This is a genomic window from Microbacterium sp. KU4F (genome assembly GCF_056868075.1).
Genome location: NZ_CP200324.1, coordinates 1,796,667 through 1,851,559, shown reverse-complemented (window position 1 = coordinate 1,851,559; position 54,893 = coordinate 1,796,667). Strand labels below are relative to the sequence as shown.

At 69.8% G+C, this 54,893-nt stretch carries 55 protein-coding genes, 1 tRNA gene and 5 pseudogenes; 31 read left to right on the top strand and 30 right to left on the bottom strand.

Annotated elements, in window-relative coordinates:
- The first annotated feature begins 315 nt into the window (after window positions 1-315).
- A complete protein-coding gene (locus AC1VNH_RS09440) occupies window positions 316-1,266 on the top strand; it encodes an endonuclease domain-containing protein (RefSeq protein ID WP_483111066.1) in 951 nt (316 codons plus the stop codon).
- A 301-nt stretch (window positions 1,267-1,567) separates the two neighbouring features.
- On the opposite strand, the gene AC1VNH_RS09435 is transcribed toward AC1VNH_RS09440, so the two are convergent.
- Window positions 1,568-1,798: a helix-turn-helix domain-containing protein gene (locus AC1VNH_RS09435; protein WP_234074327.1), complete on the bottom strand. Its 231-nt coding sequence runs from the start codon at window positions 1,796-1,798 to the stop codon at window positions 1,568-1,570.
- Window positions 1,795-2,415, bottom strand: a complete 621-nt coding sequence (locus tag AC1VNH_RS09430) for a hypothetical protein (RefSeq protein WP_483111065.1) — start codon at window positions 2,413-2,415, stop codon at window positions 1,795-1,797. Before AC1VNH_RS09430 ends, AC1VNH_RS09435 begins: the two co-directional genes overlap by 4 nt.
- A gap of 198 nt (window positions 2,416-2,613) precedes the next feature.
- Between AC1VNH_RS09430 and AC1VNH_RS09425 the strand changes: the two genes are divergently transcribed.
- The 3 genes from AC1VNH_RS09425 to AC1VNH_RS09415 all read left to right on the top strand — a co-directional run bounded on the left by AC1VNH_RS09425 (window position 2,614) and on the right by AC1VNH_RS09415 (window position 6,457).
- Window positions 2,614-5,139: an ATP-dependent Clp protease ATP-binding subunit gene (locus AC1VNH_RS09425; protein WP_243230960.1), complete on the top strand. Its 2,526-nt coding sequence runs from the start codon at window positions 2,614-2,616 to the stop codon at window positions 5,137-5,139.
- 82 nt (window positions 5,140-5,221) lie between these two features.
- Window positions 5,222-5,725 carry an amino-acid N-acetyltransferase gene (locus AC1VNH_RS09420; RefSeq protein ID WP_243230962.1) on the top strand — a complete coding sequence of 168 codons (504 nt, stop codon included), beginning with the start codon at window positions 5,222-5,224 and terminating at the stop codon, window positions 5,723-5,725.
- Between the two features lie 57 nt (window positions 5,726-5,782).
- Window positions 5,783-6,457 (top strand): hypothetical protein, encoded by a 675-nt coding sequence (locus tag AC1VNH_RS09415; RefSeq protein ID WP_483111064.1) that lies wholly within the window; start codon window positions 5,783-5,785, stop codon window positions 6,455-6,457.
- Here the strand turns inward: AC1VNH_RS09415 and AC1VNH_RS09410 are convergent.
- On the bottom strand, window positions 6,454-7,449 hold the full coding sequence (locus AC1VNH_RS09410) for an IS481 family transposase (protein ID WP_483111062.1): 996 nt from the start codon (window positions 7,447-7,449) through the stop codon (window positions 6,454-6,456). The two genes, AC1VNH_RS09415 and AC1VNH_RS09410, sit on opposite strands and share 4 nt — an antisense overlap.
- Before the next feature lie 106 nt (window positions 7,450-7,555).
- Window positions 7,556-8,410: a CE1 family esterase gene (locus tag AC1VNH_RS09405; RefSeq protein WP_483111060.1), complete on the bottom strand. Its 855-nt coding sequence runs from the start codon at window positions 8,408-8,410 to the stop codon at window positions 7,556-7,558.
- An 85-nt stretch (window positions 8,411-8,495) separates the two neighbouring features.
- Here AC1VNH_RS09405 and AC1VNH_RS09400 point away from each other — a divergent pair, with 85 nt between their 5' ends.
- Window positions 8,496-8,843 carry a MerR family transcriptional regulator gene (locus AC1VNH_RS09400; protein ID WP_483111058.1) on the top strand — a complete coding sequence of 116 codons (348 nt, stop codon included), beginning with the start codon at window positions 8,496-8,498 and terminating at the stop codon, window positions 8,841-8,843.
- A gap of 3 nt (window positions 8,844-8,846) precedes the next feature.
- On the opposite strand, the gene AC1VNH_RS09395 is transcribed toward AC1VNH_RS09400, so the two are convergent.
- Both AC1VNH_RS09395 and AC1VNH_RS09390 read right to left on the bottom strand, forming a co-directional pair.
- Window positions 8,847-9,035, bottom strand: a complete 189-nt coding sequence (locus AC1VNH_RS09395; protein WP_483111056.1) for a hypothetical protein — start codon at window positions 9,033-9,035, stop codon at window positions 8,847-8,849.
- Between the two features lie 4 nt (window positions 9,036-9,039).
- The gene (locus AC1VNH_RS09390) at window positions 9,040-9,486 is read right to left on the bottom strand and encodes a GNAT family N-acetyltransferase (RefSeq protein WP_483111054.1); all 447 of its coding nucleotides are present in this window, start codon (window positions 9,484-9,486) and stop codon (window positions 9,040-9,042) included.
- Between the two features lie 39 nt (window positions 9,487-9,525).
- Here AC1VNH_RS09390 and AC1VNH_RS09385 point away from each other — a divergent pair, with 39 nt between their 5' ends.
- The gene (locus AC1VNH_RS09385; protein WP_483111052.1) at window positions 9,526-10,005 is read left to right on the top strand and encodes a GNAT family N-acetyltransferase; all 480 of its coding nucleotides are present in this window, start codon (window positions 9,526-9,528) and stop codon (window positions 10,003-10,005) included.
- Between the two features lie 24 nt (window positions 10,006-10,029).
- Entirely contained in the window at window positions 10,030-10,443 is a 414-nt protein-coding gene (locus AC1VNH_RS09380; protein WP_483111050.1) for a dehydrogenase, read from the top strand.
- Window positions 10,444-10,702: 259 nt separating this feature from the next.
- On the opposite strand, the gene radA is transcribed toward AC1VNH_RS09380, so the two are convergent.
- From radA to add, 11 genes are all read right to left on the bottom strand, one after another.
- The gene (gene radA, locus AC1VNH_RS09375; protein WP_483111048.1) at window positions 10,703-12,052 is read right to left on the bottom strand and encodes a DNA repair protein RadA; all 1,350 of its coding nucleotides are present in this window, start codon (window positions 12,050-12,052) and stop codon (window positions 10,703-10,705) included.
- Window positions 12,053-12,098: 46 nt separating this feature from the next.
- Window positions 12,099-12,971, bottom strand: coding sequence for a hypothetical protein (locus tag AC1VNH_RS09370; protein ID WP_483111046.1), 873 nt, complete (start codon window positions 12,969-12,971; stop codon window positions 12,099-12,101).
- Between the two features lie 183 nt (window positions 12,972-13,154).
- Window positions 13,155-13,511, bottom strand: coding sequence for an acyl-CoA dehydrogenase family protein (locus AC1VNH_RS09365; RefSeq protein ID WP_483111044.1), 357 nt, complete (start codon window positions 13,509-13,511; stop codon window positions 13,155-13,157).
- Complete coding sequence (locus tag AC1VNH_RS09360; RefSeq protein WP_483111042.1) at window positions 13,508-14,266, bottom strand: acyl-CoA dehydrogenase family protein; 759 nt, start codon at window positions 14,264-14,266, stop codon at window positions 13,508-13,510. The genes AC1VNH_RS09365 and AC1VNH_RS09360 overlap by 4 nt, the downstream gene beginning before the upstream one ends.
- 17 nt (window positions 14,267-14,283) lie before the next feature.
- Entirely contained in the window at window positions 14,284-15,198 is a 915-nt protein-coding gene (locus AC1VNH_RS09355; RefSeq protein WP_483111040.1) for an ABC transporter permease, read from the bottom strand.
- A complete protein-coding gene (locus tag AC1VNH_RS09350; protein WP_483111038.1) occupies window positions 15,195-16,367 on the bottom strand; it encodes an ABC transporter permease in 1,173 nt (390 codons plus the stop codon). The genes AC1VNH_RS09355 and AC1VNH_RS09350 overlap by 4 nt, the downstream gene beginning before the upstream one ends.
- Window positions 16,364-18,172 (bottom strand): adenine deaminase C-terminal domain-containing protein, encoded by a 1,809-nt coding sequence (locus AC1VNH_RS09345; RefSeq protein WP_483111036.1) that lies wholly within the window; start codon window positions 18,170-18,172, stop codon window positions 16,364-16,366. Before AC1VNH_RS09345 ends, AC1VNH_RS09350 begins: the two co-directional genes overlap by 4 nt.
- On the bottom strand, window positions 18,169-19,698 hold the full coding sequence (locus AC1VNH_RS09340) for an ABC transporter ATP-binding protein (RefSeq protein WP_483111034.1): 1,530 nt from the start codon (window positions 19,696-19,698) through the stop codon (window positions 18,169-18,171). Before AC1VNH_RS09340 ends, AC1VNH_RS09345 begins: the two co-directional genes overlap by 4 nt.
- Entirely contained in the window at window positions 19,698-20,708 is a 1,011-nt protein-coding gene (locus AC1VNH_RS09335) for a BMP family lipoprotein (protein ID WP_243231000.1), read from the bottom strand. Before AC1VNH_RS09335 ends, AC1VNH_RS09340 begins: the two co-directional genes overlap by 1 nt.
- A gap of 45 nt (window positions 20,709-20,753) precedes the next feature.
- Window positions 20,754-21,383 (bottom strand): hypothetical protein, encoded by a 630-nt coding sequence (locus AC1VNH_RS09330; protein ID WP_483111033.1) that lies wholly within the window; start codon window positions 21,381-21,383, stop codon window positions 20,754-20,756.
- Window positions 21,380-22,477 (bottom strand): adenosine deaminase, encoded by a 1,098-nt coding sequence (add, locus tag AC1VNH_RS09325; protein WP_483111032.1) that lies wholly within the window; start codon window positions 22,475-22,477, stop codon window positions 21,380-21,382. The genes AC1VNH_RS09330 and add overlap by 4 nt, the downstream gene beginning before the upstream one ends.
- Before the next feature lie 184 nt (window positions 22,478-22,661).
- Between add and AC1VNH_RS09320 the strand changes: the two genes are divergently transcribed.
- Window positions 22,662-23,150 (top strand): nucleoside deaminase, encoded by a 489-nt coding sequence (locus AC1VNH_RS09320; protein ID WP_483111031.1) that lies wholly within the window; start codon window positions 22,662-22,664, stop codon window positions 23,148-23,150.
- Between the two features lie 293 nt (window positions 23,151-23,443).
- On the opposite strand, the gene AC1VNH_RS09315 is transcribed toward AC1VNH_RS09320, so the two are convergent.
- Together AC1VNH_RS09315 and AC1VNH_RS09310 are read right to left on the bottom strand one after the other, a co-directional pair.
- A complete protein-coding gene (locus AC1VNH_RS09315; protein WP_483111029.1) occupies window positions 23,444-24,196 on the bottom strand; it encodes a GntR family transcriptional regulator in 753 nt (250 codons plus the stop codon).
- A 37-nt stretch (window positions 24,197-24,233) separates the two neighbouring features.
- The gene (locus AC1VNH_RS09310; protein WP_483111027.1) at window positions 24,234-24,704 is read right to left on the bottom strand and encodes a PPC domain-containing DNA-binding protein; all 471 of its coding nucleotides are present in this window, start codon (window positions 24,702-24,704) and stop codon (window positions 24,234-24,236) included.
- Between the two features lie 234 nt (window positions 24,705-24,938).
- Here AC1VNH_RS09310 and AC1VNH_RS09305 point away from each other — a divergent pair, with 234 nt between their 5' ends.
- The 7 genes and pseudogenes from AC1VNH_RS09305 (at window position 24,939) to AC1VNH_RS09275 (ending at window position 31,212) form a co-directional block, all read left to right on the top strand.
- Window positions 24,939-26,132 carry a metal-dependent hydrolase family protein gene (locus AC1VNH_RS09305; RefSeq protein ID WP_483111025.1) on the top strand — a complete coding sequence of 398 codons (1,194 nt, stop codon included), beginning with the start codon at window positions 24,939-24,941 and terminating at the stop codon, window positions 26,130-26,132.
- A gap of 48 nt (window positions 26,133-26,180) precedes the next feature.
- Complete coding sequence (locus AC1VNH_RS09300; RefSeq protein ID WP_483111023.1) at window positions 26,181-27,794, top strand: ABC transporter substrate-binding protein; 1,614 nt, start codon at window positions 26,181-26,183, stop codon at window positions 27,792-27,794.
- Complete coding sequence (locus tag AC1VNH_RS09295; protein ID WP_243231009.1) at window positions 27,794-28,810, top strand: ABC transporter permease; 1,017 nt, start codon at window positions 27,794-27,796, stop codon at window positions 28,808-28,810. Before AC1VNH_RS09300 ends, AC1VNH_RS09295 begins: the two co-directional genes overlap by 1 nt.
- Entirely contained in the window at window positions 28,807-29,604 is a 798-nt protein-coding gene (locus AC1VNH_RS09290) for an ABC transporter permease (RefSeq protein ID WP_243231011.1), read from the top strand. Before AC1VNH_RS09295 ends, AC1VNH_RS09290 begins: the two co-directional genes overlap by 4 nt.
- Window positions 29,601-30,794 (top strand): annotated as a pseudogene (locus tag AC1VNH_RS09285) (ATP-binding cassette domain-containing protein); the annotation flags it as partial. The gene AC1VNH_RS09290 and the pseudogene AC1VNH_RS09285, both read left to right, overlap by 4 nt.
- Window positions 30,787-30,921: pseudogene (locus AC1VNH_RS09280) on the top strand (hypothetical protein); the annotation flags it as partial. The pseudogenes AC1VNH_RS09285 and AC1VNH_RS09280, both read left to right, overlap by 8 nt.
- A 144-nt stretch (window positions 30,922-31,065) precedes the next feature.
- Complete coding sequence (locus AC1VNH_RS09275) at window positions 31,066-31,212, top strand: hypothetical protein (protein WP_483112746.1); 147 nt, start codon at window positions 31,066-31,068, stop codon at window positions 31,210-31,212.
- 943 nt (window positions 31,213-32,155) lie between these two features.
- Here AC1VNH_RS09275 and AC1VNH_RS09270 read toward each other — a convergent pair.
- Window positions 32,156-32,872 (bottom strand): annotated as a pseudogene (locus AC1VNH_RS09270) (creatininase family protein); the annotation flags it as partial.
- Between the two features lie 31 nt (window positions 32,873-32,903).
- Window positions 32,904-33,853 (bottom strand): annotated as a pseudogene (locus AC1VNH_RS09265) (L-lactate dehydrogenase).
- A 199-nt stretch (window positions 33,854-34,052) separates the two neighbouring features.
- On the opposite strand from AC1VNH_RS09265, the gene AC1VNH_RS09260 reads away from it, so the two are divergent.
- From AC1VNH_RS09260 to AC1VNH_RS09250, 3 genes are all read left to right on the top strand, one after another.
- A complete protein-coding gene (locus AC1VNH_RS09260) occupies window positions 34,053-34,907 on the top strand; it encodes an LLM class F420-dependent oxidoreductase (RefSeq protein ID WP_483111020.1) in 855 nt (284 codons plus the stop codon).
- A gap of 386 nt (window positions 34,908-35,293) precedes the next feature.
- A tRNA-Ser gene (locus AC1VNH_RS09255) sits at window positions 35,294-35,384 on the top strand.
- A gap of 82 nt (window positions 35,385-35,466) precedes the next feature.
- Window positions 35,467-36,198 carry a DUF1361 domain-containing protein gene (locus AC1VNH_RS09250; RefSeq protein WP_483111019.1) on the top strand — a complete coding sequence of 244 codons (732 nt, stop codon included), beginning with the start codon at window positions 35,467-35,469 and terminating at the stop codon, window positions 36,196-36,198.
- Window positions 36,199-36,231: 33 nt separating this feature from the next.
- Here the strand turns inward: AC1VNH_RS09250 and AC1VNH_RS09245 are convergent, their stop codons facing one another.
- Window positions 36,232-36,846 carry a hypothetical protein gene (locus tag AC1VNH_RS09245; RefSeq protein WP_483111017.1) on the bottom strand — a complete coding sequence of 205 codons (615 nt, stop codon included), beginning with the start codon at window positions 36,844-36,846 and terminating at the stop codon, window positions 36,232-36,234.
- Window positions 36,847-36,989: 143 nt separating this feature from the next.
- Here AC1VNH_RS09245 and AC1VNH_RS09240 point away from each other — a divergent pair, with 143 nt between their 5' ends.
- The 8 genes from AC1VNH_RS09240 (at window position 36,990) to AC1VNH_RS09205 (ending at window position 41,400) form a co-directional block, all read left to right on the top strand.
- Window positions 36,990-37,934: an aldo/keto reductase gene (locus tag AC1VNH_RS09240; RefSeq protein ID WP_483111016.1), complete on the top strand. Its 945-nt coding sequence runs from the start codon at window positions 36,990-36,992 to the stop codon at window positions 37,932-37,934.
- The gene (locus AC1VNH_RS09235) at window positions 37,931-38,308 is read left to right on the top strand and encodes a MerR family transcriptional regulator (protein ID WP_483111014.1); all 378 of its coding nucleotides are present in this window, start codon (window positions 37,931-37,933) and stop codon (window positions 38,306-38,308) included. Before AC1VNH_RS09240 ends, AC1VNH_RS09235 begins: the two co-directional genes overlap by 4 nt.
- Window positions 38,305-38,832 (top strand): GNAT family N-acetyltransferase, encoded by a 528-nt coding sequence (locus AC1VNH_RS09230; RefSeq protein ID WP_483111012.1) that lies wholly within the window; start codon window positions 38,305-38,307, stop codon window positions 38,830-38,832. The genes AC1VNH_RS09235 and AC1VNH_RS09230 overlap by 4 nt, the downstream gene beginning before the upstream one ends.
- Window positions 38,833-38,930: 98 nt before the next feature.
- The gene (locus AC1VNH_RS09225; protein WP_483111010.1) at window positions 38,931-39,443 is read left to right on the top strand and encodes a hypothetical protein; all 513 of its coding nucleotides are present in this window, start codon (window positions 38,931-38,933) and stop codon (window positions 39,441-39,443) included.
- A gap of 4 nt (window positions 39,444-39,447) precedes the next feature.
- Window positions 39,448-40,182 (top strand): hypothetical protein, encoded by a 735-nt coding sequence (locus AC1VNH_RS09220; protein WP_483111009.1) that lies wholly within the window; start codon window positions 39,448-39,450, stop codon window positions 40,180-40,182.
- 33 nt (window positions 40,183-40,215) lie between these two features.
- Window positions 40,216-40,614, top strand: a complete 399-nt coding sequence (locus AC1VNH_RS09215; RefSeq protein ID WP_483111008.1) for a VOC family protein — start codon at window positions 40,216-40,218, stop codon at window positions 40,612-40,614.
- 110 nt (window positions 40,615-40,724) lie between these two features.
- Window positions 40,725-40,883 carry a hypothetical protein gene (locus AC1VNH_RS09210; RefSeq protein WP_483111006.1) on the top strand — a complete coding sequence of 53 codons (159 nt, stop codon included), beginning with the start codon at window positions 40,725-40,727 and terminating at the stop codon, window positions 40,881-40,883.
- A gap of 154 nt (window positions 40,884-41,037) precedes the next feature.
- Window positions 41,038-41,400, top strand: coding sequence for a DUF7882 family protein (locus AC1VNH_RS09205; protein ID WP_483111004.1), 363 nt, complete (start codon window positions 41,038-41,040; stop codon window positions 41,398-41,400).
- Between the two features lie 9 nt (window positions 41,401-41,409).
- On the opposite strand, the gene AC1VNH_RS09200 is transcribed toward AC1VNH_RS09205, so the two are convergent.
- From AC1VNH_RS09200 to AC1VNH_RS09190, 3 genes are all read right to left on the bottom strand, one after another.
- Window positions 41,410-42,006 (bottom strand): GDSL-type esterase/lipase family protein, encoded by a 597-nt coding sequence (locus AC1VNH_RS09200; RefSeq protein WP_483111002.1) that lies wholly within the window; start codon window positions 42,004-42,006, stop codon window positions 41,410-41,412.
- A gap of 113 nt (window positions 42,007-42,119) precedes the next feature.
- Window positions 42,120-43,214: a sensor histidine kinase gene (locus AC1VNH_RS09195; protein WP_483111000.1), complete on the bottom strand. Its 1,095-nt coding sequence runs from the start codon at window positions 43,212-43,214 to the stop codon at window positions 42,120-42,122.
- The gene (locus AC1VNH_RS09190) at window positions 43,211-43,894 is read right to left on the bottom strand and encodes a response regulator transcription factor (RefSeq protein WP_483110998.1); all 684 of its coding nucleotides are present in this window, start codon (window positions 43,892-43,894) and stop codon (window positions 43,211-43,213) included. Before AC1VNH_RS09190 ends, AC1VNH_RS09195 begins: the two co-directional genes overlap by 4 nt.
- A 100-nt stretch (window positions 43,895-43,994) precedes the next feature.
- Between AC1VNH_RS09190 and AC1VNH_RS09185 the strand changes: the two are divergent.
- A pseudogene (locus tag AC1VNH_RS09185) lies at window positions 43,995-44,627 on the top strand (acyltransferase family protein); the annotation flags it as partial.
- A 26-nt stretch (window positions 44,628-44,653) separates the two neighbouring features.
- Entirely contained in the window at window positions 44,654-45,067 is a 414-nt protein-coding gene (locus tag AC1VNH_RS09180; RefSeq protein ID WP_483112745.1) for a hypothetical protein, read from the top strand.
- Window positions 45,068-45,100: 33 nt separating this feature from the next.
- Here AC1VNH_RS09180 and AC1VNH_RS09175 read toward each other — a convergent pair whose 3' ends face one another.
- A complete protein-coding gene (locus tag AC1VNH_RS09175) occupies window positions 45,101-45,526 on the bottom strand; it encodes a lipocalin-like domain-containing protein (protein ID WP_483110996.1) in 426 nt (141 codons plus the stop codon).
- Between the two features lie 28 nt (window positions 45,527-45,554).
- Entirely contained in the window at window positions 45,555-46,049 is a 495-nt protein-coding gene (locus AC1VNH_RS09170) for a MaoC family dehydratase (RefSeq protein ID WP_483110995.1), read from the bottom strand.
- Window positions 46,050-46,458: 409 nt separating this feature from the next.
- Between AC1VNH_RS09170 and AC1VNH_RS09165 the strand changes: the two genes are divergently transcribed.
- Window positions 46,459-48,108: a sensor histidine kinase gene (locus tag AC1VNH_RS09165; RefSeq protein WP_483110994.1), complete on the top strand. Its 1,650-nt coding sequence runs from the start codon at window positions 46,459-46,461 to the stop codon at window positions 48,106-48,108.
- 78 nt (window positions 48,109-48,186) lie between these two features.
- Here AC1VNH_RS09165 and AC1VNH_RS09160 read toward each other — a convergent pair whose 3' ends face one another.
- Window positions 48,187-48,672: a hypothetical protein gene (locus AC1VNH_RS09160; RefSeq protein WP_483110993.1), complete on the bottom strand. Its 486-nt coding sequence runs from the start codon at window positions 48,670-48,672 to the stop codon at window positions 48,187-48,189.
- 133 nt (window positions 48,673-48,805) lie between these two features.
- Between AC1VNH_RS09160 and treS the strand changes: the two genes are divergently transcribed.
- Window positions 48,806-51,106 (top strand): maltose alpha-D-glucosyltransferase, encoded by a 2,301-nt coding sequence (gene treS, locus AC1VNH_RS09155; RefSeq protein ID WP_483110992.1) that lies wholly within the window; start codon window positions 48,806-48,808, stop codon window positions 51,104-51,106.
- 1 nt (window position 51,107) lies between these two features.
- On the opposite strand, the gene AC1VNH_RS09150 is transcribed toward treS, so the two are convergent.
- Window positions 51,108-52,352: a phosphotransferase gene (locus AC1VNH_RS09150; RefSeq protein WP_483110991.1), complete on the bottom strand. Its 1,245-nt coding sequence runs from the start codon at window positions 52,350-52,352 to the stop codon at window positions 51,108-51,110.
- Window positions 52,353-52,429: 77 nt separating this feature from the next.
- Complete coding sequence (locus AC1VNH_RS09145) at window positions 52,430-53,626, bottom strand: ROK family protein (protein WP_483110989.1); 1,197 nt, start codon at window positions 53,624-53,626, stop codon at window positions 52,430-52,432.
- 115 nt (window positions 53,627-53,741) lie between these two features.
- Between AC1VNH_RS09145 and AC1VNH_RS09140 the strand changes: the two genes are divergently transcribed.
- On the top strand, window positions 53,742-54,848 hold the full coding sequence (locus AC1VNH_RS09140) for a Gfo/Idh/MocA family protein (RefSeq protein WP_483110988.1): 1,107 nt from the start codon (window positions 53,742-53,744) through the stop codon (window positions 54,846-54,848).
- Window positions 54,849-54,893: the final 45 nt, after the last annotated feature.

The window sequence follows — 54,893 nt, the reverse complement described above, 5'->3', positions numbered from 1 at the left end:
CGTGATGCGGTGTTTCTCGCCGATCCGTGACGTTTCGGGTCCCTCGAACGGGAATGTGGGGTGTTCGGGGGAGTCGTGATGCGGTGTTTCTCGCGGATCGGTGACGTTTCGGGTCTCTCGAACGGATGGGGCTGAGGCTCACGGGGCTGGAGGAAACGGCTCGCTCTCGGGCCGTCGACGCCCCGCGACAGTGCGAACTCGGACGGCATCTGTCCTCCGCAGCCGAGTGGGGGCGGCGTGTCGTCGCTTGCGGAGAACCTGTGACCCGGCGCTCCGTGGTGCCGGGCGCAGTGTGAGGGCATGACACCTTCAGCGTTGCCGGCGATCCTGGGCGATACCTTCTCAGTGGCGGCAGCGCGCGATGCCGGTGTCTCGCCGGCTCGATTGAGACACCGGGACCTCGAAGCGCCTTTCCGAGGGATGAGGGTCGCCGTCGATGTAGATGGTCGACCCGAGGGTGAGGATCTTGCGGATCTGGCTGAGCGTGTTCGATGCACGTGTGAGCAGTACGCGCTGGTCATGCCCGGCGACCAGTTCTTCTCCCACACGACCGCTGCGATCTTGTGGGGTCTGACGCTGCCGCCGGGACTCCTGCTGCAATGCGTCGAACGCGGCATCGATGTCGCCGTTCTGGCACCGGGTCGGACGCCGCGGGGCTCCCGCGTGCGGGGGCACAACGTCAAGGCATCCCATGTGTCGGTTCGTCTTCACCGGGGTCTCCGCCTCACCTCGCCCGCGAGTACCTGGGCCTGCTTGGCCGGCGAGGTGACCGACACCCACGAACTCGTCGCCATCGGGGACTCCGTCGTTCGCGAACCCACGTTCGGTTCCGGGAGTGGTGCACTCGCTACGCCGAACGAGCTCGCGGCGGCTGTATCCGTCGGCCGGCGGCCCGGGGTGCTCCGCCTTCGTGAGGCGCTGCCACTCGTGCGGACGCGGTCGCTCTCCCGTCCGGAGTCACTCCTGCGCTTACTTCTGGTGAGCAGTGGGATCCCCGAACCGGAACTCAACCACGCGATTCACGATCACACAGGTGCGGTCATCGCGTGGGGAGATCTCGTATACCCGCGCGAGAGAGTCGTCGTGGAGTTCGAGGGCGACCATCATCGGGTCGACCGTGAACAGTGGACCTCCGACATCCTTCGGCAGGAGCGACTGGAGCGGTGCGGATGGCTCGTCGTCCGGGTGACCGGAGTGCAGTTGATGACCCAGGCCACAGCGGTTGCCGGTCGTGTGCGCCGTGCGCTGCGCGAGCGCTCCTGGTGACACGGAACGCCAGGTGGTCGAACGTGTTCGAGGGACTCTTCTCGCGGATGCGGCGCGGATGCGGCGCGGATGCGGCGCGGATACCGTCGGAAAGAGAGTCCCTCGAACACGGAGAAGCCCTGTTCGAGGGACCCGAACTGCGCGGTTTCGGCCGATGAAGCGACAACAAGGGTCCCTTGAACATGAGGACACCCTGTTCGAGGGACTCGAACGGCGCGGTCTGGGCCGAGGAAGCGACAAGAAGAGTCCCTCGAACAGGGGGCGGGGCCCCGAGCCCGTGCGGGAGCGCCCCGGGGCAGGGTCAGTCCTGGCGGACGAGGAGGTCGCCAATCTCGCAGTCGAGGGCGCGGCAGATCGCCGACAGCGTCGAGTACCGGATGGCGCGGGCCCGGTCGTTCTTGAGCACCGACAGGTTGACCACCGAGACCCCCACGGTACGGGACAGCTCCGCCAGGGTCATCCCCCGCTCGGTCAGCAGCTCGTCGAGCCGGCAGTGGACTCCGCTCGGGCCGTCGTCCTCGGCGGGGCTCATACCAGGCCCTCGGTGTCGCGCTGCAGCCGGTCGCCGACCGTGAACACGGTGCTGGCCATCGCGACGATGAAGGCGGCGAGAATGACCGGCGGCAGGTCCACGCTCATGACGGGATTGTCGAACGTGCCCTGCGAGATGTCGCGGAAGGCATCGTTGGCGACCATGTTGCCGAAGAACGGGACTCCGAACAGTCCGGCGAGTCCCGAAGCACCCGCGGCCACGACGAGCACGGTGTTGCGACCGTTGAACACGCGCCCCCGCATGACCGACAGCGTCACCAGCAGCAGGCACACGACGACCGCGGTGACGGATGCGGCGAGCACGAGCTGCTGGATCACCAGCGCGCCCGTGCCGGCGACCGAGAGGCTGTTCGGGGCGATCCACCCGCGCTCGAGCACGACGTCGCGCATCGAGCCGTCCGGGCCGATCGGAGCGGTGACCGTGGTGTCGGAGAAGAGCGCCTCCACGCGAAGCGCCTTACCGCTGAGCGCGTCGACGATGCGTCCGATCGCGAAGAAGAGCGTGACGCCGACGACCGCGATCCCGGCGCCGACGAAGATCCACATCGCGGCGATGTCGCTGCCGCGCAGCACACGGGCTTGGGTGGGGGTGGTCATGAGGTCCTCCCTGGCATATCGAATATCGTTGTTATCGAAAAACGATATGGCATGACGGATGCGACCGCAAGCGTCGGATGCGGTGCGCCCACGGCGAACACGGGCTTGCCGCATCCGTGCTCTCGTTAGCCTCGATGTACAGCGCGCCGGAGGGTGCGCCCGATGTTGGCGTCATCTGGCGCCGGAGGAGTAGCCGCGATGTTCGAGAGATTCACCGACCGAGCCCGTCGCGTGGTTGTGCTCGCCCAGGAAGAGGCGAAGATGCTCAACCACAACTACATCGGTACCGAGCACATCCTGCTCGGTCTCATTCATGAGGGCGAGGGCGTCGCCGCCAAGGCGCTCGAGAGTCTGGGCATCTCGCTCGACGCCGTGCGCGAGCAGGTCCAGGACATCATCGGCCAGGGGCAGCAGCAGCCGACCGGCCACATCCCCTTCACGCCGCGCGCCAAGAAGGTGCTGGAGCTGAGCCTGCGCGAGGCGCTGCAGCTGGGCCACAACTACATCGGCACCGAGCACATCCTGCTCGGCCTCATCCGCGAGGGCGAGGGCGTCGCAGCGCAGGTGCTCGTCAAGCTCGGCGCCGACCTCAACAAGGTGCGCCAGCAGGTCATCCAGCTGCTGAGCGGCTACCAGGGCAAGGAGCCCGCTGGTGTCGCCACCGGCGCCGGCGAGCAGGCCACGACCGGTGCGCAGGGCGGCTCGGCCGTGCTCGACCAGTTCGGCCGCAACCTCACCCAGGCCGCGCGCGACAACAAGCTCGACCCTGTCATCGGGCGCGAGAAGGAGATCGAGCGCGTGATGCAGATCCTCTCGCGCCGCTCCAAGAACAACCCGGTCCTCATCGGTGAGCCCGGCGTCGGCAAGACGGCCGTCGTCGAGGGGCTCGCGCAGGCGATCGTGAAGGGCGACGTGCCCGAGACGCTGAAGGACAAGCAGGTCTACTCGCTCGACCTCGGCTCGCTCATCGCCGGCTCCCGCTACCGCGGCGACTTCGAGGAGCGCCTGAAGAAGGTCACGAAGGAGATCCGCACCCGCGGCGACATCATCGTCTTCATCGACGAGATCCACACCCTCGTGGGTGCGGGTGCCGCCGAAGGCGCGATCGACGCCGCATCCATCTTGAAGCCGCTGCTCGCCCGCGGCGAGCTCCAGACGATCGGTGCCACGACCCTCGACGAGTACCGCAAGCACTTCGAGAAGGATGCGGCCCTCGAGCGCCGCTTCCAGCCGATCCAGGTCGCGGAGCCGAGCCTGCCCCACGCGATCAACATCCTGAAAGGTCTGCGCGACCGCTACGAGGCCCACCACAAGGTGCAGATCACGGACGGCGCGATCGTCGCCGCCGCGAACCTCGCCGACCGGTACATCTCGGACCGCTTCCTGCCCGACAAGGCGATCGACCTGATCGACGAGGCCGGCGCCCGCCTGCGTCTGTCGATCCTCTCGAGCCCGCCGGAGCTGCGCGAGTTCGACGAGAAGATCGCCAAGGTGCGCGAGCAGAAGGAAGCAGCATCCGAGGAGCAGGACTTCGAGAAGGCCGCGTCCCTGCGCGACGAGGAGAAGTCGCTGCTGGCTGAGCGGCTGCGCCTGGAGAAGCAGTGGAAGAACGGCGACGTCGCGACCACTGCGGTCGTCGACGAGGGCCTGATCGCCGAGGTGCTGGCCCAGGCCACGGGCATCCCGGTGTTCAAGCTGACCGAGGAGGAGACCAGCCGCCTCGTCTTCATGGAGAAGGCGCTGCACCAGCGCGTCATCGGCCAGGAAGAGGCGATCGCGGCCCTCAGCCGTACGATCCGTCGTCAGCGCGCCGGCCTCAAGGACCCGAAGCGTCCCAGCGGCTCGTTCATCTTCGCCGGCCCCACGGGTGTCGGAAAGACCGAGCTCGCCAAGGCGCTCGCGGAGTTCCTGTTCGACGACGAGGGTGCGCTCATCTCGCTCGACATGAGCGAGTTCGGTGAGAAGCACACGGTGTCGCGGCTGTTCGGTGCCCCTCCCGGGTTCGTCGGCTTCGAAGAGGGCGGCCAGCTCACCGAGAAGGTGCGGCGCAAGCCGTTCTCTGTCGTCCTGTTCGACGAGATCGAGAAGGCGCACCCCGACATCTTCAACTCGCTGCTGCAGATCCTCGAGGAGGGTCGTCTGACCGACGGTCAGGGCCGCGTCGTCGACTTCAAGAACACGGTCATCATCATGACCACCAACCTCGGTTCGCAGGCCATCGCCGGCGGCCCGGTCGGGTTCCAGGTCGAGGGCAACGCACAGACGACCTACGAGCGGATGAAGGGCAAGGTCGACGAGGAGCTGAAGCGTCACTTCAAGCCCGAGTTCCTCAACCGTGTCGACGACGTCATCGTCTTCCCGCAGCTGAACAAGACGGAACTGCGCCAGATCGTGGGCCTGTTCACCAAGCGCCTCGCCGAGCGTCTGCTCGACCGCGACCTCACGGTGGAGTTGTCGGATGCGGCCAAGGACCGCCTCATCGAGATCGGGTTCGACCCGACGCTCGGTGCGCGTCCGCTGCGCCGTGCGATGCAGCGCGAGGTCGAGGACCAGCTCAGCGAGAAGATCCTCCACGGCGAGCTCAACGCGGGCGACCACGTGAAGGTCGACGCCGAGGGCGGTCGGTTCACGTTCGACATCGCTCCGCGCGGCGAGAAGGTCGCGCTGGGCGCGAGCGTCGCCGGTGAGATCTCGGCCACGCCGGACATCGTCGCTGGAAGCTGACACGCCACACGCACGAAGGGCCGGATGCGCACCGCATCCGGCCCTTCGGCGTTCGTGCCGCATCCCGGCGTAGGGTTGCACCGTGAGCGAGTTCACCGTGCGGCCGGCGCGGACGGCAGATGTGCGTGCGATCCACCGGATGCTGGAGCCGTACGTGCAGCGCCGCATCCTGCTCGGCAAGGACATCGTCGTGCTCTACGAGGCGGTGCAGCAGTTCCTGGTCGCCGAGGATGCGAACGGCGAGCTCATCGGATGCGGCGCGCTCCACGTCATGTGGGACGACCTGGGTGAGATCCGCACGCTGATCGTCGACGACGCGTGGCTGCACCGCGGCGTCGGGCGGGCGCTCGTGGAAGGTCTCGAAGAGCAGGCGCGCACGCTCGGGCTCTCGCGTCTGTTCTGCCTCACGTTCGAGGTCGACTTCTTCACGCGGCGCGGCTTCGCGCCGATCGGCGAACACGTCGTCGATCCGGACGTCTACTCGCAGCTGGTGCGCAGCCCCGACGAGGGCATCGCCGAGTTCCTCGACCTCGCGCACGTGAAGCCCAACACCCTCGGCAACACGAGGATGCTCAAGCAGCTCTGAGGGTCGCGCGCGGAGAGCCGCCGGGGCGCGGCGCCGGGTGCGACGTAGCCTGGATGCGTGAGCTCTCCCACCCCGCGTCGTCGCCCGTCGAAGGCCGTGTACCGCCGTCGCCGCCTCGTCGCGCTGATCGGTCTGCTGATCGTGGTCGGTCTGGTGTGGCTGTTCATCGCTCAGCCGTGGAACTCCGCCGCCGCGCCCGCGACGCCCGCATCCACGCCCGTCTCGACGCCCGACGTCTCGACGCCGGCCGCAACCGATGCTCCCGCGACCGATGCGCCGACGGACGAGGCGACGGCCGGCGGCGACGTGGCGGATGCCGGCATCCCCACGTGCACCAACAAGGACGTGAGCGTGGAGGCGCTGACGAACCAGTCCACCTACGCCGCCGATCAGAATCCGCAGCTCTCGATCCGGCTGAAGAACACGTCCGGCGCGGACTGCACGATCAACGTCGGCACGACGAGCCAGACCTTCACGATCACCTCAGGAGAAGACACCTGGTGGCGCTCGACCGACTGTCAGAGCGAGCCCAGCGACATGGTCGTGACCCTCGCGGCGGGCCAGGAAGTGACGAGCGCGACCCCCATCACGTGGGATCGGACGAGGTCCGCGGTCGACACCTGCCAGAACGCGAACCGGCCCAAGGCGCCGGGCGGCGGGGCCTCGTACCACCTGGCCGTGTCGATCGGCGGCATCCCCTCCGCGCAGTCGGCGCAGTTCCTGCTGAACTAGCTGTAGTGCCCAGTCAGGTTGTTTGAGATCCGGCTGATGGGCGGGAGCTTTCCGATGGCGGTGTGGGGCCTGTGGTGATTGTAGAAGTGCAGCCACGCGGGCAGGGCGGCGCGTCGTGCTGACTCCGAGTTGTAGTGCTTGGCGTAGGCCCAGCCGTCGGCCAGCGTGCGGTGGAAGCGCTCGATCTTGCCGTTGGTCTGCGGTCGGCGGGGCCGCGTGAACTTCGGGGTGATGCCGAGCTCTGCGCATGCGTGTTTCCAAGCGTGGGAGCGGTAGGCGGAGCCGTTGTCGGAGAGCACTCTCTCGACTCTCACGCCGCGGTCGGCGAACCAGGACGACGCTCGACGCAAGACGCCGATCGCGGTCTCTGCTCGTTCGTCGTCGTGGATTTCGGCGTAAGCCGCTCGGGAGTGGTCGTCGATGACGGTGTGGACGAATGCGTGCCGCATCAGCGGGTTCCGATAGTCGTTGCGGTCCTTCCCTGGCGTAGCGGCCCGGTTGCGGCGTCCTTGGGCGCGTCCGACGTAACGCCAGCCGCCGCCGTCGGGGATGTTGCCGAGCTTCTTCACGTCAACGTGGATCAGGGATCCGGGATGATCGTGCTCGTATCGTCGGGCGGGCTCGCCGGTGCGCACGTCAACGTGCGAGAGACGGTTCAGCCGACAGCGGGTCAGGACCGCGTGAACAGTGGAAGCCGACATCCCCAGACGCCCCGCGATCTGGACCGGGCCGAGGCGTTTGCGGATCCTCAGATGCACGATTCGCCTCACAAGGCTTTGCGGGGTCCTGTTCGGATGCCGGTGCGGCCGGCTCGACCTGTCGACCATCCCGTCGGGTCCGAGCTCGACATAGCGTCGAGCCCACTTCGCCGCGGTCGGATACGACACCCGGAAGTAGTCGGCCGCTGCTGACACCGACCAGCCATCCTCGATGATCTGCCTGGCCAGCCGGAGTCGTTGGCGCGGAGTCAGCGCCGCGTTAGCGTGGGACACGAGAACCTCCTCGGTTCAGAGCGGAAGCGGTAGCAGCTCCACTCTGCCTGGGAGGTTCTCGTCACATCAGGGCATCCAGATCAAACAACGTCCCCGGGCACTACAACTAGCCGCTCAGGCCGAACGCCTCGGCGGCGAGGTCGGCGAGCGAGATGCTCGTGGCCGTGCGGCCGATCAGGCGCGGCCCGGGCTTGGGGCCGGGGACGGTGTGGCCGCCCCCGTGCACCGTGACGAACGTGACCGGCGGGTGGTCCGCCTCCTGCCAGTCGGCGCGCTCGATGCGCGTGCCGTCGGGATGGGGTCCCGCATCCGCTCGCGAGGTGGGGGGCGAGGTGATGCCGTTGCGGCGGGCGAAGTATGCGGCGGTCTCGGGCGCGGAAAGCGAGGATCCACCGACGCGGAACACGAGCTGCGCCCAGCGCCGCATCCGTCCGCCCGCGTAGGGGACCACGGGATCCGCGGTGCCGTGCACGAGGAGAACCGGCACCGGATGCGGCGCGGGAACGACCTGGGGCAGCAGGAAGCTGTCGGGTTCGGGCAGTGTCGCGGCGACGATGGCGCCGCCGGCGAGTGGGGACGCGTCCTCGTGGAGCAGGCGCATGACCATCTGGCCGCCGTTGGAGTATCCGATCGCGTACACACGGTTCTCGTCGATGCCGTGCGTCTCGCGGAGGCGGGTGATCACGGCGCGCGTGAAGGTGACATCGTCGATTCCGGCGAGCCGCGCGGGGAACCGGCTCTCGCGGCGCGCGTCGTTCCAGTTGCCGCGGTAGCCGTCGAGGTAGGCGACGAGCGCACCCTTGTCGGCCAGTGCGTCGTACGCGCCGCCCGTGAACGCGCGATGGATCTCTCCCGACTGCCTGGATCCGTGGAAGACGAGAATCAGGGCCTGTCCTGCGCTCCGTTCCCCGACGACGGTGAAGGTCCGCATCCGCCCGTCGACCTCGATGTGCTCCGTCATGACTCTGTCTCTCCGGCCCCGCCTTGGTGCCCGACGACACGATATGCTTTGACATCGTGTCAAGGTCCAGTCGAGGGGCGGGCGCATGATCATCGGCGAGCTGAGCGATCGGAGCGGGGTCAGCGCGCGCTCCATCCGGCACTACGAGAAGCTGGGCCTCATCAGCCCGCAGCGCGGCGACAACGGCTACCGCCACTACTCGGACCGAGCGGTGCCGATGGTCGCCACGATCCACGCCATGTTCGAGCTCGGGTTCACCCGCGACGACGTTCGAGCCGTCCTGCCCTGCGCCACGGGAGAGAAGTCGCACGGCGATGCGGAACTGCTCGCCCGGGTGGCCGAGATGCGCGAGCGGGTCGCGGACAGCATCCGCACGCTCCGCGAGACGGAGGAGGCGCTGGCCGGCTTCCTCGCGGTCAACGAAGGGCGCTGAGGCTCACGGCCTCATGCCGCGCTTGCCGGCCGTGATGGCCACCACGAGCCCCCATCCACTGAGGCCTCCAGCGATCCAAGAGACGTAGTGCAGCCACGACGGCGCGCCGTTGAGATCCCAGATCATGAAGAGGGTCGCCAGGATGAGGCCGATGGCAGCGGCGACGATGCCGATGATGCGATCGCGGTTCATGCGCTCACGCTAGCGGCGTGGTCGGCTCCCGTTGCAGGAATGCGTCGATCTCGTCTTCGTGGTAGAGCACGAAGCCGTGCCGCTCATACAGTCGCCGGGCGGGCGACCCCTGCAGCACGTTGAGCCGCAGCGGTGCCTCGCCGGCGTGCTCTTCGAGCACGAGCGAGAGCACCCGGGAACCGATCCCGCAACCCTGGTGGGCGGTGGCGAGGTAGAAGTGCTCGACCCAGACGCCGTCGGATGTGGGACGCACGGCGATGCTTCCGGCATCCTCTCCGTCGACCACGATCACGCGGGTGAGTGCCGGGTCGAACGCCTTGAGGAAGCGCTGGCGCACGCAGACCGGGTCGTATCGCTCGAGCCGTTCGAGATCGGGCCGCATGACCTCCGCGCGAAGCTCCGCGATCCACGCCGCGTCGTCCGGGGTGCTCGGACGCAGGCTCCAGGTCATCCGTCCATTCTCCCGCGCCGGCGGGTGTGGAATGGAGAGGTGAGTCGTGCCGTGGTCCGGATCGCCTCCGACGGCGACGCCGCGGCGGTGTCCGAACTCCTGCGCGCGTACCACGAGCACACCGAGGCGGAGAAGGTTGCGCACGATCTGCAGGAGTTCGGGCCGCTCGCACCCGCATACGCAGCCGAGATCGCCGCCCCGGCCTTCCCGGGCTCGCACGTGCTGCTGGCCGAGGCCGAATCGCGCGTCATCGGGATGGTGATCCTGCGCGTCTCGGGAGCGGATGCGGAGATCAAGCGACTGTGGGTCGACCCCGCCGCGCGCGGCGCCGGAGCGGGCGGGGCGCTCATCGCCGAGGCGGTGCGACGCGCGAGGGCGGCGGGGGCCGCATCCCTTCGACTCTCGGTGTGGGCTTGGCGACACGACGCCCTCGAGCTCTACCGGAGTCGCGGATTCGTCGAGGTCGCATCCTGGGAGACGAGGGAGCGCCTGGTGTGCCTGCGGATGCCGCTTGGCTGACGACACGGCGGATACGCTGGGGGGATGGCCGGTAAGCAGAAGCGCGGGAAGAAGCAGCAGCCTCCGCTGGAGTTCCGCAACACCGCGCTGACCGATGCGCTGCAGACGCAGGACATGGCTGCCGTGGCGTTCGCGCTGCGGCACGGGCCCACGGTCGTCCCCCTCATGCGTACGGGCGAGAGCGACAACCCGTTGGATGCCGGCGAGGTGTGGACCTACCGGGACCCCAACACGGGACAGGTCGCGCTGCTCCTGTTCAGCGATGCCGCGCACAAGCCCGAGACGTTGCCGCCCACGGTCGGGTTGCAGGGGCCGGACTGGCTTCGGAGCTTCCTGAGCGTGCACCGCGAGGAGATCACGACCGTGTTCTTCGACATCGCGGGACCGCATCCGCTGCAGGCCACTCCCGGCGACCTGCTGGCCGCACTCGAGGTCTGAGCCGGCGGGGCCTTCGCGCGTCACCAGGCGCGGTGAGGTCCTGGCCCCGCGAGCGCCGCACCGACTCGCGGCCCTGGCGAGCGCCGCACCGATTCGCGGCCCCGATGAGCGCCGCACCGATTCGCGGCCCCGCGAGCGCCACACTTCTGCGCAGATGCGCCAGCGAAGCTCTGTAGCGGATGCGGAAAAGTGTGGCAGTTGCGCAACTGCGACGCAGTTCGGGGTAAGGGAAACGTGTGCCTGCGGAGGGGCGCCCGGGTCAGCGGTTCGAGGCGGCGGGGGTGGGAATGTGCACCCGACCGAGGGCGGAGAGCAGATCCTTCGCGCCGGAGTCGATCACGGTCGTGTAGCCGAGGCGGCCGGCCTCCGTGCGGCGCTGGGAGAGCTGGGCCACCGGACGCACCTCGCCGGTGAGACTCAGCTCGCCGATCGCAGCGACCTGGTGCCCCACGGGCCGGTCGGTCGCGGCACTGGCGATGGCGAGGGCGATCGCCAGGTCGGTGGCGGGCTCGGTGATCTTCAAGCCGCCGACGGTCGAGACGTAGATGTCGCGCTCGCCGACTCGCAGTCCGGTGCGGCGCTCGAGCACCGCGAGGATCATCGCCACCCGTGACGATTCGACGCCGTTCACGACGCGGCGCGGGTTGGGTCCGGATGCGGCCACGACGAGCGCCTGGATCTCGACCGGCAGCGCGCGGCGCCCCTCGAGGGCGACCGTGACGCACGTGCCGCTGACCGGGGCACCCTTGCTGAGGAAGAGGCCCGAGGGATCCGGGACCTCGCTGATGCCGTCTCCGGTCATCTCGAAGCAGCCGACCTCGTCGGTGGGGCCGAAGCGGTTCTTGAGCGCCCGGACGAACCGCAGCGAGGTCTGCCGGTCGCCCTCGAAGTGGCAGACCACATCGACGAGGTGCTCGAGCAGGCGGGGGCCGGCGATCGAGCCGTCTTTCGTGACGTGGCCGACGATGAGCACCGGCAGGGCGCGCTCCTTGGCGATGCGGATCAGGGTCGCCGCGACCTCGCGCACCTGGCTGGGATGACCCGCGAGGCCCTCGCTGAGTGAGGAGGAGACCGTCTGCACGCTGTCGACGATGAGCAGCGACGGCTCGACGTCGTCGACGTGGCCGATGAGGGTGGCGAGGTCGGTCTCGCTCGCGAGGTACAGCTCGTCGTGCAGCGCACCCGTGCGCTCGGCGCGCAGGCGCACCTGCGCGGTCGACTCCTCCGCGCTCACGTAGAGCACCCGGTGTCCGTCGCGCGCCGCGCGCGCCGCGACCTCGAGCAGCAGGGTCGACTTGCCCACGCCGGGCTCTCCGGAGAGCAGGATCGCCGCCCCCGGAACGATGCCGCCGCCCAGCACCCGGTCGAACTCGGCCACCCCGCTCGCACGCCGCGGCGACTCCGCGGTGGTGAGCTCGGTGATCGGACGGGCGGCGCGCGCCGCGGTGGGGCTCACGGGCGTGAGCGAGCGCATCACCCCCGTCGGCTGCGCCGCCTCGACGACGGTTCCCCACTGCTGGCATTCGCCGCAGCGACCGGCCCACTTCGCCGTCGTCCACCCGCATTCGGTGCAGCGGAAGGGCGCGGGAGCGGGGCGACGGGTGGCCATGATCTCAGGCTACGCGCCGCATCCGACATCCCCGGGCGGGGCCGGGTCAGTCGGCCGCGGAGACGGAGACGAAGTCGCCGGGCTTGGTTCCACCGGTCGGCGAGAAGAGGATGCGCTGGACGTTGCCCGCATCCGCCGGGTCGAAGAGCAGGGGGCGCCGTGACCCGGTGGTGGGGAACTGCTTCGTCGGCACGGCGACGATGGACGTCACCCAGCGGCTCGTGCCCTCGGTGTCCTCGAAACGCAGTGTGACCTGGGCCATCATCCGCGACGAGCTCGGCTCGGGAAGAGGGGCCTCGGTGATCTCCGCCTCAACCTGCGCACCGTTCTGGAGAAGCTGCGTCGCGAGCTCGTTGTTGAGGCGCCGGCGCTTCTGGGCGCCCAGCCGGCCGAGCAGCGTGAGCAGGGTAAGAAGCGCGAAGATGCCCGGCAGCCACCACTGGGCCGCGTACATGATCCACGCGCCCGCATCCCAGTTCTCGTTCTGCCCGAACGTGGGGTCGATCGCGATGCCCACCGCGTCCGGCGCGGTCCACAGCGTGGTGGCGTACCAGGAGCCGAGGGTGAGACCGGCCAGCACGATGGGCAGAGGTCCCAGGAACGCGTAGCCGTCGGTGCGTCCGGAGTAGCGGTGATTCCAGGTGCTGTAGCCGCCGACCATGATGATCGTGGCGATGATGCCGATCGGCAGCGACCAGCCGCGCAGCCAGACGGGGATGGCGGTGTCCCACGTGCTGAAGACGCTGTTGATGCTCATCACGCGGAACTGGTCGACGAACCCGCCGATGCCGAAGCCGATGACCGCCGTCGTCGCCAGCGACGCGACACCGAACACGAGCGTCGCGATCAGAGCCGTCGTGCTCCCCCGGTACTTCTCGTTTCGACGGGCTTCCTTCTCGCGGGGATCGATGAGGCTCATCATTCCAGCGTATCCACGGCCGGGCTCACGACGAGACGGGCGGACGCCGAACATAAGGATGCGTGGCGGCGGCCGCCGGGAACGTCGAGGAGGGGGGTCCTCGGCCTGCCTCGGGCGGAACATCGCCGCCACGCACCCCGACCCGGGCACCGCTTCGCCGAGCGAAGGCGGCACCCGGGGGTCTCACCCGCTCAGCACCCAGCCTCCGACGAGTTCGGAGCTGAACGGAACGGAGTAGGCCATGAGCGCGCCCGCCTGCGCGTCACGGAAGATTCGCTGGATGGGGGAGGAGACGAGGAACCCGCCGCCCCCGCCGATACGGACCGCGAGCGCTGCCGTGCGCTTGGCGACCTCGTTGGCCAGCATCTTCGTCTCGGTCGCCGCGGGCATCGCCTCGGGGGATCGCTGGTCGGCGAGCCACGCCGTGCGCTCGGCCATGAGCGTCGCGGCGGTGAGCTCTGCCCACGCCATGCCGGTCTCTTGGCGTACCCACGTGGCATCGGCGAGGCTCGCGCCGCCGCGCACCTTGCCGGCGGTCACCGCGATCGCATCGATGGCGGATGCGGCGATGCCGAGAAGAGGAACGCGAAGCCGACCGTGATGAGGTTCGCGTAATTGGGGGCGGGCGGTCCGGTCAGCCGGGAGCGCAGCAGGGGCGTGCCCTCGAAGAGGATCGTGCGGCTGCGGGTCGCCCGCATCCCCATCGTCTCCTCAATCGGCGGGAACGAGACGGTGTCGTCGACGGTGACGCCGAAGAAGGCGGGTGCACCGTCGATCCGGGCGTTCAGGAACAGGTGATCGGCCGCCTCGGAACCCGACACGAACAGTTTGCGGCCGGTCAGCGACCAGTCCTCGCCGACCGCATCCGCGTCCTGCTGGGATGCCAGGAAGTGATTGCCGCCGGCCGGCTCGCTCAGGGCATTCGCGAACCGCTTGCCCGCCTTCAGCTCGGAAGCGAAGAACGCGGCCTGCTCGTCGGATGACAGCGTCACGAGCGCGTGCGCCGCACCGAGGTGCATGAGCCACACGGTCGCCACGGCCGGGTGGGCCGCGGCGAGCGTCTGCACGACCGCGCCGAGCGTCGCGTACGACAGGGCCTCGCCGCCGTGCGCGCGCGGCAGGAACGCGGCGTCCAGCCCCGATGCCGAAAGAGCGCGCAGGTGCTCGATAGGCAGGCGCGCTTCGGCGTCGTCGGCGGCCACGGTCGCGGCGAATCCCGCGGCGAGTTCTCGGGCGGTGTCGACCCAGTGCTGCTCGTCGGCGGGAGGAGCGACGGGGGACGGGCGGGTGAGCATGGACGGGTCCTTTCGGGTCAGGACAGACGGAGGCGGGACAGCTGGCGGCGCAGCTGGGCACGGGAGGTGAGAACGAGCACGACGAGGGTCACAAGGTACGGCAGCGCCGTGTAGAGCTCGCTGGGAAGCTGGATGCTGGTCGACTGCGAGAGCAACGAGAAGCTCTGCAGGAAGCCGAACAGCAGGGCGCCCAGCGCGATGCCGATCGGGTTCATCCGGCCCATGATCACGATCGCGAGCACGATGTAGCCACGGCCCGCCGTCATGTTGGGTGTGAACGAGCCGATCGCCCCGACGGCGATCACGGCGCCGGCGAGGCCGGCCGTCGCACCGCCGATGAGCAGCGCCCGTGCTCCGACGCTGCGGGGGCGCACGCCGCGCAGGGCCGCGGATGCGGGATCCGAGCCCGTGGCGCGCACCTGCAGGCCGAAGCGGGTGAAGCGCATGACCAGCCAGGCGGCGGCCAGCAGCACGAGCGTCGCATACACGAGCGGGCTCTGTCCGAACAGGGCAGGTCCGATGAGCGGGATGTCGGTGAGCGGACCGAGGTCGATCGGGGCGATCGTCGGAACGCTCACGTTCGTCCGGCCGGCGGGGATCCAGAGCTGGAACAGGTAGGTCGAGAGCCCGAGGCCCAGCATGGTGATCGCGAGGCCGACGACGATCTCGTTCGCCTTGAGCGTGTAGACCAGCAGGTTCATGAGAAGCGCCAGCGCGATGCCGACGACGGCGCCGGCGACGAGACCGAGCCAGGGGCCGAACGAGCTGCCGACATAGATGGCGGTGAAGGCGCCGAGGATCATCATGCCCTCGATGCCGAGGTTGAGTCGTCCCGCGCGTTCGACGAAGCCCTCGCCGATCCCCGCGATCACGAGGGGGGTGGCCAGCGCGATGGCGCCGGCGAGGATCGACGCCCAGAGTGCGATGGTCATCGGGTTCCCTCCTCTGCGGCGATCTCGGCCTCGACGACCGGTTCACCGGATGCGGCCGCCGCATCCGTGATCTCCTCGGCGGAGAACGCGCCGTCGTCGGGCGCCGGAGCCGATCCCGGATGCGCGGGAGCGACCAGCCCCGGCCGCGACGCGGCGATCACCGCGACGCCCAGCAGCAGCACGCCCTTGATGACCTCCGCGATGGATGACGGGATTGTCCCGGTCGCCGACTGCATCCCGACCGCGCCGACCGTGAGGGCGGAGAAGAAGACGGCCGCGACGGCGATGCCGGCGGGAAGCAGGCCGCCGAGCAGGGCCACGGCGAGACCCGAGAACCCGACGCCGCCCGAGACCGAGCCCAGCAGTCGCTCGTTGACGCCCGCGATCTGCAGCCATCCGACGACGCCGGCGCCCGCGCCGGAGACGAGCATGGTGCCGTAGAGGGTGCGCTGCCTGGTCGCGCCCAGGCGCAGCGCGAGCGCGGGACGTTCCGCGAAGACGGCGACCCGGGTGGCCTGCCGTGAGCGGCGCCACCACTCGAAGAGCACCACGGCCACCACGACGAGCAGGATGCCGACGTGCGCGCGGGTGCCGGGGATGAGGGCGGGAAGGGCCGCCGCCTCGGGCAGGCGCTCGCTCTGCGGTGTCGCCGTCGCCTCGCCGCTGGCGAGCCACGTGCGCAGCGTCCAACCGAGGAAGCCCGTGGCGACGTAGTTCAGGAGCAGGGTCGAGAGGATCACGTTGACCCGCCAGCGCACCGCGAGCCAGGCGGGCACCAGAGCGAAGGCCGCCCCGCCGACGGCGCCGGCGACGAACCCGACCAGCGCGTAGAGGATGGCGGGGGCTGCATCCGCCGTCACATCGCGCACCCACAGGATGGCGGCGGTCGCGAAGATCGCGCCCATCGTGACCTGGCCCTCGGCGCCGACCGAGAACACGCCCGCCCGGAGCGCGGGGATCAGCGTCAGCGCGACGATCGCCACGGGAGCCGCTCCCACGAGCAGCTCGCCCACGCGGTACGGCGAGCTGGATACGCCCTCCACCAGCCCGCGCAGCCCCGTGAGCGGGTCGGCGCCGGCGAAGAGGATGAGTGCGATCGCCACCAGCACGACCGCGGCGACCACGCCGCCGGTGAGGGCGACGGACCGCATCCGGGAGGAACGGATCACGCGTGCTCCTCGGGGTCGTGGCCGCAGGCGTCGACGGGGCCCGGGACGAGCACGTCGACGAACTGCTGCGTCGCCGCGTCGATCAGGCCGAGTTCGGTCAGGCCGAGGTCGGGGACCACGTACAGCCCCACGAACGAAAGGATGATGTACGGCGAGGCGATCGTGCAGCCCAGCTCGTGAGTCGCCGCATGCCCGGCCGCGAGGGCGGCGGCGGTCTCCTCGAACGGAGCGTCGCTCATCATGCCGCCCACGGGCAGTGCGACGCGGGCGAGGACTTCGCCGTCGGCGACCGTCACGAACCCGCCGCCCATGCGCCCGAGTTCGGCGACAGCGAGACGCATGTCGTCGTCGTCGGCGCCCACGACCGCGATGTTCATGTTCGGGCAGTTCATCGTGATCGCGATCGCGCCGCGGCCGAGGCCGAAGCCCTTCACGAACCCGTGGCCCGCGAGCGCCTCGCCGTGGTGGCGGTCGACGACCGCGATCTTCAGCACGTCCTGCGAGGGGTCCGACACGACCTGGCCGTCCACGACCGGAAGGGATGCGGTGAACGCCCGCTTGAAGTAGCCGTTGTACATCTCCATCGCGCGCACCCGCACACGCGAGGCGCCCTCGGGGGCCGCGACGGTGAGCAGATCCGCCGGGAGCTGCTCCGGCAGGTGCACGGTGTCGCGCGCCCAGTCGGGCAGCACGTCGGTGTTCTCGAAGAGGGCCACGCCGTCCTCGGCGACGACACCTCCGGCGACGACGACGACCTCCGGCCGCACGTCGGCGAGATTCCGGATGACCTGCAGGTCCGCGAGACGGGAAGGGGCGAGCAGACCCAGCACCTGGTCGAGTCGGTAGTAGTGCGCGGGCTGCGTGGTTGCCATGCGGTACGCGAGCTGCGGATCGATGCCGAAACGGATCGCCTGGCGCACATGGTGGTCGATGTGGCCCTGCGTGTGCAGGTCGAGCGCGTGCTTGTCGTCGGCACAGAAGCTCAGGTGGCGCAGCGCCGGCTCGATCGCGTCGAGGTCGGCGAAGAGGGGAACCGTGTTGTCGGCCAGCGACGATCCCATGACCGTGATCATCGCGCCGAGGCGCGTGCGCTCCAGCACCTCGTCGACGGTCGAAGCGTTGTGGTCGTCGCTGATGCCGGCCGCCAGGTAGCCCCAGAGCGACTCGTGGGTCTGCGCCGCCGTGTGACCGGTGAGTCGGCGACCTGCCACGAGCGCCTCGCGGAACCGGCCGGTGGAGAGCTCGCCGTAGTCGAACGGGTTGGATTCGCCGAGAGTCGCGGTGTTGTCGTCGTGCAGGCGCGCGCGGACGACCTCCTCTTCGATGACCGCGCCGCCGCGCTCCAGCGCGAACGAGGTCGGGGTGGTCGGTGAGACCTGCTGGAACACGTGCAGCGGCGTCGTCGTGGACAACGCCAGATCCATCCCGCGCGCTCCCCAGACGTTCGCCGCGCCGTTCGGGTCGGTGAGCACGGTGGTCGTGCCGCGGGCGACCGAGAGACGGGCGAGCTCGCCCGGCGTGAGGTTCGTGTACTCGACGTGCAGGTGGGTGTCGATGAAGCCCGGCACGACGTGGCATCCGCGCGCGTCGATCTCCGTGCCCACCGTCGGGACGTGGTTCCAGGGCGTCAGCGTCGCGATGTGCCGTCCCGCGATGAGCACGTCACTCTCGAGCCACTCCTCGGTTCCGGGAGACTGCACGAGTCCGCCGCGCACGATCAGGTCGGGCGCCGCGTGCCCCGCCGCGACGGCGCGCAGGTGCACGAGCTCCTCGGTCGTCGGCAGCAGATCGGTGAAGTCGGTCATGAGGGTTCCTCCACGGGGTCGAGTCCTGCCATGGCCGCGCCGATGCGCGCGGTCGTCGCCGCCTCCGCGGGCAAGTCTGCGACGATGCGTCCGTCGAAGACGACGACGATGCGGTCGGCGAGACCGCGGATCTCGTCGAGATCGTGCGAGGCGACGGCGACGGCCGCCCCCGCCTCGGCGGCCTGGACGAGCCGGTCGCGGATGGCCTGAGCCGCCCGCAGGTCCAGCCCCTGGGTCGGGCCGTAGGCGAGGACGACGCGCGGTGCGCCCCCGGGCCAGATATGACCGAGCTCGCGCGCGGCCAGAAGCTTCTGCTGGTTGCCGCCGGACAGGCCGCCGGCGGCGAGCGTCGCGACGGCGGGGCGCACATCGAACGCGGTGAGGCGCTCGCCGGCCGAGGCCCGGGCCGTGCCGCGGGCGCGGCGGTCGGTGCCGGCTCCGCGCGCTGCCTCGTAGAGCCCCAGCGTGTCGCCGAGCGAGAGTGCGGGAACGAGCGCGTCGCTGCGCTCCTCGGGGATCCACGCCACGCCCCCGCGCAGCAGCTCGACGGCGGAGGGCGCCGTGCGACCCGCGAACACGAGGGATCCGGATGTCGGTGCCCGCAGCCCTGCGAGCACGTCGATGAGCGTGTTCTGTCCGCTGCCGGCGACGCCCGCGATGCCGACGATCTCTCCTGCGCGGAGCTCGAGTGACACATCCGCCAGCGCCGCATCCGTCTCGGACGAGGCGTGGACGCCGTGCACCGCCAGCACCGTCTCGCCCGGGACCCGGTGCGCGCGCGGGGCGGGCTCTTCGAGGTCGCCGACCATGAGCCTCGCGACCTCGGCGGCGGAGAGACCGCGCGCGGGGCCGTGGTGCACGCGGCGTCCGTGCGACAGGACAGTCACCTCGTCGGCGACCGCACGCACCTCCTCGAGGCGATGCGTGATGAGAACGATCGCGGTACCCAGGCCGCAGAGCGTGCGCAGATGCTCGAACAGGCCCCCGACTTCGCGGGGGCCGAGGCTGGCGGTGGGCTCGTCCAGGATGAGGGTCGTCGCGCCCTCGGCGAGGGCGACGACGATCTCGCCGAGCTGGCGGTGCGCCTGGCTCAGTCTGGCGGTCGGAACGTCGAGCTCGACGCTCACACCGGCGCGCTCGAGGGTGTCGGCGAGGACCGCCCGCGCGGCGCCACGACGGGTGATGCGCCTCGAGCCGACGAGCAGGAGGTTCTCCACGAGACTCAACTCGCCCACCAGGCTCAGCTGCTGCGGGACCATGTTCACTCCGCGCGCCTTGCCGGCGGCGCGGTCGCGGGGGGCGTAGGAGGTCTCGTCGAGCGTCATCGTGCCGGCATCCGCCGACTCGATGCCGGCGAGGATCTTGGCGAGCGTCGACTTGCCGGCGCCGTTCTCGCCGACGAGCGCGTGCACGGTTCCGGCGCGCACGGCGAAATCGACGGCGTCCAGGGCGTGGACGGCGCCGAAGCTCTTGGAGACCGACCGGGCGACGAGCGCCCGGTCGGTCCCGGGGGTGGGGGTGGTCATCAGGAGATGGTGACACTTCCGTCTTTGAGACCCGCGATCAGCTCGTCGACCTTCGAGGCGACGTCGGCCGGCACGGCGCCGTCGACGCTGTTGATCTCCTGGTAGGTCAGGCCGCCGTTCTCGAGGGTCGAGGTGACGCCCTTGCCGCCGAACTTCTCGTCGGCGACCTCTTCGACCCAGGCCTTGACGATCGGGTACATGTCGAGATCGACCGTGGACACGTTGGTCTTGAGCGCCTCGGCACCGGCGGCGGGGGAGACGCCCACCGAGAGGACGCCCGCCTTGGACGCCGCGGCGCCGACACCGGCGGCGATGCCGTCGCCGGTCGTGTAGACGAGCTTCGCGCCCTGGCCGATGAGACCCGTGGTCGCGGATGCGGCGGCCTCGGCGTCGTCGAAGCTTCCGGCGTAGACGACCGGGAGCAGCTCGGCCGACGGGTTGGCCGCGAGGGCTCCCTGCTGGAAGAAGGAGTCCGTCGCCTTCACGAAGTCCAGCTCCAGGCTTTCCACGCGTCCGATCGGCGATGCCTGGGTGAGACCCGCGATGTAACCGGAGAGGTATCCGACCTCGGGTGTGCTGTAGGTCCAGGTCTCGACGTTGTCGGTGTACTTGTCGAGGATGTCGGCGCCGCCCGAGGCGGTGAAGTGGGTGTCGGGGAAGTCCTTGGCGACGGAGAAGATCGCGTCGCCGAGCTCGATGCCGTGCCCGATGACCAGGTCGAAGCCCTGGCTGGCGAAGTCGGCCACGACCGGTTCGCTGGTGGCAGGATCGGCCATCTGCTCGCGCAGCTCGTACGTGATGAGGCCTTCGTCCTGGAGCTTGGCGAGGGCGTCGGCCAGCGCCTGGTTGAAGGCGCCGTCGTTCGCGTTGCCGGGGGTGAGGGCACCGACGCGGATCACGTGATCGGATGCGGCGGAGGACGATGTGGCGTCGGCGGTACCGGAGCAACCGGCGAGTGCGAGCGCGGCCGTCGCGGCGACGGCCGCGGCGAGGAGGGGGCGAAGACGCATTGCGGTGTCCTTTCGGGTGGGTGTGGCGGGTTCGGGTGGTGCGGGTCAGGGGGTCGAGACGGTGAAGCCGGGAGCGAGGGTGGCTCCCACGAAGGCCGCGCTGTCGGGCGACCAGTGCGCGAGCACGGCTCCGGTGGCCCGGTCGAAGCACGGGTCGAGCCGGACGTCGGCGGCGGCCGCATCCGGGTGCAGCGCGGCATCCGCCACACAGACGACCCGGGTGCCGTGCAGTGTGCGGGCCGTCCCGGTGGCGGGCAGACGGCCCTGGCGGTCCAGGGAGACGAGCGCGGCTGTCGCGAGGAAGCCGCGCAGCTGCGGGTCGTCGGCGCAGTCCGCCGCGCTTTTGGTGCAGCCCTCGGTCCAGGCGATCGTGCCGGCCGCATCAACCGAGACGGCGCTGACCTGCGTTCCGAGGGCGGCGTCGCCCTGACCGATGACCTCGATGCGCGCCTTGAACGCGTCGTCGTCGCGACGCACGTCGATGCGTTCGGTGTACAGCGGCTCGGACTTCGTTCCGGTGACCTGCCAGTGCGCGTTCCACCCGGCGACGAGGGGTGCGAGCTCGACGGTGTCATCGGAGCGGACCAGGGTGGCGCCCGTCAGTGCCGTCGCCACGACGACCGCTCCTGCGCCGCACGCGGCGGCCAGGAGCAACAGGCGACGGCGACCGCTCATACCGGGGCGACCTCGCTCACGGCGGCGAGCTCGGCGTGCAGCCGGCTCTTCGTGTCGACGTCGGCGAACGACGCGTCGATGGAGCGTGCGGCGAAGCCGACCAGATCGCCGTAGCCGAACCCGAACTGCTCGGCGGCCACCGCCCAGTCCGCCTCGAGGGTCGTGCCGAGCGGCGCGGGGTCGTCCGTGTTCAGCGTGACCGAGACACCGGCGGCGAGCAGGCGCGGGAGGGGGTGGGAGTCCCAGTCGGGATAGATGCCGAGCGTGAGGTTCGAGCGCGGGCACACGCCGAGGCTGATGCCGTCGGCGATGAGCCGGTCGATGAGGGCGGAATCCTCGATCGAGCGCACACCGTGGTCGATGCGCTCCGCCTGCAGCAGCTCGACCGCATCCCACACGCCCTCGGGCCCGCTCGACTCGCCGGCGTGCACGGTGCGGTGCAGACCCGCGGATGCGGCCAGCGCGAACGCGCCCTGGAACTTCTCGCCCGTGCGGCCGGTGACCTTCTCGTCGCCGTCCACCGACAGGGCGACCACGCGCCGCGGACGTGCGGCCACGAGCTCGCCGACCAGGCGCTCGGCCTCGGCGGCGGATTGGTCGCGCAGCAGGGAGTATGCGACGCCGACCTGGCAGAGGCCGTCCTGCTCCGCCTCGTCGAAACCGGCACCGAACGCGTCGAGCAGGTCGAGCTCGCGGCCGCGCCACGCGTTCCAGTGCGTCGGGTTGACGATGACGTCGCTGTAGCGGATGCCCGACGCGCTCTGACGTACGGCGAACGCGTACGCCACACGGGCCGCCTGCGACGGGGTGCGTACCAGCCCGCACTGCCAGTCCAGGAACCGGAGGAAGCCGCTGAGTCCGGCTGAGCCCGCTCCTGCACCGCCGCCGGTGGTGACCTCGGGGGCGGCGAAGGCGTCGTGCGTGGAGATGTCGAAGAGCGTCGCGGCGGGCCCGGGCAGGGCGACGTCGTTCTCCTTCGCCAGCGTCAGCATGTCGAGCAGCGAGAACGTGCCCTCGAGGTGCACGTGCACCTCGGCCTTGGGCAGCGCGCGGATCACCGTCTCGTCGATGCGCGCGACGTGGTTCTGCGACATGGGTCCCTTTCGGATGCGGGTGGCAGGTACAGCGGCACGCTATCCGCTTCGCGCAACTTGTCGACAAGTGGAGCGCATCTCGTTCGCGACTTGTAACACCCGCGTAATGCTCACCCCGGATTTTGGCGGATTCGGCCGCTACGGTGAAAGTCGGTTCGTAGCACTTGTTCACAAGGAGAGATTCGTGACGCATCCACTGACAGAGGCCGACCTCGCCCATCTGCGCCAGAGCATCCGGGTCGCCGAAGACGCGGTCGCGCACGGCACGCATCCGTTCGGCTCGATCGTCGTGAGCGCCGCGGGTGAGGTCGTCTCCTCGTGCGGCAACAACTCGCTGCCGCCGGAGGGCGATCCCACTCAGCACGCCGAGCTGCAGGCGGTCGCCGCGGCGTTCCGGGTTCTGGGCGCGGACGGGATGAAGGGCTCGACCCTGTTCACGAGCGCCGAGCCGTGTGCGATGTGTTCCGGCGCCGCGTACTGGTGCGGCATCGACCGTGTGGTCTACGCGCTCAGCGAGCACCGCCTACTCGAGCTCACGGGCGACCACCCCGAGAACCCGACGTTCTCACTGCCCTGCCGCGAGGTGTTCGCCCGCGGTCAGCGCGAGATCGAGGTCGTCGGCCCGCTGCTCGAGGACGAGGCCGCGAAGGCGCACGTCGGCTTCTGGATCTGACCCCCGCGGCGGTGGGCGCGCTCGCCCTCCCGCCGCCTCCCGCCGTGTCCCGCCCGCCTGGGCTCGCGCCCGCTGGGGTTACCCCGGCTGCTTCCCCTGTCACAGATCGAGCCCCGAAGCGTCGCCTGTGACAGGCGAGCACGCAGCTTCCTCGTTCGCCTGTCACAAATCGACGCGGAAGGCGCGATCTGTGACAGGCGAACGGTCTCGGGAAGCGCCCGTACGGTGACCGCGGCCGGAACGAGCGGATGCGGGTGCGGGTACCGATGCCGATGCGGATGCGGATGCCGGGCTCAGGCGCCGCCCCAGGGCGGGCGGACGGTGCGCACGAGCGAGTACGACACGATGTCGGGCGCGTGGTACTCGAAGCTATGCATGAGCCGGCGCCCGCTCGCGCCGATCCCCACGATCTCGGAGGTCATCACCGGCGAGCCCTCCGCCCGCTCGAACAGCGCGGCGAGTTCGCCGTGGAGGGTCGTCACGCCCGGCGTCGACACCTCCCAGATCACGGGTTCGCCCCAGACCTTCGCTGCGGCGGTGAAGACGGACTCGTCGGGGTCGAAGCTGCGCTCCGCGCCGTCGAGCGGCAGAAGATCGTCGGCGATCATCGCCACCGCCCCGTCGGCCCGCCAGCGCTTGCGCACCGCGAGTGCGGGCATCTCGGCCGCCAGCTCCATGAGCGCGCCCACATCGGGCCCGAGGGTCCTCGTGCCGCTCGAGAGCGTCTCGACCTCCGACTGGTAGCCCAGGCGGTCCAACAGGTCGGTGTGCTCGAACTGCTCCTCCAGCCGCACGCTCAACCGCAGCGCGATCGGATCCACGGTGGTCACCGAACCCTGTCGCCGACGGACGATGCCCTGTGCTTCGAGGCTTGCCATCGCGTTGCGCAGCTGCTGGCGTGTGCACTCGAGGCGCGCGGTCAGCTCCAGCTCACCGGGCAGGGGAGTGCGGCTGGCGGCGGCCTCGCGCACGAAGCGCAGCAGACCGTGCAGGACGCGAAGGTGGGCGCGATCGCCGAGCGGGCGAGGCAGCGGCAGATACGTCACAGCGGGACCTTCCGGGTCGCGAGCACGGCTGAGAACATCATGGCGCAGTCGCGGCCGGAATCTGCAGGATCGGAAGTCCCGCGGATTCCGGATGCGGGTGCCGCTCGAGGGTGGGGGAGAGGATCTCGTCCAGCACCACCTCGACGACGTAGTGTGTCTCGCCCGAGAGCAGGTGTCCGGCGTAGGCGCGGGCGGCGTCGTCCTTCACCCCGACCGCCACGTGCACGTGGACGACGAGGGCGCCGTCGGATGCGGTCGTGATCGTGCCCGAGCCGAGTCCCTCGGTGTAGGGCACGTCGACGGCGGTCGGCATGGGCGCTTCGGGATCCGCGGCCGGTGTTTCGGCCGCGATGAGGCGCACGGTGCGGAACGCGCCGCTGAAGGTCGAGATCGCCGCCTGAGCGATGCCGTGCCGACGGCAGGCGTCGGCGAGTGAGGTGAGGATCTCGTCTCCGGGCTCGAGTACCACGACGACGCGGCGTCCGGCCTGTATCTCGGCGGTCTGCATGGAAGCTCCTGTCGGGCTGCTTGTCGATAAGTGAGCGTTCCCACGACGCGGGATCGATTGTTCAGATCATCTCCAACGGCGATTTCTTGCGTGTTGCTCGTGTTTCGCTTCGGTAAATATTCCGCCGAATGTCAACACTTGTCGATTTGTCGGCCATGTTCCTGGGTATCGTGACGATCGGTCAGCGTTGCCCACCCCGTCCCCTCTTGCCCTCCTCGCCCCCGGGAGATCGCTGTGTCCACGCCTGTCACCACCCCCGTCCTCCACCTCTGGGACGGCGAACGAGACCGCGGTGCGGCACGTCTGTCCTGGCAGGACGGACGCATCACGGCCGTGGAAAGCGCAGAGGGCGCGCCCGAGTACAGCCTCATCCCCGGCCTGATCGACACGCACGTGCACCTCGACGCATCCGCGACCCCCGGTGCCGACTGGCTCACGTGGCCTCTCATCACGCCGGCGGCCGAGCGTTCCCTCCACGTCGCCGCGCACGCCCGACGAGCCGCCGCCGCGGGTGTCACGACCCTGCGAGACCTCTCCGGCAGCGAGGTGCAGTACGCCCTCGCCCGTGCGCTGGAGGCCGGCCTCATCCCCGGTCCCCGCCTGCTCGTGCACGGCCCCGTCGGAATGACCGCCGGTCACGGCGACCTCTTCACACCGCCCCACTACCCGCACCGCCCGCCGGTGGCCGACTCGCCCGACGAGTGCCGCAAGCTCGTACGCCAGTGGGCGCGCGCCGGTGCGGACGGCATCAAGATCTACACGAGCGGTGGCGTGCTCTCGATGGGCGACAAGGTCGGCTGGCGCAACCAGACGGATGCGGAGATCGCCGCGACCGTCGATGAGGCGCACGCGCTCGGCATGCTCGTGGCCGCCCACACGCACAGTGCGGAGGGCGTCGACATCGCCCTGCGGTTCGAGGTCGACTCGCTCGAGCACGGCACCGGCATCGAGGAGCGCCACTGGGAGACCCTGATCGAGCGCAACGTGCCGGTCGCTCCCACTCTGCTCATCAACGATGCGATCGCCGATCGCCGCATCCCGGTGAGCGACGAGGCGGCCGAGAAGGCGCGCGCCGTGGTGATCGAGCGCGACGCCAACTTCACGGGTGCGGCCGCGGCCGGCGTGCGCTTCGTGCTCGGCACCGACGCGAACGGCGTCATGGTGCGCTTCGGCGACCAGCTCGAGGAGCTCCGCCTCATGAAGACCGCGTTCTCGTGGAGCTCCGAGCGCGCGCTCGTCGCGGGCACCTCGGATGCCGCGGATGCGGTGCGTCTGACCGGCACGACGGGACGCCTCAAGGCGGGCCTCGGCGCCGACTTCCTCGTGGTGCGCGGCAAGCCGTGGCAGGACATCGAGACCCTGCGCCCCGAGAACCTCGTAGCCGTCGTCGCCCGCGGCGAGCTCGTCGCAGGCGCGCTTCCCCTCTGACCTCCCCCCATGCACCACCCGACCCCTTCCCCGCATCAAGGAGATCCCGTGACCCTCATTCGATCCGGCGGCGCCCGACGCGTCGCTCTCCCGCTTCTCGCAGGGCTCGCCGTCGCGACCCTCGCCGGCTGCGCCGCTTCGGCACCCGCCGCCGACTCCGCGACCCCCGCCGCCGACCTGCCGCAGGACATCGTCTTCGCGCTCAAGGAGGACCCGACCTGCCTCGACCCGCAGCAGTCGTCGGTGACCACCTCGCTCATCGTCGGCCGTCAGCTGACCGACTCGCTGCTCGACCAGAACCCCGACACCGGTGAGATCGTGCCGTGGCTGGCGAGCGACTGGTCGGTCGCGGACGACCTCACGTCGTACACCTTCACGCTGCGCGACGGCGTCACCTTCAGCGACGGCACCCCGCTGACCTCCGAGGCGGTCGCCGCGAACTTCGACGCGATCAAGGCGCTCGGAGCCTCCGCATCCCTCGCCAACGGCTACCTCGCCGGATACGCGGGCACCGATGTGAAGAGCGACACCGAGTTCACGGTGAACTTCTCGGCTCCCAACGTGCAGTTCCAGCAGGGCGCCACCACGATGTCGCTCGGCATCCTCTCGCCCGCCACGGTCGCCGAGACCGCGGAGGCGCGCTGCCAGGCCGTCGTCGGCACCGGTCCGTTCGTGCTCGACTCGTACGTGCCCAACGACGCCGTGAAGATCGTCAAGCGCGACGGCTACGACTGGGCGTCGACGCTGCGCGGCCACGAGGGCGAGGCGTACCTCGACTCGGTCACCTTCCCGATCATCACCGAGCCCTCGGTGCGCACCGGCGGTCTCGAGTCCGGCGAGTACGACGTCATCCAGGACGTTCCCTATGTGGACGAGGCGCGCTTCGCCGGTGACAAGTACCACCTCTACGCCAAGGCGAACCCGGGCGTTCCCAACTCGCTCGTCGTCAACACCTCGCGCGGTGTGCTCGCCGACGAGGCCGTGCGCCAGGCGGTCACCAAGGGCCTCGATCGCGACAAGATCAACGTGCTCGCGGGTTCGATGAGCGGCAAGGCGCCCACGAGCGTGCTGACCTCCTCGACCCCCGGATACATCGATCTCGGCGACACCCTCGCGTACGACGCGGATGCGGCCAAGAAGCTGCTCGAGGACGACGGGTGGACGCTCGGCTCCGACGGCATCTACGCGAAGGACGGCCAGCCGCTCACCTTCACGGTCACGGCGTTCTACGCGCAGGACGTGCTGGAGGCGGCGCAGATCCAGCTCAAGGAGATCGGCATCGACATGCAGCTGAAGATGGTCTCCTCGGGTGACTTCTTCGGTGCCATCGCCTCGGGTGACTACGACGCCCTCGGCGCGGGTCTGACCCGTACGGACCCCGACGCGCTGCGCACTCTGCTGTCGACCGCATCGCCCGCCCGCTGGGGCATCGTCGATGACGCAGAGCTCGAGGGTCTCCTGCAGAAGCAGGCGCAGACCGCCGACGTCGACGCCCGTCAGAAGCTCGTCGACGAGATCCAGCAGATCGTCGCCGAGCGCGCTTACGTGATCCCGACGCTGGAGACCGTGCAGCTGCACGGCTCTCGCGCCGGCGTCGAGGGCATCACCTTCGACTCGGCCGCACGTCTGCACCTCTACGACGCCGCGGTGGTCTCGAACTGATGACCATCCCCGAGCAGCGCGTGGCCCCAGCGGGAGGGCGGGCACAGGCGATCGCCCGCTTCCTGATCCCGAAGATCGTGCAGTGCCTCTTCGTGATCTGGGCGACCTACACCGTCGCCTTCCTGCTGATCCACGCGCTGCCCGGGGACCCCGTCCTCGCCGCGCTCTCGCTGCGCGGCGGCGACGCCACCACGACCGACCCCGCCCAGCTCGCGGCGCTCCGCGAGCGCTACGGGCTGGACGGGCCGGTCTGGCAGCAGTACATCGTCAACTTCCTCGCCCTCTTCCGCGGCGACCTCGGCATCTCGATCGCGACGGGGCAGCCCGTCGTGGAGATGATCGGCCGGGCCTTCCCGAACACCGCCGCGGTGGCCGTGTTCGCCCTCGTGGTGGGCTTCGTCGCGGCCCTCGCCTTCACCGTCTGGGCCTACGTCGCCCGGCCCGCGTGGATGCGGGCGTTCGTCACCCAGATCCCGCCGCTGGGCATCGCGATCCCGGCGTTCCTGTCGGGCCTCGTGCTCATCAGCGTGTTCTCGTTCGGCCTCGGGTGGTTCCCCGCATCCGGGACGAACGGCTTCGTGAGCGTCGTCCTGCCGGGCATCACCCTGGCACTGCCGACCGGAGCCATCTTCTTCCAGGTCTTCTCGGCCGCCGTGTTCGACGCGGGCGCCAGCCCCTTCGTCTTCACGGCGAACGCGAAGGGCCTCGCGCAGCGCACGGTCGTGGTGCGGCACGTGCTGCGCAACGCCCTGTTGCCCTCCATCACGATCATCGGCCTGCAGATCGGCTACCTCGCCGGCGGCACCGCCGTGGTTGAGACCGTCTTCTCCCGCGACGGCATCGGCCGGCTCACCGTCGACGCCGTGCTCGCCCGCGACGTGAACGTGGTGCTGGGTGTGGTGGTCGTCGTCGCGACCGTGTACGCCATCGTGACCCTCATCGTCGACGGCCTCTACGGCGTGATCGACCCGCGTACCCGAACGCGCCTCGTCGGACGAAAGGCGGGTGCGCGATGAGCATCCTTCGCAGACCCGGCCTTCTGCTCTCCCTCCTCCTGCTGCTGCTGACCCTCGTCGCGGTCGTCGCCCCGCAGCTGCTCGCCCCGTACGATCCGTACGACTCGGTGGGCACCGCCCGGCTCGAGCCGCCGAGCGCGGAGCACCTGTTCGGCACCGACCATCTCGCGCGCGACGTGTTCTCGCGGGTGATCTACGGCGCGCAGCTCTCGCTGTCCTCGGCTGTGCTCGCCGTCGTCGCGGGTGTGCTGATCGGCTCGATCGTCGGTCTCGTCTGCGGCTACGTCGGCGGGCCGCTCGACTTCGTGGTCATGCGCTTCGTCGACGTGCTCATCGCGATCCCCGGCATCCTGCTCGCATTGATCGTCGTCGCCTCGCTCGGCTTCGGCCCGCTCTCGATCGCCCTCGGCGTCGGACTCGGCACGGCGGGATCTTTCGCCCGCGTGATGCGCTCGCAGGTGCTGCGCGTGCGCAGCGAGGAGTACGTCGAGGCCGCGCGCACTCTCGGCGCCCGCGGCCCCGCGATCTTGGTGCGTCACGTCATGCCGAACGCGGCGCGGCCCATCATCGCGATGGCATCGCTCGAGCTCGCCCTCGCCATCCTGTCGGTGTCGGCGCTGAGCTTCCTCGGATTCGGCGCCCAGCCGCCGGCGCCCGAATGGGGCGCGCTCGTGTCGGCAGGGCGCGACTTCGTCGCCATCGCGCCCTGGCTGAGCCTGATGCCCGGCGCCGTCATCCTCGCGGTCGTCCTCTCCGTCAACCGCGTCGCCCGCTTCATCGGAGGTGACCGATGACCGCTCCTCTGCTGCGCGTCACGGATCTGCGCGTCGACTACGGCACAGGTCGTCGTGCCCACAGCGCCCTGCGCGGCATCGACCTCGAGGTGAACCCGGGCGAGATCGTCGCGGTCGTCGGCGAGTCGGGGTCCGGCAAGAGCACGATCGCCCACGCGCTCGTGAAGCTCCTGCCCGCCGAGGCGCACGTGCGCGGCGGGTCGATCGTCTTCGACGGGACCGAGATCACCACCGCTTCGGCATCGGCGCTGCGCCGCATCCGGGGCGGACGGATCGGCTTCGTGCCGCAGGACCCCTCCCACAGCCTGAACCCCCTGATGCGCGTGGGTGAGCAGATCGCCGAGACGCTGCGCCGCCACCGCGGCCTGTCGCGGGCGGATGCGGCCCGTCGCGCCGTCGAGATCATCACCGAGGTGGGCGTTCCCGAGGCCGAGCTGCGAGCGGGACAGTACCCGCACGAGCTTTCGGGCGGCCTCCGCCAGCGCATCCTCATCGGCATCGCGTGGGCGTGCGAGCCCGCCCTCGTGATCGCGGACGAGCCGACCAGCGCGCTGGATGCGACCGTGCAGCGTCACGTGCTCGATCGGATGCAGGCCCTCGCCGCGGCGCACGGCACCGCCGTGCTGCTGGTGACCCACGATCTGGCGGTCGCCGCCGACCGCGCCGATCGCATCGTCGTGGTGGAGAAGGGCGAGATCGTCGAAAGTGGTCCGGCGGAGCTCGTGCTGGCCGACCCCTCGCATCCGTACACGCAGCGTCTGGTCGCCGCAGCGCCCGGCCTCAACGCGCGACGACTCGTCCCGTCGGCGAGCGTGGTGGACCGCGTCGTCCCCGACGCGGGCGCGCCGCTACTGCAAGTCTCGGGCCTCGGCAAGACCTACGGCGGTGCCCGCGGCATCCGCGCCGTCGAGGCGGTGGACTTCTCTGTCGCCCGCGGGACGACCTTCTCGCTCGTGGGCGAGTCGGGCTCGGGAAAGAGCACGACGGCGCGCATGGTCGCCAGGATCATCCCGAGCGACGAAGGCGAGATCCGTTTCGACGGCGAGGACATCACCGACCTGCGGGGGTCGGCGCTGCGGGAGCTGCGTCGGCGCATCCAGGTCGTGTACCAGAATCCGTTCGGCTCGCTCGATCCGCGTATGAGCGTGGCGAAACTGATCGCGGAGCCGTTGCAGGCGTTCGGTGTGCCTCGTGCCGAGCGCAGCTCGATCGTGCGCGACCTGCTCGGGCAGGTGCGTCTGTCGACCGACCTGCTCACCCGGCGTCCCGCCCAGCTTCTCCGGCGGCCAGCGTCAGCGCGTCGCGATCGCCCGCGCCATTGCGCTGCGTCCGGAGCTCATCGTGCTCGACGAGCCGGTCTCCGCTCTCGACGTCTCGGTGCAGGAGCAGGTGCTGCAGCTGCTCGTCGACCTGCAGGCCGAGCACGGCCTGACCTACCTGTTCATCTCGCACGACCTCGGAGTGATCCGTCAGATCTCTGACCGCGTCGCCGTGATGCGCGGCGGCCGCATCCTGGAGCAGGCGACGGCCGAGCGCATCTTCGACGCCCCGGCCGACCCCTACACGCGCGAGCTGATCGGCGCGATCCCGGGTACCGCCGCCGACTGACCCCCCGCCGGGGTGCGGGTGCGGGTGCGGGGTGCGTGTTCCGCGTTGCGCGCATTTTGTGGGGCGTGCGGGAGGAGGTGCCGGTGCGGTGCGGTGCGGTGCTTGCGTGGGGCTTGTGCGGTGCGGGGTGTGGGGTGCGTGTGCCGTGGTGCGCGGGGGCGAAGGGGCCGGTGCGATGTTTGCGCGCATTGCGTGGTGCTTGCGCGGTGCGGGGTGTGGGGTGCGTGTGCATGCTCGTGGGCGTGCTGCCCTGCGTGTCTCACCTATTCACGTCGAGGGGGCCCGCGTCGTGCATAACTGAGACACGGATGTCGGGCTCGTTGCGCGGGGGAGACGCGTGTCTTAGTTGTGCACGCTAAAGCGCCCGAGAGCGTGCACAACTGAGACACGGATATGACTTGCCCGCGCTCGCGCGGTGCGTGTCTCAAACGTGCACGCGGTGGGGCCGCCTGGCGTGCACAAGTGAGACACGGATGCGGGGTGTGGGCGCGGCCACATTGCGTGTCTCAAACGTGCACGCTCACGGGCTTGGGAACGTGCACAAGTGAGACGCGGATGCGGGGTGTGGGCGCGGCCATATTGCGTGTCTCAAACGTGCACGCTCACGGGCTTGGGAACGTGCACAAGTGAGACGCGGATGCGGGGTGCGGGTGTGTGAGGCGGTGCGTGTCTCACACGTGCACGCTCAAGGGGCCCTCGGCGTGCACAACTGAGACACGGAGCCCGCTGTCGCGCCCGACGGACGTGCGGAGCCCGCTGTCGCGCCGACGGACGTGCGGAGCCCGCTATCGCGCCCGACGGACGTGCGGAGCCTGCTGTCGCGCCCGACGGACGCACGGAGCCCGCTGTCGCGCCCGACGGACGTGCGGAGCCCGCTGTCGCGCCGACGGACGCCCGGAGTGGCCGAGGGCCGGGCCCGAGGGAAGCCCGGGCCGCGGATACCTCAGGCGGGGTCGAGGGCGGCGAGCACCTGACGGACGATGCGCTCGCTCTCCGCGGCGACGTGCGCGAGGATCCGCTCGCCCTTCTCCGCGGTCGCGGGGCGCGGGTCGCCGAACACCCCGGACTCCGAGAGCGGCGCGAGGGGCATCTGCCGCAGGCCGAAGTCCGCGGGCAGCTGCGGGTAGGCGGCGGAGTACCGGTCGGGATGTACGAGGGCAGGGGCGACAGCCAGCACCATCGACGTCTCGAGCTCATCGGCGTGGCAGAGGCCCGGCGCCGCCCAGGGCGATTCCTTCACGGCGTCCCCGATCTCGACCAGTCCGGGGTAGTCGAGCACGACCACCGGCATCCGCTGTCCGGTCGCGGCGGCACGCTCGGCCGCCCGCTGCAGCGGCAGGCGGTTGCCGAAGTCGCCGTTGACCACCACGAGCAGCGCGTAGCCGGCGCGATCGAGGGATGCGGCGATGTCTGTGCAGAGCGACGTCACCGTGTCGGCGCCGATCGAGACGGTGCCCGGCAGTGCGTCGTTGCTCCACGTGTTGCCGTAGGCCACGGACGGCAGGAGCGCCGCATCCAGCGCGTCGGCGAGGCGGCGGGCGACCGCATCCGCCTGCAGCGTGTCTGTCGACAGTGGCAGGTGCGGACCGTGCTGCTCGAGCGCGCCGAAGGGGAGCACCGCGACGCGCGGCCCCGCGGCGAGGAAGTCCGCGACCTCGGTCCAGGTGGCGTTCGCCAGCTCGATCATGCGATCAGCGCAGCGACGCTGCGACCTCGCGCAGCGCGTCGGCCGAGCGGCGGAGCAGGCCCAGTCGTTCGGGCTGAACGCGGTCTCGGGGATCGGGACGGCGCCGGATGCGCTCACGATCGAGGGCACGGAGAGGGCGACGCCGTCGATGCCGTGGTAGCCGTGGAGCACGGTCGACACCGGCATGACCGCGTGCTCGTCCTGCAGGATCGCCTCCACGATGCGAGCGCTCGACAGGCCGATGGCGTAGTTGGTCGCGCCCTTGCCCTGGATCACCTTGTAGGCGGCGTCGCGCACGTCGACCGCGATCTCGTCGAGCTCGTCGACCGTCACGCGGTCGTGCGTCGGAGTCTGCCAGTCGAGGATCGGGACGGTGCCGATGGAGGCGCTCGACCACAGCGGGAACTCGGTGTCGCCGTGCTCGCCGATGATGTAGGCGTGCACGCTCGACGGCGAGACGCCGGCGCGCTGCGCGAGCTTCCACCGCAGGCGCGACGTGTCGAGCACCGTGCCGGAGGCGAAGATCCGCTCGACCGGCAGGCCGGTGGCCTCCTGCGCGAGCACGGTGAGCACGTCGCACGGGTTCGTCACGATGACGTAGATCGCGTTGGGCGCGACCTCGAGCAGCTGCGGCATCATCGACTTGATGATGTTGGCGTTCGTGCCGGCGAGCTCGATGCGCGTCTGACCCGGACGCTGTTTGGCGCCGGCGGTGATGACGACGACGTGCGAGCCCTCGACGACCGAGAGGTCACTGCCGCCGATGATGTCGCTCGTGCCGGTGAACTGCGTGCCGTGAGCGAGATCGAGCACCTCGGCCTCGGCCTTCTCCGTCGCGATGTCGTAGAGGGCGACATGGCGTGCGGAGCCGCGGATGAGGGCGGCGTAAGCGACGCTGGAGCCGACGCTGCCAGCGCCGACGACGGTGAGCTTCGAGTTCTCGATGGCAGACATGTCCCCAGTCTGGCAGGCGCCGGAGGTGCCGCGCGCGGTTATGTTCGCCCGGAGAATACCCGGCGCGTCGAGGTGGCGGCTGTGACGCGTTGCGATCGTGTTCCGATGAGTTCACCCGCATCCGCCCACCGGGTGCTGCCGCGGTCGTACCCTGATCGACGGAGGGCGGATGCGGCATCCGTCCGGACGGGACGGGCCCATGGAATTCGGTATCCACATCGCGGACTTCACCTGGAAGAGCGGGCCCGCTCAGCTCGGTCCCGCGCTCGCCGCGCACGTGCGCAATGCTGAGGCTGCCGGCATCCAGCGCATCACCGTCATGGATCACTTCTGGCAGCTGCCGGGCATCGGACCGGTCGAGCACGAGATGCTCGAGGCGTACGCCACCCTCGGCTTCATCGCCGCTCACACCGAGAAGGCGCTGCTGCACACCCTCGTCACGGGTGTGATCTACCGGCATCCGTCGCTGCTCGCCAAGCAGATCACCACGCTGAACGTGCTCTCCGGCGGCCGGGTCGGGCTCGGCATCGGCGCCGCGTGGAACGAGGAGGAGTGCAAGGGACTCGGCTTCGCGTTCCCGCCCGTCGCGCAGCGTTTCCGTGAGCTCGAGGAGACGATCCAGATCTGTCTGCAGATGTGGTCGGACTCCGAAGAGCCCTACGAGGGCGCGATCTGGCAGCTCGAGCGCACGCTGAACTCGCCGCAGAACGTCACCAAGCCGTATCTGATGATCGGCGGCGGGGGAGAGAAGAAGACCCTCAAGCTCGTCGCGCAGTACGCCGATGCCTGCAACCTGTCGGCGATGGCGGAGGTGCCGACCCACAAGCTCGACGTGCTGCGCGCGCACTGCGACACCGTCGGCCGCGACTACGACGAGATCGAGAAGACCGCGATGATCGCGATCAACCCGACATCGACGCCGGACGAGGTCGCGACCCGCGTCGATGCGCTGTCGGATGCGGGCTTCGCCGCGACGTACGTGTTCGCCGCCGGAATCGACGAGCCGGCCCGTGCGGTCGAGCTGATCGCGGGAGTCGCTGCCCTCGCCCGCTGAGCCGCCCGGGTCGCGTGCTCGTGGCGCGCGTGGTCCGTGGCGCCCGGCCCGGGTCGTGTGGCTCGTGGCGCCCGTGGCCCGTGGCGCCCGTGGCGCGTGGCGCCCGTGGCCCGGGTCGCGCGGCCGGTGGCGCCCGGGGCCCCGGCATCCGTGTCTCACTTGTGCAGGTGAGGGACCCCATGAGCGTGCATAAGTGAGACACGTAGAGGTGGGGTTGCTGCTCCCGGGGCGTTCGGGCGGTGATCTTCGACCGACCACCGCATGCGTGTCTCGTTTGTTCACGTTGGCGGCGACTTCTGCGTGCATTTATGAGACACGGAGATGCGTGCGAGATGCGGAATCGGGCGGATTGGCGGCTCGGCCCGGCGTGACGTAAGCTGGTCGGCGGTGACGTGTCCGAGCGGCCGAAGGTGCAACTCTCGAAAAGTTGTGTAGGGTAACCCCCTACCGTGGGTTCAAATCCCACCGTCACCGCCATGAAAACCCCCGATGAATCGGGGGTTTTCGCATGTGAGGATGGCGCATCCGTCGCCACGAGCAGCGAGAGGGACCGGGAGTAATGAGCGCCATTCTCATCGCGCTTGCGTGCGTGGTCCTGCTCAATGTCTACGCGGCGCTGCTGATCGTGCTCCGCGCGAAGGTGTACGGCGTCCCCCTGTACCGGCCGATGCTCGTCAACATCGGGTTGTCGCTGGCGCCCGTGGCGCTGGCGTTCATCGGGCTCATCGGTTTCCTCCTCGTGGCGCCCGCCGCGCTCAGCCTCGGATCCGTATCGGCTGCGCTGCCGGCCGCCGCGGTCTGGGTCTACCTCGGCGTCGCCACGCTGGCGTGGTTGGTGTTCTTCCCGAACTCGATCTACCTCATCACCGAGCTCAACTTCAGTCACCGCCGCGAGCACACCCCCGTTCCGCTCTGGTACGACATCGTGCACACCCTCACGCTCACCGGGTCCGGCCTCGCCAACGCGGTCCTCAGCCTTGCGCTCATCCAGTTCGGCCTCGTGGTCGTCATCGCTGATCCCGCAGCCGGGTCGGGGCCGCCCGGGTGGAGCTGGATCTTCGCTGCGGCCGCGATACTGCTCGGCTCCATCGGCGTGTACCTCGGGCGCTATCTGCGGTTGAACAGCTGGGACGTCCGTCACCCCGCGGTCCTCATCCGCAAGCTCCGCGATCACTTCGCCGCCCGCGGCAAGGCATTGGAAGGGGTGGCGTTCGTGGCCACCCACACCGTTCTCGTCGCGCTTCTCTACGTGCCGATCTTCGGCCTCGCCTACAACGCGCTCCTGGGCTAGCCGCGCGGTCAGGCCGTCTGCGTCAAGGGCGGGTCAGCCGCCCGGACCGGACGGCTGGATGGGGGCTCCGTCGCCGTTCTCGGGCAGATCACCGCGCTCCACAGGGGTCGGCGGCGTTCTCGGGGCATCCGAGAAGATCCGGTCGAGCTCCATCGATGAGGGCACGTGCACCGCCTTCGCGGCCGCGTCGATCTCGTCCGTCGTGGCTCCGGACGACCCGACGATGAGCACCCACGCGCCGTCGCGCACGATGATGTCCTCGTGAGCGCCGTTGTGCTCTCGGTGCCAGATCCCGTCCTGCTCGGTGCAGGTGACGGGAGTCCCGGTGTCGTCCCACATCGGCAGTGTCGCGCAGGCCTCGGCGGTCATGTCGCCTCGCTGCGTGCGCAGCGAGATCATCGCTCCCGACCCGTCGCGCATCCAGGTCGCCGACATGCCGTCGTCGTTCGACACACCGACCGACTGCGGAGCGAGGGTGTATCCCGCCACCTCGGTCGTGAAGACGAGATCGGCCGAGATGCCGACCGCGCCGGCCCGCTCGGCGATCGCGTCGGCGCTCGCCGGACTGCCGGCCGAGGTGGCGCATCCAGCGGTCACGACGGTCACAAGGGCGAGCAGTGCGCCGAGGAGGGGGCGGGAGGCGCGCATGACGGCATCATGACGTAGATCTCGCCGAGCGGCAAAGCTCGTGACGCACGGCAGCATCCGGCGCGACGCCGGGAGTGGTCGAGCTTCGCGTCGTACGACCCGATTTGACCTGGAGCGCGCTCCAGGTGGTTCGCTGCGTGTTCATGGACACTCTCAGCAACGGACTCGCCCTCGGAGCGATGTGGTTCGGCACTCGGCTCTCGGAGGAGACGTCGTTCGCGCTGCTCGACCGCTTCGTCTCGCGCGGCGGGCGCTGGCTCGACACATCCGACAACTATGCCTTCTGGGCATCGCCGTCCGGCAGAGGAGGGGCGAGCGAAACGGTGTTGGGGGAGTGGCTCCGGCGTCATCCGGGTGTGCGGGACGACGTGTCGATCTCGACGAAGGTCGGCGCCAACCCGACGCAGCCCGGTGTCGGCGCAGCATCCCTGGAGGGGCTCGCCCCGAGCGCCGTCGCCCAGGCCGTCGCGGGCTCGATGGAGCGGCTCGGCGTCGAGGCGATCGACCTGCTGTGGGCGCATGTCGAAGACCGCACGGTTCCGCTCGAGGATCAGGTCGAGGCGTTCGGGGCGCTGGTCGCAGACGGGCGGGTCCGGCGGCTGGGCGCGTCGAACCACGCGATGTGGCGCATCGAGAGAGCGCGCGCGGCGGCACGGGCACGCAACATCGAGCCCTTCCGCTTCGTGCAGTTGCGGCACAGCTATCTCCAGCCGATTCCGTTCGCACCACTTCCGGACTGGGGTCACGTCATCGCATCCCCCGAGGCGCTGGACTACGTCGCAGCCGAGGGACTCGGGATGTGGGCATACACGACGTTGCTCGGAGGGGCGTTCGTTCGACCGGAACGGTTGCAGGAGGCGTACCGGCATCCCGATACGGAGCGTCGTCTGGCCGCGCTGGACAGGGTCGCGCGACGCTGGGATGCGACGCGGAACCAGGTCGTGCTGTCATGGTTGCTCGAGGGTTCACCCGCGGTGACCCCGATCGTCGGGGTGTCGGACGTCGCTCAGCTGGATGAGGCGATGGACGCCCTCCAGCTGCACCTGGACGCCGAAGATCGTCACGAACTGGACGGAAGGCAGGAATGACCCCGATGTTCACGATGGGTGAGGCCACCGTTGCGACGGGCCTCACCGCGGACACGCTCCGCTATTACGAACAGGAGCGCATCATCGGACCGCTCGCCCGGGATGACCGCAACCACCGGGTCTTCAGCGAGAAGGATCTCGCCTGGATCCACGTCGTGACCTGCATGAAGGATGCGGGGCTCGGCATCGACGAACTGCGCACCTTCGCCGACCTGCTGCACGGCACGCATGCCGCCCCCGACCCCGTCGGTTTTCTCCGCGAGCGTCGAGCGGCCTTGGAAGAGCGCCGGCAGGTGCTCGCACGCGCGATCGCGGTGATGGACGACAAGATCACGCATTTCGAGACGGCAGGCGCCGGGGAGGATGAACGGTGATCGACGCCCTGACCTTACCCGCATCCCTTGTCGTCGGAGACGCCGCCGTGGTGGCGAGGCGGGCGATGCCGACGGACCTCGACGCGATCATCCGCCTGCTCGCCGACGATGCGATCAGCGCGAGCCGCGGCGACGTCGCGAGCGAGGAGGACGCCGCGGCGTACGCGTCGGCGCTCGAGCGGATCATCCTCGACCCGAGCAATGAGCTCGTGGTCGCGGCGGATGCGGCGGGAACCCTCGTCGGCATGTTGCAGCTGACGGTCATCCCGGGCATGTCTCGGCAAGGGAGTGACCGGCTGTTGGTCGAGGCCGTCCGTGTGGCGAGCGCGGCGCGCTCGGCCGGCATCGGGAGTGCGCTGATGCGCTGGGTGGTGGATGAGGCGGCGGTCGCCCTTCGCACACCGCTCGTGCAACTCACCTCGGATGCGGCCCGAGTCGATGCCCACCGGTTCTACCGCAGGCTCGGATTCGTCGACTCGCACGTCGGGTTCAAGCTCGCCGTCGCGCTCCCGGATTCGCCCTGACGGCGCCGCATCCCGCCTGTGGATGACGCCCGGGGAGCAACCTCTGTTCTCCCTATGCTGTGGCTCGCGAACACCGCGCACCCGAACGGAGAACATTCATGCCCGATCACGCTGCCCTCGCCGCATCCCTGACGACGCCGGAGGCGTTTCTCGCACTCACAGATGAGGGTGGTGTCTTCGGCGTGAAGAAGTCGGCGAAGGCCGCGCTCGATACCTGGAGCCAGGCCGACGCGCGCTACGTCGGTGCCTACCGTGGCTTCCACGCTCCCGGCGGCAAGGGCACCGGGTTCGTCATCCGCACCTACTGGGACCCCGCGCGCGTGACCCCCGACCTCGGCGCCGTCGAGGTCGCGATCCAGACGGCGCTGCCGGTCGCCCTCACCCAGGCCGACGAGAAGATCACGTGGAAGGCGCGCAACAACAAGCAGGCGAGCTTCTTCGCCTGGCGTATCTCGCAGCAGCAGGCGCTGTCGCTGTGGTTCCAGGAGCGGTTCGGCATCAGCGCGTGTGCGACGCAGCTGTTCGACCGCGCCGACATCCATCAGGATGTCGCGGTGGTGGCGACCTCGGGCGGCGTCGACAACCTCTGGTCGTTCACCTCGAAGGGCTGATCGCGTGCCGGAGGCTCCGCCGCGCGGGCGACCCGTGCGCCGCGCGCTGAGGTCCGTCCTCGGCGCCGCGGCGACCCTCCTCGGCATCGTGGCGATCGTGTTCCTCGCCACCGACACGTCGACCGGCGGTGCCGTGCGCGCAGTGATCATCGCCTTCGTGCTCCTGTGCATCTTCGTTCCCGCGGTGATCGCCGTCGGCTCCGTCTGGCTGCGCGCCCGCAACAGGCGGGAGGAGTCGGATGCGGGCACGGCTCCTCTTTCCGATCGTGCGGTGCGCGCGCAGCAGCTGCTCGGCAGGGCCGCCGTCCGTTTGGCCCCCGACGGGCGCGCGGAGGTCCACGCCCGCGCCGTGCTCGGTGACGAGTTCCGGATCGCCGAGTCGACCGTTCGAGGGCTTCCGCCCGACGAGCTGCTCGGCTTCGTCTGGGTGGCGCGGCCCTCGCAGCCCGACGGCTTTCCGAGCTCGGCGGAGTTCGCCGGGCTGCCCGAGCGCGTGCAGGACACGATCGTGCTGCTCGATCTGCGGCGCGAGGTGCAGCTGCGAGGAGCCGAGGCCGCGCTGCTGGCGACGTCCGGCGTCTATCACCACGACCGTGCCCGCACCCTGGCGGCGGCCAGGCGTACCGGCAACGCGTCGCTGCTCGCACAGCTCGAGACGCTGGAACCCCGCACCGACGACCTGCTGGCCGCGCTGGACGATGCCGCGACGTGGGAACGGCTGCTGCGCACCGACTCTTGACGCGATCGCCCGCGCTTTGCGAGTGTGTGCGCCATGAGCCTCTTCCTCACCTGCCCGGTCGAAGACGTCGCCCGTGCGACCGCGTTCTATGCAGCCCTCGGGTGGAGTCGGAACGCGGAGATGTCGAACGACGCCGTGTCGTGCTTCGCGATCGCACCCGATCAGTACGTCATGCTCGCCAGCCGCGAGATGTACGCCAGCGTCGGCGGAACCGAGGATCTCATCGGGGGACCGGAGACGCCGTCGAAGATCACGGTGTCGTTCGATCTCGACAGCCGTGAGGCGGTCGATGAATTCGTCGAACGGGCTCGCGCTGCGGGCGGTCGTGTCGGCGACACCGACGACTACCCGTTCATGTACCAACGCCAGTTCGACGACCCTGACGGCTACCACTACTCGCCGTTCTGGATGAAGCGGGATGCGCAGACATGACGTCGTCCTCATCGAGTGCCCGGCAGCGGTGCGTCCTGCGGTCGTAGGCGCTCTCTCTCGCAGCGTCAAGGCACTGTGAGGATCGCGACGCGCTCGCGTAGAAACGGGGGATGCGTTTCGTCGTCCCCGTGCAACTGATCGAGCCGATCGCCGGCGAGCGCTACGGGCACGGCGTCGAGGTCGACGCGGACAACTGGGCGGATGCGATGGCCGATGTCCTGATCGCCGTGGGGCCCGACTGGGAGGTGGAGGAGCCGTTTCGCTCCTGACGTAACCCGTTTCGCGCAAGGGGGGTTGTGCATCGACATCCCGCAGAGGATCGTGGCTGGTCAACCGCCCGCTCGGAGCGTGTCGATTTCTCAGGTCTGAATCATCCCCACGGCTGATCGTCGCTCACTCCGCGTCGGCAGGCCGGAGCCCATCATGGGAAAGCTGATATACGACCAGTACACGAAGGCGGAGTTCGAAGACCGCACCCTGGCTCACCTGCAGCAGGTGATCTTCACCAAGCTGCGTCGCAACGAATCGTTCGCGCTCACGTGGAAGGAAGACGTGAGCCTCGGCAGCGGCCGGACGTCCGTGTGGCTGCATCCGAACGCGAATCTGCAGTTCAAGTTCTTCGGTACGCGGGAGCCCGCCCTGAACCGGGCATGGCTCGAGGCCCTGGCCTACACCGCGAACGGGCCCACGGGTCTTTACGTCGTGCCGGAACCGGCCCCGAACGAGTCGCCGGTGCCGGCGCTCCACGGTTCGGCGCAGCGCTTCGATCTCGTACCGGCCGACTGAACACGCGAATCAGCACAACGAAGCGGCGCCGCCGACGAGATCCGCCAGCGCGGCCTGGCCCGCATCGTTCGGGTGCAAGTGATCGCCCGAATCGTAGGCGGGGAGGATGCGAGTGGGATCCGCCGGGTCGGCGAGAACCCCGTCGAAATCGATGACATCGACACCCCTGATCCGACCCGATCGAAGCGCGGCGTTCACCTCGACGCGTGTCTGCTCTCCAACCGATTCCCAACGCTCGAATCCGCCATACGGCGTGAGTGTCGTCACCGTGGTACGCACGCCCGCGGCACGAGCCTGCTCGGCGAAGCGACGGATGCCGGCGAGGATGTCCTCGGCGCTATAGTCATGCGGCACCGCCTGGATGTCGTTGATGACGTCGGTGAGGATGACCCTGCGGATGCCGGGAATCGACAGGGCGTCCTCCTGCAGCCGTGAAAGGCTGCTCGGCAGATCCGGATAGGACTCGAGCAGGCGCGTGGCGCTGATGCTGCGATTGATCACTTGGCAGCCGCGGGCCGCGGCGTCGCCCGCCCGTTCGACAAGGCTCGGCCAATCGTGTCCACCGCTGGCGTGGTAGCCCTGGGAGATCGACGCGCCGATCACCACGGTCGCCGAGTCCCACCTCGGAGCCGCGATGCCGGCGACCGCCGCGGTCGTCGCGACGGCCGCGGCGGCGCAGATGCCCGCTGCCCATGCGACCGCGCGGCCGCTTGCTCGCATCACAGCGCGCTCGGCGTCGAGCCGTCCAGGAACCGAAGCGTCAGCAGAAGCCCGCCCGACGGGCGGGAGCTCAGAGACAGGTCGACCGTGTGCAGCTCGGCGATCCGCTGCGCGATCGACAAGCCCAGCCCATGCCCGTTCGCCGCGGTCCGCGCGTGCAGCCGTGTGAAGGGCTCTGCGAGCGTCTGCAGCTGTTCCGGAGGGATGTGCTCGCCGTCGTTCTCGATGGCGAGCACGGGGTTTCCGGCCGCGGTGAGGGAGACGGCCACCGTCCCGCCGTCACGGTTGTGAAGGACCGCGTTGCGGAGCAGGTTCGACAGCAGCTGGCGGAGCAGCTGCGGGTTCCCTGTCACCTGCACCGGGTCGAGGCGGAGACGCACCTTGAGGCGACGGTCGCGGATATCGGGCTCGAGCTCGCTGATCTGTCCCGCGACGAGCTCGCGCAGATCGACCTCCGTCATGCTCAGGTGAGCCTCGGCGGACGCGAGCTCCAGCAGGGCGCTCGTGATGGAGATCATGCGATCGTTCACCGACAGGAGTCGTCGGAACGTGACTGCTGCCTCATCGGAGGGCTGATCGCGCAGGGCGACTTGCAGCAGGGTGCGGGATGTGGCGAGCGGCGTGCGCAGTTCGTGCGAGGCATTGGCGGCGAATCGGTTGCCACTCTCCGCGCTGGCCTGCACCTGATCCAGGAGCGTATTGACGGCGGTGAACAGCTCGCGGGTCTCGGCCGGGCCGCTCGGCGGAACGAGTCGCACATCCAGGACCTGCTCTGCTTCCGCCTCACTGAGCGTCATGACGGCATCCGCGTACGGATGGGTCAGACGATCGAGAAGGAACCACGTCGCGACGCTGACGGCGCCGATGAGCAACAGGCCGACGGGCAGGACCACCCCGAACATCAGCGAGGTCATCTGGCCGACGGTCACGGCGTTGTCGTAGATGACCATGCCGTCGGACTCCTGGACCGTGCTGGGGACGGCACGTGCGGTCAGCACCAGGAGCGTCGTCAGCCCGATCAGTGCCGCGGCGACGGCTGCTGTGGCGGCGGCGACCAGGGTCAGGACGGTGCGAAGACGAAGCGAGGCGATCATGTCGTGGGAGCCTGCGTCGACGGGCGGAGGATGCGGTAACCCGCTCCGGGAACGGTCTCGACGAGCGAGGGGAGTCCGAGCTTCTTGCGAAGGGTCGAGACGGTGACGCGGATCGTGTTCGTGAACGGGTCCGCGTTCTCGTCCCATGCTTGCTCCAGCAGCTGCTCGGCGCTCACGACGCCACCATCCGCGCGGACGAGCACTTCCAAGACGGCGAACTCCTTGCGGGTCAGGTGAAGGAACCGCCCCTCCCGGTACGCCTCCCTGCGGAAGGTGTCGACGCGAAGGCCGCCCGCTTCCAGCACCGGCGGCAGGGCCGCTCCGGAGCGGCGGTAGAGGGCGGCGATCCGGGCCACGAGCTCGTCGAAGTCGAAGGGCTTGGTGAGATAGTCGTCGGCGCCGATCGCCAGCCCCGCGACCCGCTCGTAGACCGCGGCGGATGCGGTCAACATGAGCACTTTCGGCGCATCGCTCATCGTCGTGATCCGACGGCACACGTCGTCGCCGTGGACGACAGGGATGTCACGATCCAGCACGACGACGTCGTACCTCGTCTCGGCGACCGCATCCATCGCGCGGGCGCCGTCCCGGGCGACGTCGGCGGCAATCGCCTCGATGCGCAGGCCACGTTGAATCGCATCCGCAAGAAGCGGCTCGTCCTCGACGATCAGTACGCGCACCGGCGGTCACCTCCTCGGCAAGTCGAACACAGCCCACCTAAACGCAGCGTAAAGCGGATGCCGAACGTTCCCGCAACACCCGAAGGGGTGGGCTCGTGTCATGTCCACGCTGCTCTCGTCCCGCGCGCACATCGGTTCACAGACCCGTCCCGCGGCCTCGCTCGGATCGCTCACGGGCCTGCGCTGGGTGGCTGCGATGGTCGTCTTCGTCTACCACCTGCGCAACGTGCAGTACTTCGACGGGCCGGCGCAGACACTGCTGTCGGTTCTGTTCGGTGCCGGATCGACGGCGGTGTCGTTGTTCTTCATCCTGTCGGGTTTCGTTCTCGCCTACTCGTACCGGCCGACGGGCATCGGACGTTACTACCTGCGACGTTTCGCGCGGGTCTACCCGCTCCATCTGGTCGGTGTCGCGCTGGCGATCTGGGTCGGCGCGACGATGGTCCCTGCCATCCGCACGTCCGATACGGGCGCGCTCGCCGCCAACCTGCTGCTCGGCAACTCCTGGTGGGCGCCCTGGTGGCAAGCGGGAAACCCGGTCTCGTGGTCGTTGGCGTGCGAGGTGTTCTTCTATCTCTGTTCTCCCTTCCTCATCCGCTCCCTCGCCGCCCGCGGCGTCATCGCGATACGCGTGGTCCTCGCGCTCAGCCTCGCGGCCACCTGGATCGCGCCGATGATCGCTGCGGCGACGCCCGGCATCTCGCCGTACAGCTTCCCGCCCGTGCGCCTGGCCGAGTTCATCGCCGGGATCGCCGCGGCATGTCTCGTGCGCGACCACGGCTGGCGCCTGCGCGGCCTCGTCCTCCCGCTGTCGGCGACGTTGGGGGATATGTCGCGGCCTCGCTGCTGGGAGGTACGCCCTTCGGTGCAGCCTCGGCGACAGGTATCGGCTTCGTGCTGCTCGTCGTGGCGCTCGCCACAGACGACCTGGACGGGCGAGGCTCCTGGCTCTCGTCGCCGCTTCTGCAGATGCTCGGTGCGGCATCCTTCGCCTTCTACCTCGTGCACCTCCTGGTGCTCCAGTGCGTGCGGGCCGTCATGCCGCAAGACCCGACGGGCGCGGGTGCGCTCGGCGGTGCGATCGTGGCGTTCGCCATCGCGTCGGGTCTGGCCGTGGTCCTGCACAAGGGCATCGAGCGGCCCGCGCACGCTCTCCTCACCCGCCGCCGATGAGCTTCGTTGCGGCGGATCGGCGGCCGAACACCCTCAGGGCGTCGTGGCGCCGCCATCCCGCCGCCACACGAGCTCGCTGTGGAACGAACGACCGTCGGCGGCCACGCGGGGTGGCGCGGTGATCGTCAACGTGTCGCCGTCCACGGCGAGGTGGCGTTCCTGTCCCTGACCGGTCCAGTTCGTGAACAGCGAGACCTCCATCCGATGCACGACCGTGCTCGTGGCTTCATCGACGGTGTAGTGACCCGCGTACGCGATGAACTTCCTGGCCATCGCGGCGTACTCGTCCGCGGTCGCGCTCTGCGGGTCGCCGGCGCCGGATGCGGGCCGGGTGCTGTCGCCCAAGGTCGCCGACACGAAGCCCTCGGGGGTGTAGCAGAGGTAGCCCGCGGGCGTCGGCCCAGCTCGTCGACGCGTTGTCCGTCCTCGTAGACGGAGACGACGCTGACGAGCGACCATGCACCGATGATTTCCGCGCGGCGCAGGCTCATGAACCGGCCGTCGGGGTGAGGGTGAGCAGGTAGGTGTGCGATCCGTCGAGCACGAGCTCGCCGCGCTGGTTGTGGATGGTGGCTCGCGTCGTGACCTGACCTGCGCCGTCGACCTCGGACAGATCCGTGATCTCCAGCTGCGGATAGAGCGTGTCGCCCGCGTGGACCTCTCCCAAGAAGCGCGCGCTCACGCTCGTGAACGCGATGAAGATGTCGCCGATGTAGTGCGGGAAGAGCGTCGCGCCCGGCGCGGTGAACGCCAGGACCTGCAGGCCGTGCACCACGGGGGCACTGTGTCCGTGTGCTCTCGCGTACTCCTCGTTGTAGTGGATCGGGTGGTTGTCGGCCGATACCGCCTGGAACGCCGAGGCGTGGGCGTCGGTGAGGGTGCGGCTGGGGGCGCGGAAAACGTCCCCGACCTGGAGCTGTTCGAACGTCTTGGCCGGAACGATCAGGAAATCGGACGGGTCGAAGGCGGGTGTGCTGCTCATGGCTGTCTCCGTTTCACGCGGTGTCCGCCGGCGGTGACGGCGGCTTCGCGGCGAGTCAAGCCGAGTTCACGCATCCGGTCGCCGGACAGGTGACGAGACTGCGCTCGACACGTCTCGGGTGCTGTGTGACGGTCGGTGGCGGCCGTCTCACCCGCGCGCCGCGCGCTCCCGCATCCGCCACACCTTTGCGCGGGTGCGCCAGTGAATGACTGTGGCGGATGCGGAGAGGTGCCGCGGGTGCACAGAGGCGACGCAACTCGGGCAGGGGAAGTGCGACACGGAGGTGCCTACACCCTCGCCCGCTGCGCGAGAAGAGCGACGCGCCGATCGGGGCGAACGCGCTACCCTCAGGCATTCCGTCGTGGGGACGGAAGCGTTCCGTCGTGGGGGCGGAGAGATCGGAGGAGGGGTGGCTTCCGACAGCACTTCGGCATGGCGTGCGAGGCTGTATCTCTTCGCGCAGACGCAGTCGGCGATTCTGGCGACGTTCGTGCTCCTCGCGGTCGTCGCGGCGATTCTGGGGGTGATGCCGGAGCAGCCGCTGCTGACGATCATCGGCTACCTGCTCGTCGCCGCCGCGACCGTCCTCTCGCTCGCGCTGCCGTTCGAGCGGTGGCCCTTCTCGCGGCAGTCGGCGATCGCCGGAGCGGACCTCGTGGCCGCCATCCTGCTCGCGCTGTCCATGTACAACGACGTCCGCGCGATCGCCGCCCTCGCCGCCTTCCCCGCTGTGTGGCTCGCGACCATCGGCGGCAGATGGGGTGCCGCTGCAGGGCTCGTGGGCGTGTACGTCGCGATCCTCGTGCCGCCGATGCTCACGCGGGTTGCTCTCACCTCGGCCAACTGGGCGAGTGTGCTGCTGTTCGCCATCGTCATCCCGGTCTTCGTCGTCGTCGCCCGCATGCTCGTGGAGACGAATCGGAACTTCCAGGCGCTCCTGAGCGACGCACGCGAACGCGAGAGCGTGAGCGGCAAGCAGATCGAGCGCCTCGGTGCGGTGCTGCGCAGTTACGCCGAGACGGCCGACATCGGCATCGTCGTGCTCGACGAGAACAGCCGCGCCCTGATCACCAACCGCCGCTCCCGCGCCTTCGCAGACCTCGCCGAGCTGGATCCGTCGACGGGTGTCTGCACGCATATGTACGCGGCCGACCGCGTGAGCCCCGTTCCCGCCGCCGATCAAGCGCTCCACCGAGCGATCCGCGGCGAGGCCGTCGAGGGAGAACTGCTCTGGATCGGCCCGCCGGGCAATCAACTCGCCCTCATCTCCACGGCTCTGCGCCTCAATGCCTCCGACGGGTCGAGCCTGGGGACGATGATCGTGGCCCAGGACATCACCGATCAGTTGCGCCGAGGGCGGGAGCGAGAGGACGCCCTGGCCACCCTGTCGCACGAACTCCGCGCCCCCCTGAACGCGATCATCGGATACGCCGAGCTTCTCCTGTCTGAACCGCTGCCGGCGCAGTCGCGCGCGCACGTCGACGTCATCGTCCGCAACGCCGACCGACTCCTCGCGCTGTCGAACCGGTTTCTCGACGGCCTTCATTCGTCCGCGCGCCTGGAGATGATGGACATCCCGATCCGCTCGGTCGTGGACGAGGTCGTCGACCCGTGGGTGCTGCCCGGCCTCGCGGAGCGCACGGTCACGGTCGATATCGAGCCGGATGCGGCCGTGCGGTCGGATCGTGCAGCGTTGGTCGCCATCCTCGGCAATCTCGTCTCGAACGCGGTGAAGTACTCACACGAGGGTGACGAGGTGCGCGTCGTGGCGGGGGCGGGTCCGGAGGCGGTCTGGTTCACCGTCGCGAACACCGGTTCGCACATCGACCGGCGGGATCTGGAACGCGTCTTCGACAGGTTCTACCGCACCTCCGCGGCACGCGAGAGCGCCGTACCGGGCACGGGGATCGGGCTCGCGGTGAGTCGGACCCTCGCCGCCGCGCTCGGCGGCTCGCTGACGGCAGACGAGGTCACGGAGGGGGCGTCCTTCACCCTTCGCCTGCCCGCCCGGCTCGCCGAGCCCGAGCAATCTCCGGACGCGATGGAGGCGTCGGCGTAGCGTCATCGGAATGCTCGGCCGTCGCCGCCATGAGTGCACAGCGGTGGGAGTGGACGATGGTGGCGAACAGCATCCGACTCACCGCTCGCGGTCGGCACGCACGTCGCCGACGCTGAAACAGCCGGCGCACGGCACGGCGAGCACATCACCGGGCTGCAGGTCGCCGGGGAGGCGGACGCGCGTGCTCTCGCCGTCGACACCGCGCAGATCCAGCGCGATCTCCCTCGCGTGGGAGACGCGGCCCAGCAGACGCGCCTCGCTCCAGGTCGGCCGATGCAGATCGAAACACGCGTCGAGACACGCCCCGGTCGCGTCGAGGCCCGTCACCGTCGAGACGATCACCGTCACCGTCTCGGTCGATGACGCCGTCCCTCCCGAGAACGGGATGACGGCGGCACCCGAGAAGATGCACGGCGTGGCGCAGATCTCGTTCAGCCGCAGCATCGACACCCCGGAGATGACGACGTCGCGCGGGGATGCGTGCGTGCCGGCGGGCCAGGCGTTCTCCTCGAGCGGCGCGGGGATGCTGTCGCGGAGTGTCGGAAGCAGAGACGTGAGTGTCATGCTCACGGTCTACGCCGCGCCGGGGCAGCCGGTGCTCTCGTAGACGGAATCCATGCGGGCGCGCATCCATAGTTGTTCTGCGCGATACGCGCCAGTGCTCGTGGCGAGCGGGCGGAATCTCTACCGTGGAGGAATGGCGCGCGACGACCACCGGCCCGAAGACCTCTACACCGGTCCCATCGACCTGCCCAAGATGGCCGCGGAGGCCGGGGAAGGCGAGCTCGAGGCATCCGAGATCAGCTACGACGAACAGCGGTACCCGGCGCGTCCGCGGCGGCTGCGCCCGCGGGATCAGTTCCGCGGCGGCAGTGTGCGCCGCATCCGCACCGACCCGCGCACCGCCAACGGTACGAACCCGTCCTACGTCGAGTGGCTCGTGCGGCAGTCGATGCTCAAGGACGCGGACGTCCTGGCGCGGCAGCTGTCCGGCCAGCCCGCGATGTGGCGCAATCCTTACGCCCGCCCCGACGCGCGCCGGGCGATCGCCACGAGCGACGTGTGGTTCACGGCGTATCCGATCTCGCTCATCACCCGACCGGGCCAGTCCTTCCTCGCGGCTCTCGGCGACGAGGAGCTGTGGGCGGTCTTCGAACGCATCGGGATCACGGCGATCCACACCGGCCCCGTCAAACGCGCCGGCGGCATCGCGGGATGGGGGGAGACCCCGAGCGTCGACGGCCACTTCGACCGCATCAGCACGGCGATCGACCCCGCTTTCGGAACCGAGGACGAGTTCCGCACCCTCTGCGACGTCGCCGACGCGTACGGCGGCAGCGTGATCGACGACATCGTTCCCGGACACACCGGCAAGGGGGCCGACTTCCGCCTCGCAGAAATGGGCTTCAAGGACTACCCGGGCATCTACCACATGGTCGAGATCCCGCGGGAGGACTGGTCGCTGCTGCCGGATGTACCCGACGGCGTCGACAGCGTGAACCTCGACCCGGCCACCGAGCACGAGCTGGCGGAGCGCGGCTACATCATCGGGGCCCTGCAGCGCGTGATCTTCTACACGCCGGGGGTGAAGGAGACCAACTGGAGCACCACCGCGCCCGTCATCGGCCCCGACGGCGCGACCCGGCGCTGGGTGTACCTGCACTACTTCAAGCAGGGGCAGCCCTCGATCAACTGGCTGGATCCGACGTTCGCGGGGATGCGGCTCGTGATCGGCGATGCCCTGCACTCGCTCGGGGAACTCGGTACGAGTGCGCTGCGTCTGGATGCCAACGGGTTCCTCGGCGTGGAGAAGAGCGCAGAGGGGTTGCCGGCATGGTCCGAGGGGCACCCGCTCTCGCACGCGGCGAACCACATCATCGCGGGCATGGTGCGAAAGGTGGGCGGCTTCACCTTCCAGGAGCTCAACCTGACGATCGAGGACATCCGCGACACGGGAGCCGTCGGCGCTGACCTCTCGTACGACTTCATCGGGCGCCCCGGCTACCACCACGCGCTCGCCACGGGGCAGACCGAGTTCCTGCGGCTCGCACTGACCTCGTCTCTGGAGCTGGGCGTCGCGCCGGTGCAGCTCGTCCACGGGCTCCAGAACCACGACGAGCTCACCTACGAGCTGGTCCACTGGGCGACCCGTCACGCGGACGATCTCTACCGATTCCGCGGACATGAGGTCTCAGGCGGCGACCTGGCCGAGCTCGTTCGCGCCGAGCTCACCGAGCACCTCACGGGCACCGCGGACTACAACCGCGTCTTCACGCAGAACGGAATCGCCTGCACCACGGCGTCGCTGATCGCGGCGACGCAGGGCATCGAGCGTCTCGACGATGTCCGCGACGAGCACGTGCCGGTCATCCGCGACGCCCACCTGCTCCTCTGCGCGTACAACGCCTGGCAGCCCGGTGTCTTCGCCCTCTCCGGCTGGGATCTGGTCGGAATGCTGACCGTCCCCGCCGACGAGGTCGCCGATCTCATCTCCGCCGGAGACACGCGCTGGATCGAACGGGGTGCGCACGACCTGCTCGACGCCGATCCCGCCGCCACCCGGTCCGCGGCGGGAATGCCGCGCGGCCGCGCGCTCTACGGCCCGTTGCCCGCGCAGCTCGACGATCCCGACTCGTTCGCGAGTCGCCTCGCCCGCATCCTCGACCTGCGGCGGGAATCGGGCATCGCGACGGCGACCCAGGTGGACGTGCCCGAGGTGGCGCACGCGGCCATGCTCGTCCTCGTGCACCGACTCGACAACGGGGATGCGGCCGCCGATGCGCCGATGCAGGTGACCGTCCTGAACTTCTCCGCGGAGCCGATCGTCGGAACCGTGCGCTCGGAGCATCTCGTGCCGCAGAGCGACGTGACGGACGCCGCAACGGGGGAGGATGCGGGGCGCGTCGACGACCTGCAGAGCTTCTCGGTGTCGCTGCCCGCCTACGGCGCGCGGTTCCTGATGCTCCGTGCGCCCGATCCCGAGCCGGAGGCCGACTGAGTCAGTCGACCAGGGCCGCGTCGATCCCGGAGAGAGGCACGGGAAGCCAATCGGGGCGGTTGCGCGCCTCGTAGACCGACTCGTAGACGGCTTTGTCGAGCACGAGGGCTCGAAGGAGCACGGGATCGAGCGCGACCGCACCCGGCGTGCTCGCGTACGCCTGGAGAAAGGCGCTGCGGCAGGCGGCGGACCACGCCGCCGCACCCGGGGCCTCGCCGACCGCTCCCGCGTAGTCGAACGAGCGCAGCATGCCCGCCACGTCGCGCGGCGGGAGATCGGGGATCGCCCGCTCGGTCATCGGGCGCAGCGGCTCCCCCTCGAAGTCGACGAGGCGCCAGCCGCCGTGCGGTACGGCGATCACCTGACCGAGGTGCAGATCCCCGTGGATGCGTTGCAGGTGAGGCCACGTCCGCTCGAGTGCGGCGCGGTAGACGGCCTCGATCGCCGGAAGGCGGTCGGCGACCGCGGGAACCTCTGCCGCCGCGATCCGAAGTCGCCGCCGCCAGGCGACGCCGACGGCGGCGACCGCGTCCGGGTCGGGTGCGGATGCGCCGAGAGTCGCGCCGAGGGCGCCGTGGACCCCGGCGACGGCGGTCCCCAGATCGTGCGCCGCCTCGGTGAAATCGCGCCCCTCCCGCGCCGCCTCCAGCGCCACGGACCAGCCGTCGCGGACCCCGCGCAGGAACTCCTGCGCGAACGCGAGCGTGCCGCGCGCGACGCCGGATTCGCGCCCCACGTCCGGCCACTCGGCATCCAGACTGCCGTAGAACCGGGGGACGTACGGCGACCCGGCGGCGCTCAGCACCCGCTGCACGGTGACGTCGGGGTTCTCCCCGTGGTGGAGGGTGCGGAAGAGCTTCATGATGATGGACGGCTGGCCGTCTTCCTCGAAGATGATCGAGGTGTTGGACTGCTCGACGGCCAGCACCCGCGACCCTGTGACGCGACTCACGTCGACGCCCATGGCCTCGAGGGTGCCGATCGCGAACGCGCTCTGGCGCGCCGCATCCACGAGGAGCCCGTCGACCGTCCGGCCGATCACGTCGTCGCCCTCGGTCGTGTGCGAGACGACGCCGACGGGCACGTGGTACAGCGCCGGGAGCGTGCCGGCGTCGTCCATCAGCAGGTAGCGGGTGGCTGCCGGGGCGGGTTGGGCATCGAGCACGCGGAAGCGCGGCTCATGGCTCTTTCCGGCATACCACCGCTGCTGCGCCACCCAGGTGCCGACTTCATCCGTGATGTCCACGCTGTCCACCCTGGTGGCTGGCCGTCCCTCGAGAAAAGGGCTGGACGCGCGCGGCCCTCAGGGCTTACGCGAGCCGTTCACTCCGCGGCCTGCGCCACCCGGATGTTGACGTTCTCGGCAGAGAGCACCTCGCGGACGACGAGCATGGCCGCGCCGAGCACCGCCGCGCGCTCGGCGGTGGGCGATTGCACGATCGCCAGGTGCTGGGTGGCGAGCGGGATGGAGCGCCGGTAGACCACCTCGCGCACGCCGGCCAGGAGGTGCTCCCCGGCGCGGGCGATGCTTCCGCCGAGCACGATGACGGAGGGGTTCAGCAGGTTGACGACCGCCGAGAGAACCTCGCCGACGTCCCGTCCGGCTTGACGCAGGGCATCGATGGCGGCCGCGTTGCCGGAGCGGACGAGCTCGATCACGTCCTGGCTCGTGTCGGCCGCGACCCCTTGGGCGCGCAGCGTGGCCGCGATCGCACTCCCACTGGCGAGATCCTCGAGGTCGAGTTCCTCCGAGCGACGGCCGCGCGACGCGCTCGCGTGAGGCACGCGCACGTGACCCATGTCGCCCGCGGAGCCCTGGGCGCCGCGCTGCAGGCGTCCACCCGCGATGATTCCCGCGCCGATGCCCGTGGCGACCTTCACGAAGATCAGATCCGTCGTCTCGGGGAAGCTCGCCGCCTGCTCGCCGAGCGCCAGCAGGTTGACGTCATTGTCGACGAAGACGGGGACGTCGAACGTGCGTCGGATGTAGGAGGGGATGTCGAAGCGATCCCAGCCGGGCATGATCGGCGGGTTGTACGGACGACCGCTCGAGTGCTCGACCGGACCCGGGACGCCGATCCCGACGCCCGCCAGAGGAATGGCGGCGAGAGTCGCATCCTGCAACAGTGCTGTGCCTTGCTCGGCGACGTGGTCGAGAACGGTGACGGGTCCGCTGGCGATGTCCATGGGATGCGTGACCGAAGCGAGGATCCGACCGCTCAGATCGGAGACGGCGATCGTGGCGTGGGAGGCTCCCAGATCGACCGCGAGCACGAGACCCGCGCGCGGGTTGAACGCGACGCGAGAGGGTGGTCGCCCGCCGGTCGACGCCGCCTCTCCGGCAGGGGAGACCAGGCCCGAGGCCAGCAGCGCGTCCACGCGCGACGACACGGTCGAGCGGGCGAGGCCCGTGAGATGGACCAGGTCTGCTTTGGTGCGCGCGTGACCGTCCAGAAGAAGCTGGAAGATGTCGCCGGCGCCGGCGGGAGCGCTCCCCAGGGCTCTGCCCGCGTCCGTCATAGGGGTAGTAAACCACACGTGTTTTGCGGAGGTCTCCTCGGGCTTTACCGGACCGTTATGCGACTTTTGACAGATCACTAGCAAAAGATGCTTGGTCTGTGTCAGAATCGCCGACATGACAACGGACGTCACCAGCCTCGAGATCGGCACCCTCCGATCCGGCTTCCTCGGCGGGGGCTTCATGGCCGCCGTTCACAGCCGGGCCGCGCGAGCGGCGGGGGCTGCGACGGCGATCCTGGCGAGTTCGACGGCGGAGCGTGCGGCGGTCGCGGTGCGCGAACTCGGCATCGAACGCCCCGCTCGGGATATCGAAGAGGTCCTTGCCAGCGATGCCGACGTCGTGCACGTCTGCACCCCCAACGCGACGCACGCGGGGTATGCACTGCGCGTCATCGACGCCGGGAAGCATGTCATCTGCGAGAAGCCGCTCGCGACGACCGTCGAGGATGCGCGAGCGCTGGCAGCCGCGTCGCGCGAGCGCGGGATCGTGGCCGCCGTTCCGTTCGTCTACCGCTATCACCCGATGGTGCGCGAGGCCCGGGCCCGGGTGGCCGCCGGCGAGATCGGCGATCTGCTGACGGTCGACTGCGGGTACCTGCAGGACTGGATGCTGCTCCCGGGCGATGACGACTGGCGTGCCCGTGCCGCCGACGGCGGCCCCTCCCGCGCCTTCGCCGACATCGGTTCGCACCTGTGCGACCTCCTCGAGTTCATCGCGGGAGAGCGGATCGTGCGGCTGACCGCGCGCACCCGCCGCGTCTTCGCAGAGCGTGGCAGTCGTCCCGTGACCAACGAGGACGCCGTCTCGATCCTGGTGGAGATGAGCTCCGGGGCGATCGGCACGCTGCTCGTGTCTCAGATGGCTGCGGGCCGTAAGAACGCGCTGACCATCGAGCTCCACGGGGCTCGGGCAAGCATCCGATTCGACCAGGAACGGCCCGAAGAGCTGTGGCTGGGACACCGTGAGGGCAACCGACAGCTGCTCCGCGACCCGCAGACCGCGCAGCCCGGGGTGTCGCGGTTCTCCCGCGTCCCTGCGGGCCACGCTCAGGGCTATCAGGACGCCTTCAACGGATTCGTCGCCGACGTGTACGCGGCGATCCAAGGGCAACGGCCGGAGGGGCTGCCGAGCTTCGACGACGGCGTGCGCGCTGCGCAGCTCACCGAAGCGGTGCTGACCGCGGCGGCGGAAGAACGCTGGGTCGACACCCCCGTGGACTGAGCTCGCCCACTCGAGCAGAGCTTCCTGATTCACCGTAGAAGAGGA

Excerpts from the sequence above, each read along its gene's own strand:
- AC1VNH_RS09435 (WP_234074327.1), bottom strand. The coding sequence starts at position 1,798 with ATGAGCCCCGCCGAGGACGACGGCCCGAGCGGAGTCCACTGCCGGCTC.
- AC1VNH_RS09430 (WP_483111065.1), bottom strand. The coding sequence starts at position 2,415 with ATGACCACCCCCACCCAAGCCCGTGTGCTGCGCGGCAGCGACATCGCC.
- AC1VNH_RS09425 (WP_243230960.1), top strand. The coding sequence starts at position 2,614 with ATGTTCGAGAGATTCACCGACCGAGCCCGTCGCGTGGTTGTGCTCGCC.
- AC1VNH_RS09405 (WP_483111060.1), bottom strand. The coding sequence starts at position 8,410 with ATGACGGAGCACATCGAGGTCGACGGGCGGATGCGGACCTTCACCGTC.
- AC1VNH_RS09400 (WP_483111058.1), top strand. The coding sequence starts at position 8,496 with ATGATCATCGGCGAGCTGAGCGATCGGAGCGGGGTCAGCGCGCGCTCC.
- AC1VNH_RS09395 (WP_483111056.1), bottom strand. The coding sequence starts at position 9,035 with ATGAACCGCGATCGCATCATCGGCATCGTCGCCGCTGCCATCGGCCTC.
- AC1VNH_RS09390 (WP_483111054.1), bottom strand. The coding sequence starts at position 9,486 with ATGACCTGGAGCCTGCGTCCGAGCACCCCGGACGACGCGGCGTGGATC.
- AC1VNH_RS09380 (WP_483111050.1), top strand. The coding sequence starts at position 10,030 with ATGGCCGGTAAGCAGAAGCGCGGGAAGAAGCAGCAGCCTCCGCTGGAG.
- radA (WP_483111048.1), bottom strand. The coding sequence starts at position 12,052 with ATGGCCACCCGTCGCCCCGCTCCCGCGCCCTTCCGCTGCACCGAATGC.
- AC1VNH_RS09370 (WP_483111046.1), bottom strand. The coding sequence starts at position 12,971 with ATGAGCCTCATCGATCCCCGCGAGAAGGAAGCCCGTCGAAACGAGAAG.
- AC1VNH_RS09360 (WP_483111042.1), bottom strand. The coding sequence starts at position 14,266 with ATGCTCACCCGCCCGTCCCCCGTCGCTCCTCCCGCCGACGAGCAGCAC.
- AC1VNH_RS09355 (WP_483111040.1), bottom strand. The coding sequence starts at position 15,198 with ATGACCATCGCACTCTGGGCGTCGATCCTCGCCGGCGCCATCGCGCTG.
- AC1VNH_RS09345 (WP_483111036.1), bottom strand. The coding sequence starts at position 18,172 with ATGACCGACTTCACCGATCTGCTGCCGACGACCGAGGAGCTCGTGCAC.
- AC1VNH_RS09340 (WP_483111034.1), bottom strand. The coding sequence starts at position 19,698 with ATGACCACCCCCACCCCCGGGACCGACCGGGCGCTCGTCGCCCGGTCG.
- AC1VNH_RS09335 (WP_243231000.1), bottom strand. The coding sequence starts at position 20,708 with ATGCGTCTTCGCCCCCTCCTCGCCGCGGCCGTCGCCGCGACGGCCGCG.
- AC1VNH_RS09330 (WP_483111033.1), bottom strand. The coding sequence starts at position 21,383 with ATGAGCGGTCGCCGTCGCCTGTTGCTCCTGGCCGCCGCGTGCGGCGCA.
- add (WP_483111032.1), bottom strand. The coding sequence starts at position 22,477 with ATGTCGCAGAACCACGTCGCGCGCATCGACGAGACGGTGATCCGCGCG.
- AC1VNH_RS09310 (WP_483111027.1), bottom strand. The coding sequence starts at position 24,704 with ATGCAGACCGCCGAGATACAGGCCGGACGCCGCGTCGTCGTGGTACTC.
- AC1VNH_RS09295 (WP_243231009.1), top strand. The coding sequence starts at position 27,794 with ATGACCATCCCCGAGCAGCGCGTGGCCCCAGCGGGAGGGCGGGCACAG.
- AC1VNH_RS09290 (WP_243231011.1), top strand. The coding sequence starts at position 28,807 with ATGAGCATCCTTCGCAGACCCGGCCTTCTGCTCTCCCTCCTCCTGCTG.
- AC1VNH_RS09260 (WP_483111020.1), top strand. The coding sequence starts at position 34,053 with ATGGAATTCGGTATCCACATCGCGGACTTCACCTGGAAGAGCGGGCCC.
- AC1VNH_RS09250 (WP_483111019.1), top strand. The coding sequence starts at position 35,467 with ATGAGCGCCATTCTCATCGCGCTTGCGTGCGTGGTCCTGCTCAATGTC.
- AC1VNH_RS09245 (WP_483111017.1), bottom strand. The coding sequence starts at position 36,846 with ATGCGCGCCTCCCGCCCCCTCCTCGGCGCACTGCTCGCCCTTGTGACC.
- AC1VNH_RS09240 (WP_483111016.1), top strand. The coding sequence starts at position 36,990 with ATGGACACTCTCAGCAACGGACTCGCCCTCGGAGCGATGTGGTTCGGC.
- AC1VNH_RS09235 (WP_483111014.1), top strand. The coding sequence starts at position 37,931 with ATGACCCCGATGTTCACGATGGGTGAGGCCACCGTTGCGACGGGCCTC.
- AC1VNH_RS09225 (WP_483111010.1), top strand. The coding sequence starts at position 38,931 with ATGCCCGATCACGCTGCCCTCGCCGCATCCCTGACGACGCCGGAGGCG.
- AC1VNH_RS09215 (WP_483111008.1), top strand. The coding sequence starts at position 40,216 with ATGAGCCTCTTCCTCACCTGCCCGGTCGAAGACGTCGCCCGTGCGACC.
- AC1VNH_RS09210 (WP_483111006.1), top strand. The coding sequence starts at position 40,725 with ATGCGTTTCGTCGTCCCCGTGCAACTGATCGAGCCGATCGCCGGCGAG.
- AC1VNH_RS09205 (WP_483111004.1), top strand. The coding sequence starts at position 41,038 with ATGGGAAAGCTGATATACGACCAGTACACGAAGGCGGAGTTCGAAGAC.
- AC1VNH_RS09195 (WP_483111000.1), bottom strand. The coding sequence starts at position 43,214 with ATGATCGCCTCGCTTCGTCTTCGCACCGTCCTGACCCTGGTCGCCGCC.
- AC1VNH_RS09180 (WP_483112745.1), top strand. The coding sequence starts at position 44,654 with ATGTCTCGTGCGCGACCACGGCTGGCGCCTGCGCGGCCTCGTCCTCCC.
- AC1VNH_RS09175 (WP_483110996.1), bottom strand. The coding sequence starts at position 45,526 with ATGGTCGCTCGTCAGCGTCGTCTCCGTCTACGAGGACGGACAACGCGT.
- AC1VNH_RS09170 (WP_483110995.1), bottom strand. The coding sequence starts at position 46,049 with ATGAGCAGCACACCCGCCTTCGACCCGTCCGATTTCCTGATCGTTCCG.
- AC1VNH_RS09160 (WP_483110993.1), bottom strand. The coding sequence starts at position 48,672 with ATGACACTCACGTCTCTGCTTCCGACACTCCGCGACAGCATCCCCGCG.
- treS (WP_483110992.1), top strand. The coding sequence starts at position 48,806 with ATGGCGCGCGACGACCACCGGCCCGAAGACCTCTACACCGGTCCCATC.
- AC1VNH_RS09145 (WP_483110989.1), bottom strand. The coding sequence starts at position 53,626 with ATGACGGACGCGGGCAGAGCCCTGGGGAGCGCTCCCGCCGGCGCCGGC.
- AC1VNH_RS09140 (WP_483110988.1), top strand. The coding sequence starts at position 53,742 with ATGACAACGGACGTCACCAGCCTCGAGATCGGCACCCTCCGATCCGGC.